At 54.2% G+C, this 57,671-nt stretch carries 47 protein-coding genes and 1 pseudogene (1 of these 48 running past the window's edge); 24 read left to right on the top strand and 24 right to left on the bottom strand.

Annotated elements, in window-relative coordinates:
- On the bottom strand, positions 1-530 hold the beginning of the coding sequence (kefB, locus tag ACMHLI_RS15260; protein ID WP_413530214.1) for a glutathione-regulated potassium-efflux system protein KefB. It extends 1,279 nt beyond the left edge of the window; the window shows 530 of its 1,809 coding nt (coding positions 1-530); it begins with the start codon at positions 528-530; its stop codon lies beyond the left edge, outside the window.
- Entirely contained in the window at positions 530-1,084 is a 555-nt protein-coding gene (kefG, locus tag ACMHLI_RS15255; protein ID WP_413530213.1) for a glutathione-regulated potassium-efflux system ancillary protein KefG, read from the bottom strand. The genes kefB and kefG overlap by 1 nt, the downstream gene beginning before the upstream one ends.
- 129 nt (positions 1,085-1,213) lie before the next feature.
- Here kefG and ACMHLI_RS15250 point away from each other — a divergent pair, with 129 nt between their 5' ends.
- Positions 1,214-3,130, top strand: a complete 1,917-nt coding sequence (locus ACMHLI_RS15250) for an ABC transporter ATP-binding protein (RefSeq protein WP_413530212.1) — start codon at positions 1,214-1,216, stop codon at positions 3,128-3,130.
- A gap of 61 nt (positions 3,131-3,191) precedes the next feature.
- Here ACMHLI_RS15250 and ACMHLI_RS15245 read toward each other — a convergent pair whose 3' ends face one another.
- Entirely contained in the window at positions 3,192-3,794 is a 603-nt protein-coding gene (locus tag ACMHLI_RS15245) for a LysE family translocator (protein WP_413530211.1), read from the bottom strand.
- Positions 3,795-3,906: 112 nt separating this feature from the next.
- Between ACMHLI_RS15245 and ACMHLI_RS15240 the strand changes: the two genes are divergently transcribed.
- Positions 3,907-4,908, top strand: a complete 1,002-nt coding sequence (locus ACMHLI_RS15240; protein ID WP_413530210.1) for a hydrolase — start codon at positions 3,907-3,909, stop codon at positions 4,906-4,908.
- Positions 4,905-5,150: a YheU family protein gene (locus ACMHLI_RS15235; RefSeq protein WP_413530209.1), complete on the top strand. Its 246-nt coding sequence runs from the start codon at positions 4,905-4,907 to the stop codon at positions 5,148-5,150. The genes ACMHLI_RS15240 and ACMHLI_RS15235 overlap by 4 nt, the downstream gene beginning before the upstream one ends.
- A gap of 99 nt (positions 5,151-5,249) precedes the next feature.
- Here the strand turns inward: ACMHLI_RS15235 and glgP are convergent, their stop codons facing one another.
- The 6 genes from glgP to asd form a co-directional block, all read right to left on the bottom strand.
- Positions 5,250-7,697, bottom strand: a complete 2,448-nt coding sequence (gene glgP, locus ACMHLI_RS15230) for a glycogen phosphorylase (RefSeq protein WP_413530208.1) — start codon at positions 7,695-7,697, stop codon at positions 5,250-5,252.
- A 39-nt stretch (positions 7,698-7,736) separates the two neighbouring features.
- Positions 7,737-9,173, bottom strand: a complete 1,437-nt coding sequence (glgA, locus tag ACMHLI_RS15225; protein ID WP_413530207.1) for a glycogen synthase GlgA — start codon at positions 9,171-9,173, stop codon at positions 7,737-7,739.
- Positions 9,174-9,277: 104 nt separating this feature from the next.
- Positions 9,278-10,555 (bottom strand): glucose-1-phosphate adenylyltransferase, encoded by a 1,278-nt coding sequence (gene glgC, locus ACMHLI_RS15220; RefSeq protein WP_413530206.1) that lies wholly within the window; start codon positions 10,553-10,555, stop codon positions 9,278-9,280.
- 23 nt (positions 10,556-10,578) lie between these two features.
- Entirely contained in the window at positions 10,579-12,597 is a 2,019-nt protein-coding gene (gene glgX / locus ACMHLI_RS15215) for a glycogen debranching protein GlgX (protein WP_413530205.1), read from the bottom strand.
- Positions 12,597-14,780, bottom strand: a complete 2,184-nt coding sequence (gene glgB, locus ACMHLI_RS15210; protein ID WP_413530204.1) for a 1,4-alpha-glucan branching enzyme — start codon at positions 14,778-14,780, stop codon at positions 12,597-12,599. The genes glgX and glgB overlap by 1 nt, the downstream gene beginning before the upstream one ends.
- A 401-nt stretch (positions 14,781-15,181) precedes the next feature.
- The gene (asd, locus tag ACMHLI_RS15205) at positions 15,182-16,285 is read right to left on the bottom strand and encodes an aspartate-semialdehyde dehydrogenase (protein WP_112167592.1); all 1,104 of its coding nucleotides are present in this window, start codon (positions 16,283-16,285) and stop codon (positions 15,182-15,184) included.
- 215 nt (positions 16,286-16,500) lie between these two features.
- On the opposite strand from asd, the gene ACMHLI_RS15200 reads away from it, so the two are divergent.
- A complete protein-coding gene (locus ACMHLI_RS15200) occupies positions 16,501-17,094 on the top strand; it encodes a YhgN family NAAT transporter (RefSeq protein WP_056775258.1) in 594 nt (197 codons plus the stop codon).
- A gap of 64 nt (positions 17,095-17,158) precedes the next feature.
- On the opposite strand, the gene gntT is transcribed toward ACMHLI_RS15200, so the two are convergent.
- Positions 17,159-18,475: a gluconate transporter gene (gene gntT, locus ACMHLI_RS15195; RefSeq protein WP_413530203.1), complete on the bottom strand. Its 1,317-nt coding sequence runs from the start codon at positions 18,473-18,475 to the stop codon at positions 17,159-17,161.
- A gap of 246 nt (positions 18,476-18,721) precedes the next feature.
- On the opposite strand from gntT, the gene ACMHLI_RS15190 reads away from it, so the two are divergent.
- From ACMHLI_RS15190 to ACMHLI_RS15170, 5 genes and pseudogenes are all read left to right on the top strand, one after another.
- Positions 18,722-19,237 (top strand): gluconokinase, encoded by a 516-nt coding sequence (locus ACMHLI_RS15190; protein WP_413530202.1) that lies wholly within the window; start codon positions 18,722-18,724, stop codon positions 19,235-19,237.
- 284 nt (positions 19,238-19,521) lie between these two features.
- Positions 19,522-21,672, top strand: coding sequence for a type VI secretion system tip protein TssI/VgrG (gene tssI, locus ACMHLI_RS15185; RefSeq protein WP_413530201.1), 2,151 nt, complete (start codon positions 19,522-19,524; stop codon positions 21,670-21,672).
- 28 nt (positions 21,673-21,700) lie between these two features.
- Positions 21,701-22,600: pseudogene (locus ACMHLI_RS15180) on the top strand (DUF6531 domain-containing protein); the annotation flags it as partial.
- Between the two features lie 78 nt (positions 22,601-22,678).
- Positions 22,679-25,756 (top strand): RHS repeat-associated core domain-containing protein, encoded by a 3,078-nt coding sequence (locus tag ACMHLI_RS15175; protein ID WP_413530219.1) that lies wholly within the window; start codon positions 22,679-22,681, stop codon positions 25,754-25,756.
- 83 nt (positions 25,757-25,839) lie between these two features.
- The gene (locus ACMHLI_RS15170; RefSeq protein ID WP_413530200.1) at positions 25,840-26,499 is read left to right on the top strand and encodes an ankyrin repeat domain-containing protein; all 660 of its coding nucleotides are present in this window, start codon (positions 25,840-25,842) and stop codon (positions 26,497-26,499) included.
- A 275-nt stretch (positions 26,500-26,774) separates the two neighbouring features.
- Here ACMHLI_RS15170 and ACMHLI_RS15165 read toward each other — a convergent pair whose 3' ends face one another.
- Both ACMHLI_RS15165 and ACMHLI_RS15160 read right to left on the bottom strand, forming a co-directional pair.
- Positions 26,775-27,074, bottom strand: coding sequence for a hypothetical protein (locus ACMHLI_RS15165; protein ID WP_413530199.1), 300 nt, complete (start codon positions 27,072-27,074; stop codon positions 26,775-26,777).
- A gap of 6 nt (positions 27,075-27,080) precedes the next feature.
- Positions 27,081-27,887 carry an IclR family transcriptional regulator gene (locus ACMHLI_RS15160; protein WP_413530198.1) on the bottom strand — a complete coding sequence of 269 codons (807 nt, stop codon included), beginning with the start codon at positions 27,885-27,887 and terminating at the stop codon, positions 27,081-27,083.
- 291 nt (positions 27,888-28,178) lie between these two features.
- Here ACMHLI_RS15160 and yiaK point away from each other — a divergent pair, with 291 nt between their 5' ends.
- The 9 genes from yiaK (at position 28,179) to ACMHLI_RS15115 (ending at position 36,871) form a co-directional block, all read left to right on the top strand.
- Positions 28,179-29,177 carry a 3-dehydro-L-gulonate 2-dehydrogenase gene (gene yiaK / locus ACMHLI_RS15155; RefSeq protein WP_413530197.1) on the top strand — a complete coding sequence of 333 codons (999 nt, stop codon included), beginning with the start codon at positions 28,179-28,181 and terminating at the stop codon, positions 29,175-29,177.
- A gap of 11 nt (positions 29,178-29,188) precedes the next feature.
- Positions 29,189-29,656: a YhcH/YjgK/YiaL family protein gene (locus tag ACMHLI_RS15150; RefSeq protein ID WP_413530196.1), complete on the top strand. Its 468-nt coding sequence runs from the start codon at positions 29,189-29,191 to the stop codon at positions 29,654-29,656.
- Between the two features lie 43 nt (positions 29,657-29,699).
- Positions 29,700-30,674 carry a DUF4862 family protein gene (locus ACMHLI_RS15145; RefSeq protein ID WP_413530195.1) on the top strand — a complete coding sequence of 325 codons (975 nt, stop codon included), beginning with the start codon at positions 29,700-29,702 and terminating at the stop codon, positions 30,672-30,674.
- 109 nt (positions 30,675-30,783) lie between these two features.
- Entirely contained in the window at positions 30,784-32,121 is a 1,338-nt protein-coding gene (locus ACMHLI_RS15140) for an MFS transporter (protein WP_413530194.1), read from the top strand.
- Between the two features lie 9 nt (positions 32,122-32,130).
- Positions 32,131-33,660 (top strand): FGGY-family carbohydrate kinase, encoded by a 1,530-nt coding sequence (locus ACMHLI_RS15135; protein WP_413530193.1) that lies wholly within the window; start codon positions 32,131-32,133, stop codon positions 33,658-33,660.
- The gene (gene ulaD / locus ACMHLI_RS15130; RefSeq protein WP_413530192.1) at positions 33,653-34,312 is read left to right on the top strand and encodes a 3-keto-L-gulonate-6-phosphate decarboxylase UlaD; all 660 of its coding nucleotides are present in this window, start codon (positions 33,653-33,655) and stop codon (positions 34,310-34,312) included. Before ACMHLI_RS15135 ends, ulaD begins: the two co-directional genes overlap by 8 nt.
- On the top strand, positions 34,309-35,169 hold the full coding sequence (locus ACMHLI_RS15125) for an L-ribulose-5-phosphate 3-epimerase (protein ID WP_413530191.1): 861 nt from the start codon (positions 34,309-34,311) through the stop codon (positions 35,167-35,169). Before ulaD ends, ACMHLI_RS15125 begins: the two co-directional genes overlap by 4 nt.
- Entirely contained in the window at positions 35,163-35,864 is a 702-nt protein-coding gene (gene araD / locus ACMHLI_RS15120) for an L-ribulose-5-phosphate 4-epimerase (protein WP_413530190.1), read from the top strand. Before ACMHLI_RS15125 ends, araD begins: the two co-directional genes overlap by 7 nt.
- A 137-nt stretch (positions 35,865-36,001) precedes the next feature.
- Positions 36,002-36,871 (top strand): phosphoribulokinase, encoded by an 870-nt coding sequence (locus ACMHLI_RS15115; RefSeq protein ID WP_413530189.1) that lies wholly within the window; start codon positions 36,002-36,004, stop codon positions 36,869-36,871.
- A 6-nt stretch (positions 36,872-36,877) separates the two neighbouring features.
- On the opposite strand, the gene ACMHLI_RS15110 is transcribed toward ACMHLI_RS15115, so the two are convergent.
- A complete protein-coding gene (locus ACMHLI_RS15110) occupies positions 36,878-38,062 on the bottom strand; it encodes an amidohydrolase (RefSeq protein WP_413530188.1) in 1,185 nt (394 codons plus the stop codon).
- A gap of 15 nt (positions 38,063-38,077) precedes the next feature.
- Positions 38,078-39,268, bottom strand: a complete 1,191-nt coding sequence (locus tag ACMHLI_RS15105; RefSeq protein WP_413530187.1) for an MFS transporter — start codon at positions 39,266-39,268, stop codon at positions 38,078-38,080.
- Between the two features lie 214 nt (positions 39,269-39,482).
- Between ACMHLI_RS15105 and ACMHLI_RS15100 the strand changes: the two genes are divergently transcribed.
- A complete protein-coding gene (locus tag ACMHLI_RS15100) occupies positions 39,483-40,391 on the top strand; it encodes a LysR substrate-binding domain-containing protein (RefSeq protein ID WP_413530186.1) in 909 nt (302 codons plus the stop codon).
- A 1-nt stretch (position 40,392) separates the two neighbouring features.
- Here ACMHLI_RS15100 and ACMHLI_RS15095 read toward each other — a convergent pair whose 3' ends face one another.
- Complete coding sequence (locus ACMHLI_RS15095) at positions 40,393-40,800, bottom strand: OsmC family protein (RefSeq protein WP_112167585.1); 408 nt, start codon at positions 40,798-40,800, stop codon at positions 40,393-40,395.
- Between the two features lie 362 nt (positions 40,801-41,162).
- Here ACMHLI_RS15095 and crp point away from each other — a divergent pair, with 362 nt between their 5' ends.
- Both crp and ACMHLI_RS15085 read left to right on the top strand, forming a co-directional pair.
- Positions 41,163-41,795 (top strand): cAMP-activated global transcriptional regulator CRP, encoded by a 633-nt coding sequence (gene crp / locus ACMHLI_RS15090; RefSeq protein ID WP_056775291.1) that lies wholly within the window; start codon positions 41,163-41,165, stop codon positions 41,793-41,795.
- 61 nt (positions 41,796-41,856) lie between these two features.
- A complete protein-coding gene (locus ACMHLI_RS15085) occupies positions 41,857-43,929 on the top strand; it encodes a YccS/YhfK family putative transporter (RefSeq protein WP_413530185.1) in 2,073 nt (690 codons plus the stop codon).
- Between the two features lie 668 nt (positions 43,930-44,597).
- Here the strand turns inward: ACMHLI_RS15085 and argD are convergent.
- From argD to ACMHLI_RS15055, 6 genes are all read right to left on the bottom strand, one after another.
- Positions 44,598-45,815 carry a bifunctional acetylornithine/succinyldiaminopimelate transaminase gene (gene argD / locus ACMHLI_RS15080; RefSeq protein ID WP_413530184.1) on the bottom strand — a complete coding sequence of 406 codons (1,218 nt, stop codon included), beginning with the start codon at positions 45,813-45,815 and terminating at the stop codon, positions 44,598-44,600.
- Positions 45,816-45,982: 167 nt separating this feature from the next.
- A complete protein-coding gene (locus ACMHLI_RS15075; protein ID WP_413530183.1) occupies positions 45,983-46,558 on the bottom strand; it encodes an aminodeoxychorismate synthase component II in 576 nt (191 codons plus the stop codon).
- Positions 46,559-46,611: 53 nt separating this feature from the next.
- On the bottom strand, positions 46,612-47,214 hold the full coding sequence (locus ACMHLI_RS15070) for a putative adenosine monophosphate-protein transferase Fic (RefSeq protein ID WP_413530182.1): 603 nt from the start codon (positions 47,212-47,214) through the stop codon (positions 46,612-46,614).
- Positions 47,204-47,377 (bottom strand): YhfG family protein, encoded by a 174-nt coding sequence (locus ACMHLI_RS15065; RefSeq protein WP_413530181.1) that lies wholly within the window; start codon positions 47,375-47,377, stop codon positions 47,204-47,206. The genes ACMHLI_RS15070 and ACMHLI_RS15065 overlap by 11 nt, the downstream gene beginning before the upstream one ends.
- A gap of 93 nt (positions 47,378-47,470) precedes the next feature.
- Positions 47,471-48,676 carry an aldose 1-epimerase family protein gene (locus ACMHLI_RS15060; protein WP_413530180.1) on the bottom strand — a complete coding sequence of 402 codons (1,206 nt, stop codon included), beginning with the start codon at positions 48,674-48,676 and terminating at the stop codon, positions 47,471-47,473.
- 242 nt (positions 48,677-48,918) lie between these two features.
- Positions 48,919-50,460, bottom strand: a complete 1,542-nt coding sequence (locus ACMHLI_RS15055; protein WP_413530179.1) for a helicase HerA-like domain-containing protein — start codon at positions 50,458-50,460, stop codon at positions 48,919-48,921.
- 362 nt (positions 50,461-50,822) lie between these two features.
- Here ACMHLI_RS15055 and ACMHLI_RS15050 point away from each other — a divergent pair, with 362 nt between their 5' ends.
- A complete protein-coding gene (locus ACMHLI_RS15050; RefSeq protein ID WP_413530178.1) occupies positions 50,823-52,244 on the top strand; it encodes a glycoside-pentoside-hexuronide (GPH):cation symporter in 1,422 nt (473 codons plus the stop codon).
- Positions 52,245-52,289: 45 nt separating this feature from the next.
- Positions 52,290-53,645 carry a NosD domain-containing protein gene (locus tag ACMHLI_RS15045; protein WP_413530177.1) on the top strand — a complete coding sequence of 452 codons (1,356 nt, stop codon included), beginning with the start codon at positions 52,290-52,292 and terminating at the stop codon, positions 53,643-53,645.
- A gap of 78 nt (positions 53,646-53,723) precedes the next feature.
- Here ACMHLI_RS15045 and ACMHLI_RS15040 read toward each other — a convergent pair whose 3' ends face one another.
- The gene (locus tag ACMHLI_RS15040) at positions 53,724-54,737 is read right to left on the bottom strand and encodes a LacI family DNA-binding transcriptional regulator (protein ID WP_413530176.1); all 1,014 of its coding nucleotides are present in this window, start codon (positions 54,735-54,737) and stop codon (positions 53,724-53,726) included.
- Positions 54,738-55,018: 281 nt separating this feature from the next.
- Here ACMHLI_RS15040 and ACMHLI_RS15035 point away from each other — a divergent pair, with 281 nt between their 5' ends.
- Complete coding sequence (locus ACMHLI_RS15035; RefSeq protein WP_413530175.1) at positions 55,019-56,269, top strand: right-handed parallel beta-helix repeat-containing protein; 1,251 nt, start codon at positions 55,019-55,021, stop codon at positions 56,267-56,269.
- Positions 56,270-56,364: 95 nt separating this feature from the next.
- On the opposite strand, the gene ppiA is transcribed toward ACMHLI_RS15035, so the two are convergent.
- Positions 56,365-56,931 (bottom strand): peptidylprolyl isomerase A, encoded by a 567-nt coding sequence (gene ppiA, locus ACMHLI_RS15030; RefSeq protein ID WP_413530174.1) that lies wholly within the window; start codon positions 56,929-56,931, stop codon positions 56,365-56,367.
- 145 nt (positions 56,932-57,076) lie between these two features.
- The coding region (locus ACMHLI_RS15025) for an amidohydrolase family protein (RefSeq protein WP_413530173.1) at positions 57,077-57,671 on the bottom strand (595 nt) is incomplete at its 5' end.

Here is a 57,671-nt window from a genome sequence, read left to right as displayed (position 1 = left end):
CCGCCCTCGCTGCCCCCCGCCAGAATCGGGATCAGCGCCAGCGCCGGGATCACAGCAATATCCTGGAACAACAGTACGGCAAACCCCAATTGGCCGCCTTCGTTACGGGTCATGCCTTTGTCGCGCATCAGCTGCAACGCCATCGCCGTCGAGGACATTGCCAGCCCGATACCGCCGATAACCGCCGCCTGCCATGAAAATTTCGTCAGATACAACAATCCGCCAAGTACCAGCGCCGTGAGGATCACTTGCCCCGCGCCGACACCAAAGATTTGCCGCCGCAGCGCCCACAGTTTTCCGGGGTTCAGTTCCAGCCCGATGATAAACATCAGGAAGACCACGCCCAGCTCGGAGAAATGCAGAATTTCATCAACGTCGCGGATAAAGCCCAAACCCCAGGGGCCGATGGCGATCCCGGCCAGCAAATAGCCGAGTACGGCACCGATGCCTAAACGTTGCGCGAGAGGGACTGCAACCACCGCAGCGAATAAAAACAGTAAGATCGCTGCGGGCAGATTCGAACCATCCATTATGCGATCCCTCCGTTTGGCAGGGGCGATTTAAGCCATTCGCCGTAGGCTTCAGCATGGCTTTGCAACACATCAGGTTTCTGACGTCGCGCCCAGTAAATGATGATCGGCGTCATCCAGTGCATGTGGCACATCGCCGACGTCAGCTCGAAAGGCCGCATAATGTCGGACATCGGATAGCGGTTATACCCGCCCGCCTTGTACGCGCCTTCTGGCTCGCCGGTGGTTATCACCGAACGCCAGTATTTGCCACGCAGCTCGTTGCCCCCTGCCCCGCTGGCGAATCCACGCGCCAGCACGCGATCCATCCATTCTTTGAGCAAAGCCGGGCAGCTGTAGGTATAAAGCGGATGCTGGAAGACGATCACCTTATGTTCGCGCAGCAACTGTTGCTCGCGATGAATATCAATAAAGAAATCGGGATAGTGGGCGTACAAATCGTGCACGGTGACATGGCCGAGTTGCTGTGCCTGCTGCAGTAAAACGCGGTTGGCGACCGAATCGGGTGATTCCGGATGGGCGTACAGCAGCAAAACCTTTGGTGGCTGCGACATCAATACCTCCAAAGCGTCGTCAGGGTGCGGTTTTTCCGTTACCATGCTTCGCAAAGACAAAATAGGACGCGATACGTCTTGTTTAACCTAATATCGTGACAATTTAACATACTCTCAACACGGCGCTTTATGATTGTTTTCTCCTCCTTACAAATCCGACGCGGCACAAACGTGCTGCTGGACAACGCGTCTGCGACCATCAATCCCGGCCAAAAAGTCGGACTGGTGGGCAAAAATGGCTGCGGTAAATCCACCCTTATTTCTCTGTTAAAAGGTGAAATGAGCGCCGATGCAGGCAACCTGACATTTCCGACCAACTGGGCACTTGCCTGGGTCAATCAGGAAACACCGGCCCTGGACGTGCCAGCGATAGAGTATGTTATCGACGGTGACCGCGAATTTCGTCAGTTAGAAGCCGAATTACAGCTGGCGAACGATCGTGATGATGGCCACGCCATCGCCACGCTGCACGGCAAACTTGATGCCATTAACGCCTGGACCATTCCGGCGCGTGCATCCAGCCTGCTCAGCGGTTTAGGTTTTAGTCAGAGTCAGCTCCAGCAGCCGGTAAAATCCTTCTCCGGTGGCTGGCGTATGCGCCTCAATCTGGCGCAGGCGCTGATCTGCCGCTCTGATTTGCTGCTGCTTGACGAACCGACCAACCACCTTGATTTGGACGCAGTCATCTGGCTGGAAAAGTGGCTGAAGAGCTACACCGGTACGCTGGTGCTGATTTCCCATGACCGCGATTTCCTCGATCCTATTGTCGATAAAATTTTGCACATCGAGCAGCAGACGCTGAACGAATATACCGGTAACTACTCGTCTTTCGAACGTCAGCGTGCGACCAAACTGTCGCAGCAGCAGGCATTGTTTGAAAGTCAGCAGGAAAAAGTGGCGCATCTGCAAAGCTATATCGATCGGTTCCGCGCGCAGGCGACCAAAGCCAAACAGGCGCAGAGCCGTATCAAAATGCTCGAACGTATGGAGCTGATTGCCCCGGCACACGTCGACAATCCTTTTCATTTTAGCTTCCGCTCGCCGGAAAGTTTACCCGATCCGCTGCTGCGCATGGAAAAAGTCAGCGCCGGTTACGGTGACACCACCATTCTGGATTCGATCAAACTGAATCTGGTGCCGGGGTCGCGTATCGGCCTGCTCGGTCGCAACGGTGCCGGTAAATCGACGCTGATTAAACTGCTTGCCGGAACCATGGCGCCGCTGCAGGGCGATATCGGCCTGTCGAAAGGGGTCAAACTCGGTTACTTCGCGCAGCATCAGCTTGAATTTCTGCGTGCGGAAGATTCTCCGCTGCAACATCTGGTACGGCTGGCGGCGAAAGAAACCGAACAGCAACTGCGTGACTACCTCGGCGGATTTGGCTTCCACGGCGATAAAGTCACGGATCCGACCGGCCGTTTCTCCGGTGGTGAAAAAGCGCGTCTGGTACTGGCGCTGATCGTCTGGCAACGTCCGAACCTGTTGCTGCTCGATGAGCCGACCAACCATCTGGATTTGGACATGCGTCAGGCGCTGACCGAAGCGCTGATGGACTTCGAAGGCGCGATGGTCGTGGTCTCGCATGACCGCCACTTACTGCGTTCTACCACCGACGATCTGTATCTGGTTCACGGCGGCAAAGTCGAACAGTTCGATGGCGATCTGGAAGATTATCAGCAATGGCTGGTGGATATTTCGCGTCAGGAAAATCAGCAGGATACGCCTTCGAAAGACGGCAGCATCAACAGCGCGCAGTCGCGCAAAGACCAGAAACGTCGCGAAGCCGATTTCCGTAATCAGACTCAGCCGTTGCGTAAACAGATTACTAAGCTCGAAACGCAGATGGAAAAACTGACCGCTGAACTGGCCACGCTCGAAGAACGTCTGGCCGACTCGGCGATTTACGACATCAGCCGTAAAGCCGAACTGACGGAATGCCTGCAACAGCAGACCAAAGTCAAAGGCGCGCTCGATGACACCGAAATGACCTGGCTCGACGCACAGGAACAGCTGGAAGAAATGTCGAAAGCGTTTGATATCGAATAGTTGATTGTTGAATCATTCAGTATGCAAAAAGGAGCCGCGATGCTCCTTTTTGCATTTCATCTTAATGCCAAATCAGCAACACGCAGGCCGCGGTCAGAATACCCATCGCGATATTAAACGTGTACCACGCGCGTCGACTGCGTAACAGGCGGCCAATCACCGTGCCAAACCCAAGCCAGATAATCCCGGAAACCAGATTCACCATGAACATGCCGAGGCTGATAGCCGCAATCGAATGATTGTAGTACGCGCCTGCCAGACTGAAGCTCGCCACTGCGCCCAGGCCCATCAGCCATGCTTTTGGATTCAGGAATTGCAGCAACCAACCCTGATACAACCGAATCGGCTTCGGCGGCGGCGCGCCGGTTTCCAGTTTTTCATACGCGGAGGTGGCAATCTTCCACGCCAGCCACAGCAGATACAAACTACCGGCGATTTTCAGGAACAGGTGTAACGCCGGATAAACCGTGATCAACCCGCCGACGCCAAACGCCACCAGCAGCAAAATACTTTGCATGCCGAGCATAATGCCGACCATCAGCCAGACTGAGCGGAAGAAACCGAAGTTAGCGCCGGAGGTAGTTAACAACATATTATTCGGGCCCGGAGTGATGGCTGCGACCCATAAAAAACCGAGCATTGATAAAAATAAACTAAGTTCCATTTAATTGGGTGCTCCTCACCCGGTGACGTGCGATTCAGTTGTGCGATAGCATTGAAGCTAACAGCGTGATATTGATCGCACAAGAGACTCTAAAGAGAAATTTATTCATCTTATGTATGAATCCTTTCGCCCCCTGCGCGGGGCCAGTAATCCGCACATCCAGACGCTGTTACCCCGGCTGGTTCGGCGACATGCCAAACTCAAACCGCACTGGCAAAGGCTGGACACGCCCGACGGCGATTTTCTGGATTTAGCCTGGAGTGAAGATCCGCAACTGGCGCGCCATAAACCGCGCATGGTGCTGTTCCACGGGCTGGAAGGCAGCTTCTACAGCCCGTATGCGCATGGCTTATTGCAGGCGTGGAAGGACCGCGGCTGGCTGGGCGTGGTCATGCATTTTCGCGGATGCAGCGGCGAACCCAACAAACTCCAGCGGATTTATCATTCCGGCGAAACCGAAGACGCCCGCTTTTTCATTCGCTGGCTCAATGAGACTCTTGGCGACGTACCCACCGGCGCGGTCGGCGTTTCTCTCGGCGGCAATATGCTGGCCTGTTATCTCGGTCAGGAAGGCGAAAATTGTACGCTCAGCGCCGCCGTCGTGGTATCGGCGCCGCTGATGCTTGAACCCTGTGCGTACCGGCTTGAGCAGGGTTCATCGCGGATTTATCAGCGCTATCTGCTCGATCAGCTCAAACTGAATGCCTCACGCAAACTGGCGAAATATCCGGGTACACTGCCGGTCACGTTGGCGCAGTTAAAATCCATGCGCCGCCTGCGTGAGTTCGATGACGCGATCACCTCCAAAGCCCACGGTTTTGCCGATGCGCTGGATTATTACCGCCGGTGCAGCGGCCTGCCATTGCTGTCGCAGGTCCGAACGCCGCTGCTGATTATCCATGCGAAAGACGATCCGTTTATGACGCCGGACGTCATCCCGAAAGCTGAGGATTTACCCGACTGCGTTGAGTATCAGCTGACTGAACACGGCGGACATGTCGGATTTGTTTCCGGTAGTTTGCGTAATCCGCAGATGTGGCTGGAGCAGCGCATCCCGTCGTGGATCGCCCCGTATTTAGAGCAAGAAGCCCCAAAAAAGGAAGCAAAGTTGTGATTATTCCCTGGCAAGAACTGGACGCCGAAATCCTCACCAGCGTGGTGGAATCTTTCGTCTTGCGCGAAGGCACCGATTACGGCGAACAGGAACGCTCTCTGGAGCAGAAAGTGGACGACGTGAGACGTCAGCTGAAAAGCGGCGAAATCGTACTGGTGTGGTCTGAACTGCATGAAACCCTGAACATCATGCCGCGCGGCCAGTTCCGTGCGGGGCAGGAAGAAGTGCCGCAGGACTGGTAATACAACTTTCGGATCCTGGCTCAGCTACCCCCGTTTTACTCCAAAAAAATCCCCGACCACTGGCCGGGGATGACTTTCAACATCTCAATTAAAACGCCTCTACAATTTCACCGGCTTGATGTTCCAGATCTCATCGGCGTACTCCTGAATGGTACGGTCGGACGAGAAATAGCCCATGTTGGCGATGTTATGCAGCGTGCTGCGCGTCCACTCTTCCGGCATCGTATACAGTTCGTCGACTTTATCCTGCATATCGACATAGCTACGGTAATCCGCCAGTACCTGATAATGGTCGCCAAGGTTTACCAGCGTATCGAACACATTGCTGTAACGCTTGGGTTCGCCGGGGCTGAACACGCCGGTGGCGATTTGTGTCAGCACCTGATGCAGCTCGGCGTCCTGCTCATAATAGCTGTGGGCGTTGTAGCCTTTACGGCGCAATTCCTCGACCTGTTCGGTGGTGTTGCCGAAGATAAAGATATTATCCTCGCCAACGTGTTCGAGCATTTCGACGTTCGCACCGTCCAGCGTACCGATGGTCAGCGCACCGTTGAGGGCAAACTTCATATTACTGGTACCCGACGCTTCCGTGCCCGCCAGCGAGATTTGCTCGGAGAGATCGGCCGCCGGAATGATCATCTGCGCCAGACTGACGCTGTAGTTCGGGATGAAGACGATCTTCAGCTTGTTGCCGATACGAGGATCGTTGTTGACCACCGTCGCGACGTCGTTAATCAGGCGGATAATCTGTTTAGCCGCATAATACGCCGAGGCCGCTTTACCGGCGAAAATCACCGTGCGCGGCACCCAGTCGGCATCCGGCTCTTCCAGAATGCGGTTGTATCTTGTGATGACATGCAGCACGTTCATCAGTTGGCGTTTGTATTCGTGGATGCGCTTGATCTGCACGTCGAACAGACTTTTCGGATCTACCACGATATTCAGTTTCTGCGCGATATACAGCGCCAGCCGTTTTTTGTTATCCAGCTTGGCCTTGCGCAGAGCCTGGAGGAAGCTCGGATAATCCAGATTCTGTTTCAGCTCAGAAAGCTGGCTGAGATCGGAACGCCAGGTCTGACCGATGGCATCATCAATGACCGCAGACAGCGGTTTATTAGCCAGCGCCAGCCAGCGGCGCGGCGTCACGCCGTTGGTTTTATTGCAGAAGCGATCCGGGTAAATATGCGCGAAATCAGCAAACAGTGACTGCACCATCAAATCGGAGTGCAGCGCCGAGACGCCGTTGACTTTATGACTGGCGATCACCGCCAGCCACGCCATGCGCACCTTACGGCCATTGCCTTCATCGATGATCGACACCCGCGACAGCAAACCGTCGTCGCCCGGGATCTGCACTGCGACTTCTTTCAGGAAATGATCGTTGATCTGGAAAATAATCTCCAAATGACGGGGCAGGATCTTGCCGATCATGTCCACAGGCCAGGTTTCCAGCGCTTCGGTCATCAGCGTGTGGTTGGTGTAGGAGAACACTCGTGAAACAGTTTCCCACGCGGGCAGCCATTCGAATTTATGTTCGTCGATCAGTAAACGCATCAGCTCAGGAATTGACAGCACCGGGTGCGTGTCGTTGAGGTGGATGGCGATTTTGTCGGCCAGATTGTCGTAAGTATGGTGCGTGGTATAATGGCGGTTGAGAATGTCCTGCACCGTCGCCGAGACCAGGAAATATTCCTGACGCAGGCGCAGCTCGCGGCCTGAGTAGGTGGAATCGTCCGGGTACAGCACGCGCGACACGTTCTCGGAATGGTTTTTATCTTCCACCGCCGCGAAGTAATCGCCCTGATTGAATTTACCCAGATTGATCTCGTTACTGGCCTGCGCGCCCCATAGCCTTAGCGTGTTGGTTGCATCAGTGTCGTAACCGGGAATGACCTGATCGTAAGCGCAGGCGATGACTTCTTCGGTTTCCAGCCAGCGGGTTTTCACGCCCTCATGCTGCACGCGGCCACCGAAGCGGACTTTATAGCGGGTGTTATAACGCTGAAACTCCCACGGATTACCGTATTCCAGCCAGTAATCCGGTGATTCTTTCTGCTCTCCGTTGACGATGTTCTGCGCGAACATACCGTATTCGTAACGGATGCCATAACCGCGCCCCGGCAAAGCCAGCGTCGCCAGAGAATCGAGGAAACACGCCGCCAGACGCCCGAGACCACCGTTACCTAAACCGGGGTCGTTCTCTTCGCCGATCAGTTCTTCAAGATCGAAGCCCATTTCATCGAGCGCGCTTTTGAGATCGTCGTAAATGCCCATCGCCAGCAGCGCGTTGGACAGTGTGCGTCCAATCAGAAACTCCATCGACAGGTAATACACCTGCCGCACGTCCTGAGAGGTTTGCGCGCGGTTGGAGCGCAGCCAGCGTTCGACCATGCGGTCGCGCACTGCAAATAACGTGGCGTTCAGCCAGTCATGTTGTGTCGCGATGGACGGATCTTTGCCGATAATAAACATCAGCTTATAGGCTATAGAATGCTTTAGCGCTTCGACACTGACTGTCGGTGAGTTGTAATTAAACGGTGAAGTCATAACGTTACATTCCCGATCAAGTTAGCTACGTTCAGGGGTTCAGGACATAAGACGGTTATACAGCGTGAGATATTCCTGCGCCGCAACCTTCCAACCAAAATCAATACCCATGGCGTGTTGTTGTACGTGTCGCCAGTGTTTAGGACGGCTCCACAGCACAAATGCCCGGCGGATCGCACTTGCCAGCGATTTCCCCGTGGCCTCTTCAAAGACAAAACCGCTGGCCGTTCCGTCGGCCAGATTTTCCAGCGCACAGTCAACAACCGTATCCGCCAGCCCGCCGGTCCGGCGCACCAGCGGCAGGGTGCCGTATTTCAAACCGTACAACTGCGTCAGGCCGCAAGGCTCAAAGCGGCTTGGCACCATAATGACGTCCGCCCCGCCGATAATGCGGTGGGAGAACGCCTCGTGATAACCCAGCTGCACGCCGACCTGTCCCGGATTGTCCGCCGCCGCCGCCAGAAATGCCTGCTGCAGCACCGCGTCGCCCGCGCCTAACAGCGCCAGCTGACCGCCGCGTTCAAGTAAATCTGGCAACGCTTCAAGCACCAGATCCAACCCTTTCTGGCTGGTCAGGCGGCTGACGACCGCAAACACCAGCCGCGAATCGTCCACGTCCAGCCCCATCGCCCGTTGCAGATAGGCTTTGTTGATTGCTTTGGATCGTAAATCATCGGCGTCGTAACGCGCGGAAAGCAGCACGTCGTCACGCGGCTGCCAGATTGCTTCATCCACACCGTTGAGGATCCCGGTCAGCCGTCCTTCCCTCTCCCGCAGTTGCAGCAGAGACTCCATACCGTAACCGTATTCAGGACGGGTGATCTCTTTCGCGTAGGTCGGGCTGACTGTTGTGACGTGATCGGAGTAATACAATCCAGCTTTCAGATAGGAAATCTGGCCGTAGAACTCCAGCCCGTGCATCTGGAAGAACTCGCGCGGGATGTACAACTCGTCGAGATGATGCCCGCCAAACAGCCCCTGAAATGCCAGATTGTGCACGGTAAACACCGTTTTCACCGGCGCATGGCGCGCGCGGATATAGGCAGACGCCAGCCCGGCGTGCCAGTCGTGGGAATGCACAATGTTCGGCTGCCAGTGGTGATCAAATCCCAGCGCCAGTTCGCACGCCATCCAGCTCAAAAGCGCAAAGCGCAGATGGTTATCGGCGTAGGCAAAAGAAGACTGATCGTGATACGGGCTGCCGGGACGATCGTACAAACCGGGCACATCAATCAGATAAATACCGACGCCGTCAAAGTAGCCCAGCGACAGCGTGACATAACCGGCGAACGTATCCAGCGTACCGATCACCCGCGTTTCTCCGAGGCCTTTTTTGACGTCAGGGAAAGCCGGAATGAGGACGCGAACATCCGCGCCCTCGGCGATCTGTGCGGCGGGCAACGCCCCGGCGACGTCGGCCAGGCCACCTGTTTTCAACAGGGGGAACAGCTCGGAACAAACATGTAAAACCTGCATTCGCGCTCCTGATTATCCCGGTCATCCCGGCGTTCACCGGGATGACGAAAAATACTGCAAAACTCGATCTGTTCTAAAAAAGTCCGTTTAGCTTGTGGCCAACATTACAGCTTCGCCAGCATCGCGCGCGTCACCAGCACCACACCGCCCTCTGAGCGATAAAAGCGGCGGCTGTCTTCGTCGGCGTTCTCACCAATCACCATGCCTTCAGGGATCTGGCAGGCGCGGTCAATCACACATTTACGCAAGCGGCAGGAACGTCCGACATTGACATCCGGCAAAATAATCGTTGAATCAATATTGCAGAAAGAATTGATTCTCACACGCGGGAACAGCACTGAATGCACCACCACCGAGCCCGACACGATGCAACCTCCGGCCACCAGCGAGTTCATGGTCATACCGTGGCTGCCTGAACGATCCTGCACAAATTTGGCCGGCGGCAGCGGTTCCATGTGCGTGCGGATCGGCCAGTTGCGGTCATACATGTCCAGTTCAGGCGTGACCGACGCCAGATCCAGATTGGCACGCCAGTAAGCGTCGAGGGTCCCCACATCGCGCCAGTACGGCGGTAATTCTTCATTCTGCGTCACGCAGGAGAGACTGAACGGATGCGCCCGCGCCACGCCCTGCGATGTCAGTTTCGGGATCAGGTCTTTTCCGAAATCGTGGCTGGAACCTTCGTCCGCCATATCTTCTTCGAGGATCTTAAAAAGATAGTCCGCATTAAAAATGTAGATGCCCATACTCGCCAGCGCCATGTCGGGATGACCAGGCATCGGCGGCGGGTTTTGCGGTTTCTCGACAAAACTTTTGATGTGGTAATCGTCGCTGACGTCCATTACGCCAAACTCGCTGCCCTCGGCAATCGGCACTGCGAGGCAGGCGACAGTACATTCGCCGCCCTTCTGCACGTGATCGATCAGCATCCGCGAATAATCCATTTTGTAGATATGATCGCCCGCCAGGATCACCACGAATTCGGCGTCATAGCGACGGATAATATCCAGATTCTGATACACCGCATCAGCGGTGCCTTTGTACCAGTGCTCGGTGCTGTGGCGTTGCTGTGCCGGAAGCAGATCCACAAACTCGTTCATTTCTTCGTTGAGAAAAGACCAGCCGCGCTGAATATGCTGAACCAGCGTGTGAGACTGATATTGCGTGATCACCCCGATACGCCGGATGCCCGAGTTCAGGCAATTCGACAGGGCGAAATCGATAATGCGAAATTTCCCGCCGAAGTGAACGGCAGGCTTAGCCCGGGTTGCAGTTAAATCTTTCAGTCGTGAACCACGTCCCCCGGCAAGAATCAATGCCACGGATTTCAGCGGCAGTTGTCGCGCCAGCATGACCGGGTCCCGGTTATCTAATGTCGCCATATCTGACTCCTTCGTTTTTATAGTTACCGGCTCTGTGGAGTGAAATCTTGTAGGACACAGAGGGTTTTCGCTGCTGCCCGCCATTGCGAGCCTTCCATGACGCGTCGGGGTTCCTCGTCAAAAAGCACACTGTTGAACGGCGCAACCGGCTGCCAGTTTCCCGCCGGCAGTTGCAAGTCAACGTCGTGCAAAGAAGCATTCACAATGAGAAGCCAGCGCTGGGACAGGCGGATTTGCAGCCACTGCTGCGGCCCCTGCTCCCAGTCACCGACGCTCATCGGTTGCCCCTGTTGATTCAGCCATTGCACATCGCCACTGTCGTCCTGCCACCCGCGGTTTTGCGTCAGTGCCGGAATTTTCCGGCGCAACGCAATCAGCGCACAAACGTAGGCCGTCAGGCTTTCATCCGCATTTTCCCAGTCGAGCCAGGTCAGCGGGTTGTCCTGACAGTAGGCATTGTTGTTGCCTGACTGGCTGTTGCCGTGCTCGTCACCGGCCAGCAACATCGGCGTGCCCTGTGACAAAAACAGCGTCGCCAGCAGCGCGCGCTGGCTGAGACGACGCTGCTGCAAGACATCTGCAGAAGCGTCCAGCCCTTCCTCGCCGTGGTTTTGGCTGAAGTTCTCGTTATGGCCGTCACGGTTTTCTTCGCCGTTGGCCTGGTTATGCTTCTGATTAAAACTCACGACATCACGCAGCGTGAAGCCGTCGTGCGCGGTGAGCATATTGATACTGGCGTAAGGCGCGCGCTGCGCCGGATCGAACTTATCCGCTGACGCCGCAATCCGGCCGGCAAATTGCCCGATCGAAATATCGCCGTGCAGCCAGAACTGACGCATTTCGTCGCGCCACACGTCGTTCCATTCAGCGAACGGAGCCGGGAAATTCCCCAGCTGATAACCCCCAGTGCCGATATCCCAGGGTTCAGCGATTAGCTTGACCTGCGACAGCACGGCGTCCTGTTTAATGGCTTCGAACAGCGGCGATTGCGCGGTGAACTCCGGCGTTCTGCCAAGAAGCGTCGCTAAATCAAACCGAAATCCATCGACGTGACATTCGCGCACCCAATAGCGCAGGCAGTCGAGCGTCCAGGCGACCACCTCGTCGTCCACCAGCCGCAGCGAATTGCCGCAGCCGGTCATGTTATTGTCGGAACCATCCTCGTTCAGCCAGTACCAGCTGGCATTATCAATTCCGCGAAACGAGATAAACGGCCCGTCGATAGCCAGTTCAGCGCTGTGGTTAAACACCACGTCGAGGATCACTTCGATCCCCGCCTGATGCAGCGCTTTCACCGCCGATTTGAATTCGCTCAGCGCCGACACACCGCCCAGGCCGCTGGCATAACGCGGGTCGATGGCGCACGGCGCGAGCACGTTGTAGCCCCAGTAATTGGTCAGGCCAAGACGTTGCAGGCGCGGTTCGTCGGCATGATGTTGCACCGGTAAGAGTTCAATGGCGGTGACGCCCAGATGCTGCAAATATTCGAGCATGACCGGATGTGCCAGCCCGGCGTAAGTGCCGCGCAGCGCCGCCGGAATACGCGGATGCTGACGGGTCAGACCGCGCACGTGCGCTTCGTAAATTACGGTATCGCCCCACGCCGTGGCGGGCGGTTTGTCATCTTCCCAGTCAAATTTCCCGGCTACGACCACAGACTTCGGTGCGACGACCGCGCTGTCGCGGTCATCCGGCGCATCGACGCCGCCGGTAAAACGCGCGTTATCGAGCAGTACGCCGTCAATCGCCCGCGCACTGGGGTCGATCAGCACTTTTTTCGGATTAAAACGGTGGCCGTTTTTCGGATCGAACGGCCCGTAAACCCGATAACCATAACGCTGTCCGGCTTTGGCTCCCGGCAAAAATCCGTGCCACAGATTGCCGGTGCGTGCAGTCAGCGGCAGATGCTGCTCGCTCCCGTTCTCATCAAACAGACATAACTCCACTTTTTCCGCATGTGCGGAGTACAGGCAAAAATTTACGCCGTTATCTCTGAGATGCGCACCAAAGGGTGCGGACTGACCGGGCTCAAGCTGCTTCATTACGGCTCCCTGCGCAAATAGACCGTCGCCAGGGGCGGGATGGTTACGCTTATCGAATGTTCACGCTGATGCTGACTGATATTTTCACTGTGAACCGCACCGGCGTTGCCAACGTTGCTGCCGTGGTAGAAGTGCGAATCGGTATTAAGAATTTCGCGGTACACGCCCGGACGGCTGATGCCGATGCGATAGTCGTTGCGCGGCACCGGTGTGAAGTTGCTGATGACAATCACCTCACCGGCGTTTTCGTCGCGGCGTGCGAAGGCGAAAATCGAGTTGGCGTGATCGTCGACCACCAGCCATTCAAAACCGCGCGGATTGAAATCCAGCTCGTACAGCGGCGCGTTGTCGCGATACGTATGGTTGAGATCGCGCACCAGATGCTGCACGCCGGCGTGCCAGCTGTTCGGATCATCAAGCAGATGCCAGTCGAGGCTGGCGTTGAAATTCCACTCGCGCCCCTGTGCAAATTCGCAGCCCATGAACAGCAGTTTTTTCCCCGGATGCGCCCACATAAAGCCGTAATAAGCGCGCAGGTTGGCAAACTTCTGCCAGGCGTCGCCGGGCATTTTGTCGATCAGGGATTTTTTACCGTGGACAACTTCATCGTGCGACAGCGGCAGAATGAAGTTCTCGCTGTAGGCGTAAAGCACGCCGAACGTCATAAGATTGTGGTGGTATTTGCGATGAACCGGATCGAGCTGCATATATTTGAGCGAGTCATTCATCCAGCCCATATTCCACTTGTAGTGGAAGCCCAGCCCGTTGGCATCAGGCGGCATAGTAACGCCCGGATAGTCGGTGGACTCTTCTGCCAGCGTCACCGCGCCACCAAGCTCGCGACCAATGGTCTGGTTGGTGTATTTCAGGAAAGCGATGGCTTCGAGATTTTCGCGGCCGCCGTAATAGTTGGGGATCCACTCTCCGGCTTTACGGCTGTAATCACGGTAAATCATTGAGGCGACGGCATCGACGCGCAGGCCATCAATCCCGAACCGCTCGATCCAGTAAAAACCATTTCCCGCCAGATAGTTGCGCACTTCGTGGCGACCATAGTTATAAATCAGGGTGTTCCAGTCCTGATGATAACCTTCGCGCGGATCGGCATATTCGTACAGCGCGGTGCCGTCGAATTCCGCCAGACCGTGGGAATCGCTGGGGAAATGCCCAGGCACCCAATCGAGGATCACATTCAGCCCGGCGTTGTGTGCGGCTTCCACCAGCGCTTTAAAATCTTGCGGCGTGCCGAAGCGGCGGGTCGGCGCATACATGCCGAGGGGCTGATAGCCCCAGCTGCCATCGAACGGGTGCTCGTTCACCGGCATCAGTTCGATATGGGTGAAGCCCATCCATTTGGCGTAGGACACCAGCTGTTCCGCAAGTTCGCCGTAGCTCAGCCAGAAGTTATCGTCAGTATGGCGACGCCAGGATCCCAGATGTACTTCGTATACCGATACCGGCTGATTCATCGCATTGGCTTTCTTGCGCGTTTCTGAAAACGGCACAATATCCGGCAGCTTGCGGACGCAGGACGCCGTTTCCGGGCGCATCTGCGCTTCAAACGCATACGGATCAGCGCGCAGGCTCACATTACCGTGACAGTCGATAATTTCGAATTTATACAGCTGACCTTCGCTCACCGCCGGGATGAACAATTCCCAGATCCCGTTTTCGCGGCGCTGACGCATCGGGTGGCGGCGGCCATCCCAGAAGTTGAACTCGCCGACAACCGAAATGCGCTGGGCGTTGGGTGCCCAGACCGCAAAACTGACGCCCGCGACGTTATCGAGCGTTTGCAGATGCGCGCCCAGTTTTTCGTAAGGCCGCAGGTGCGTGCCTTCGGACAGAAGCCAGATGTCCAGCTCCTGTAACAGCGTGCCGAAACGGTAAGCATCGTCAATCACATGGAGGTTTTCGCCCCAGCGCACTTCCAGCTGATAGCGAAAGAAATTCTTACGACGCGGCATCAGGCCGACAAAAAAACCGCGATCGTCAGTGCGTCGCAGTTCGATAACTCTTTTACCTTTCTCCGCATCAATCACCCAGACCTGATCGGCATCCGGCAGCAGTGCGCGCACTTCCAGTCCGGCGGCGACGGCGTGCATCCCCAGCAGAGAAAAAGGATCAGCGTAGTGACCCGATATAATTTGATTAATGACGTGCTGATCGGGAAGTACAGACATGAATTTCGTCCTATGATTAATTAAATCAATAAATCCAATAAAATCATTCAGGTACTCAATACGAAACGTGATCCCAGTGTGCTCCCCTTTTTATCGTTGCTTTGTGATCTCGTCCGGTTTCAGTTTTGCTAAAAAGTGCGCGATTGCGCCCGTGCTCACATTTTCTAAATAAGTCTCAGTTTCAGCTTCTCAAAGAGGCTTGGCTCTTCTACTAAGCATAGACAAAGGTTGAAGAAATCAGCGGGAAGAAACCGAGGAATTTATCTCAAAATGAAATACAGAGAGATGCGCTGGCAAAATGCAGATAAACGGTAAAGTGATTGATGACAGAAACAAAAACGGGACACCGTGCTGGTGTCCCGTTGAGCTGAAAACGGCGCCGTTGTCCGTAAACAGGCGGGTTAGAGAAGAATACGCAACATACGGCGTAAAGGCTCTGCTGCGCCCCACAGCAGCTGGTCACCGACGGTGAACGCAGACAGATATTGCGGGCCCATATTTAGCTTACGCAGACGCCCAACCGGCGTGTTCATAGTGCCGGTCACTGCGGCCGGCGTCAGTTCGCGCATCGACAGTTCACGGTCGTTCGGGATCACGCGAACCCAGTCGTTGTGCGTCGCCAGCATTTGTTCAATTTCAGGGATCGACACGTCTTTTTTCAGTTTCAGGGTGAACGCCTGGCTATGACAGCGCAACGCGCCGATACGCACACACAGACCGTCTACCGGAATGATGCTTGAGGTACCGAGAATTTTGTTGGTTTCCGCCTGACCTTTCCACTCTTCTTTGGTCTGGCCGTTATCGAGCTGCTTGTCGATCCACGGGATCAGACCACCTGCCAGCGGCACGCCGAAGTTATCGGTTGGCAACGTACCACTGCGGGTCAGCGCGGTGACTTTACGTTCGATATCCAGGATGGCCGACGCCGGATTTTCCAGCTCCTTCGCCACGCTGTTGTGCAGCATGCCCATTTGAGTCAGCAGCTCGCGCATGTGACGCGCGCCGCCGCCGGAAGCCGCCTGATAAGTCGCAACCGACGCCCACTCGATCAGGTCGTTAGCGAACAGGCCACCGAGAGACATCAGCATCAGGCTGACGGTACAGTTACCGCCAACAAAGGTTTTGATACCTTTATCGATGCCCTGATGGATCACTGCGCTGTTAACCGGGTCGAGGATGATTATCGCGTCATCCTTCATTCTCAGAGAAGATGCTGCGTCGATCCAGTAGCCTGACCAACCGATTTCACGCAGCTTCGGATAGATTTCATTGGTATAATCGCCGCCCTGGCAGGTGATGATAATGTCCAGCGCACTCAATGCGTCCAGATCATAAGCATCCTGTAAGGTGCCAGTCTGCCCCGTAAAGTCCGGAGCGGCCTGACCATGCTGAGAGGTGGAGAAGAATACCGGACGGATAGCGTCGAAATCGCGTTCTTCAATCATGCGTTGCATGAGTACAGAACCGACCATCCCGCGCCAACCAACGAAACCTACATTTTTCATAATGACTGTCCTGCCCTGAGGGTGATAGCTGTGTAAAACTGCTTGAACACGCGTTTGCACTAAGTTGGCGCCTTTTTATGATGCGCCATGCTCTGTTTCCGCGCTGGTCTACCACCTTACAAAATGTTCCAGAAGTGGCAAGTGAATTTAATCAATAGTGCAGCGTTTAATAGCAGCACAACTTATAACAGGCGTTTTATCATTCTGAGGTAGTCATGACCGAAATGATTTCAGCAACCATCTTGCTGTTTTTAATTATGGATCCGCTGGGCAATTTACCGATTTTCATGTCGGTATTAAAACATCTCGACCCGAAACGCCGTCGCGTGGTGCTGATCCGCGAAATGCTGATTGCCCTGCTGCTGATGCTGATCTTCCTGTTCGCTGGGGAAAAAATCCTGTCGTTCCTGAATCTGCGCACTGAGACCGTCTCGATTTCCGGCGGCATCATTCTGTTTCTGATTGCCATCAAAATGATTTTCCCGTCCGAAGAAAAAAGCAGCACGGGTTTGTCCGCCGGTGAAGAACCTTTTCTCGTGCCGATGGCCATCCCGCTGGTTGCCGGTCCGTCGATTCTCGCCACGCTGATGCTGCTGTCACACCAGTATCCGAATCAGATGAGCCACCTGACGCTGGCATTGTTTATCGCCTGGGGCCTGTCGATGGCGATCCTGCTGCTGTCGAACCTGTTTCTGCGTCTGCTCGGCGACAAAGGCGTCAGCGCCCTCGAACGCCTGATGGGCCTGATTCTGGTCATGCTGTCGACCCAAATGTTCCTCGACGGGATCAGGGCGTATTTGAAAATTTAGCAGATGTCAGAAACGAAAAAGGCGAACCGGTTGGCTCGCCTTTTTTATTACTGTCGTTTTCCCGTCACACTACCATCGACAGCAACAAACATCCGCCGAGGCCGCAGAGGGAAATAATGGTTTCCAGCACGGACCAGGATTTGAAGGTTTCGACGATGCTCAGGTTGAAATATTCCTTGAACAACCAGAAGCCCGGATCGTTGACGTGCGAGAAAATCACGCTGCCAGAACCGACGGCGATCACCATCAGCTCAGGGCTGACACCAGTAGTCGCGATCAAAGGCGCGGCGATACCGCCTGCCGTAATCGCTGCCACCGTGGCAGAACCCAGCGCAATACGCAGAACCGCAGCGATGGACCACGCCAGCAGGATTGGCGACAAGGTACTGCCGTCCATCATTGCGGCGATATATTTCTCGATTCCACTGTCGACCAGCACCTGTTTGAACGCACCGCCACCGCCGATAATCAGCAGCATCATTGCAATGATTTTGATGGAATCGCTGACCGTCGCCATCACGTCTTCCATCTTACGTCCACGGTTGAGGCCGAAGGTGAAGATAGCGATGAGCACTGCAATCAGCGTTGCCATCACCGGGTCGCCGAAGAATTCAGCGTATGCCAGCACGGGATGGCCCTTCGGCAGGATCATTTCGCAGACGGCGCGGAACGCCATCAGAATGACCGGCACCAGAGACGTCGCGACGCTGACGCCAAAGCTTGGCATTTCGGCTTCAGTAAAGGTTTTCGGATTGAACAGGCCTTCCGGCACCGGTTTGTCGATCCCTTTCAGGAAACGCGCATACACCGGCCCGGCCAGAATCACCGTCGGCACCGCCAGCAGCGAACCGTACAACAGCGTTTTGCCCATATCCGCGTGGAAGATCGTTGCAATCGCCGTCGGCCCCGGATGCGGGGGCAGGAAACCGTGGGTGACGGATAACGCGGCCGCCATCGGTACGCCGACATACAGCAGCGGCAGTCGTGCAGCTGCTGCTACGGTAAACACCAGCGGCAGCATGAGAACGAAGCCCACTTCGTAGAACAGCGCAAAACCGACGATAAAACCGGTCAGCACGATCGCCCACTGAATGTGTTCACGACCAAACTTCTCGATAAGTGTGGTGGCAATCCGTTGTGCACCCCCGCAGTCGGCCAGCATTTTACCGAGCATGGCCCCAAAGCCCATGATCAGCGCCAGACTACCTAACGTACCGCCGACCCCATTTTTAATGGAGGTAATGACTTTATCGACCGGCATGCCTTGCATGATACCCACCGCCAGCGCGACCAGAATCAGTGCGATAAAGCCGTTGAGCTTGAACCGAATCATCAGTAATAAGAGCAGTGCGACGCCCACCGCTACAATAATTAGTGGCATATTCTTCCCCTCATGCTGTCGCTCTGGTGCAGTAATCCAATGAGCGACGCATTGTTTTTAATTTTCAACATGTTGTAGGAATTAACAGTGCAACGGGTACAGACCGCGACCGCTAAAACAGCAGTGCATTCCTTTGTGATATTAGTCACATCTCCATTTGTTACCGGTATCATGATACCGGTAACATGCTAATATTAGGACTCACTACACAGTCAAAATTTTCATTTTGGGATAGAGATCATACTTATGGCAGGACAAAGCATCATTCTGATGGGCGTGTCAGGCAGCGGTAAATCCACCGTCGGCGCGGCACTGGCCCGTGAAATCAACGCGAAATTCATCGACGGTGATGATCTTCATCCCCGCGCCAATATTCAAAAGATGGCCAGCGGCACGCCACTGAACGACGACGATCGTGCACCCTGGTTGTTACGTTTAAACGATGCGGCCTACAGCCTGCGCCATAAAAACGAAACTGGCGTCATTGTCTGTTCTGCCCTGAAACGCCGCTACCGTGACGCGCTGCGTAAAGACAACGAAGGCATGGTGTTCATCTACATGAAAGGCAGTTTTGACGTGATCGCCGATCGCCTGAAAGCACGCGCCGGGCACTTCATGCCGACCGATTTACTGAGAAGCCAGTTCGAGGCACTCGAAGAACCGGGTGAAGACGAACCTGATGTCTTACGCGTCAATATCGATCATAAGTTCGACGGCGTGGTCGATCGCTGCGTAGCAGCTCTGAAGACGGTTAAGGGGTAGTTTTCGCTTTCTGCGACGGTTTTTATGAAAATCCGTAATTCTTTAATTAGATTACGGATTTTTTATGCTTTAAAAATCACCTTCCCCCTCCTCATCTCCCGATATTTAATTCCTGCTTAACACTTAATTCTTTGTGATCTCCTTCTCAGTTAATCCCTTTCATCAGGTTTACCTTTCCATGACTCTATTTATCGCATTGATTTTACAGTATTTACTTTAGTTATGGATCGACAGTAAAACCACTTTCTGATTAATCATTTCCTGACAGTTAAAGGAATAACGCGATGGCGGTTAATGGAACGCGCTTTACATTTAAAGCAGGCAGCACGCCTGATGACACCTTTGCGGTGGTCAGTTTTCATCTTTCTCAGTCCTACTCCGAACTCTTTACCCTGAATGTATTACTCGCCAGCAGTGATCCGGCCATTGGCTTTGAAAAAGTGCTGGATGAAGTAGCGACGCTCGTCATCTGGCAGGGGGAAGAAATCAAGCGACAGGTGCGCGGCATCGTGACGTTCTGTGAACAGGGCGATACCGGTAAGCATCAGACGCTCTACCACATGACCCTCCGCCCATACTTCTGGCGCAGCACCCACCGCCGCAACTGCCGCAGTTTCCAGAATCAGGATATCGTTGGCATTCTTTCCCCGCTGATGAAAGAAATGGGGATCGTCAAATACGACACCTTGTTTCGCGCTGGCCACACGCGTCGTGAATTTTGCGTTCAGTTTATGGAAAGTGATTACGATTTCATTTCGCGGCTCCTCGCTGAAGAAGGGATTTTCTTTTACGAAGAAGAGTTCCTGAAGGCAAATAACCAGAAGCTTATCTTTGCCGACAACTGTTCCGCCTTAACCGGGATTGGCCGGCTGCCGTATAACCCGAACGCCGCCTCCGAAGCGGAGACCTACTGCATCAACAATTTCCGCCGCAGCGCACAAATTCGCCCGTCAAAAGTGATTACGCAGGACTACACCTTCACCGCGCCCAACTGGGCGGCGCAGTATCAGGAAACGCCGTCGAAGATCCAGTATCAGCATACGGTATACGACATGTTTGATTATCCGGGCCGGTTTAAGGACGAAAAGCACGGCGCAGACTTTGCTAAATATCAGATGGAGGGCTGGCGTAACAACGTTGACGTCGTGGTGGGCACCAGCAATACGCCACAGCTCTACCCGGGCATCTGTTTTGCCCTCACCGACCATCCCCGCGAAGTCCTGAATGCCAACTGGCAGGTAGTTTCAACCGAGATGCACGGCGAGCAGCCGCAGGCGCAGAGGGATAACGAAGGCCAGGGAACGACGCTGATGACGACGTTCGAAGTGATCCCCTCCACGCAAACGTGGCGGCCGGTGCCGCATCCCAAACCCCGTATTGACGGACCGCAAATTGCCATCGTCACCGGTCCGCCAGGAGAAGAGATTTTCTGTGACCAGCACGGCCGGGTACGAGTGAAGTTTGCGTGGGACCGCTACAACAAAGCCGACCACGGCAGCTCCTGTTGGATCCGTGTCTCGCAGGCGTGGGCTGGGACCGGTTTTGGCAACATTGCCGTGCCGCGCGTCGGACAGGAAGTGATCGTTGATTTCCTCAACGGCGACCCCGACCAGCCAATCATCACCGGCCGTACCTATCACGCCAGTAACCGTTCGCCGGGCAGCCTGCCGAAAACGAAGACGCAGATGGCTATCCGCTCCCAAACCTACAAAGGCAGCGGCTACAACGAGCTGATGTTTGAAGACGCGACCGGCCAGGAACTCTTGTCCATGCACGCGCAAAAAGACATGAAGACCAAAGTGCTAAACAACCTGATGACTGACGTGGTGGCAAATCATGCGGAAACCGTGGGCGGCAATCAGGCCATCACCATTGCGAAGAATCAGGTACAGAACGTCGGTGCCAGTCAGATTGAAACCATCAACGCCAGTCAGGTGGTGAGCATTGGTCAGAACCAGTCCGAAACCATCGGCATCTATAAGAAAGAATCCGTGGGCGTCATGAGCGCCTTGTCCGTTGGGATGGCCTATCAGATAAGCGTTGGGGGGATCATGAACACCACGGTGGCGATCACCCAGGACTCGCAAATCGGCATCGCCAAAACCCTGCTGGTTGGAAAAAAATACGGGATTACGGTCGGGCAAAACATGTCGGTGAACGTCGGTGAGCGTAAAACCGAAAGTGCAGGCAACGTCGCGCTCTATACCGCCGGCGATCATCTGGAACTGGGCTGTGGCAGCGCCAAAATCGTGCTCACCAAAGATGGCAGCATCTTCCTCTCCGGCACTCAGCTGCATATGCAGGGCGTCCTGAGGGTCAACAGCGATTCCGCACTCATCAACATCAACTGCGGTCTGTCAAAAGCGCCACCAGAAGCCCCTTCAGACAGCAGCGGTAGCATGCCGACAGGCAGCTCAACGCCTCCATTCGTCTAGGATTTTACTGCTTAAAAGGATTTGACACATGACCGGATTTCCTGCCGCCAGGCAGTTTGATAACACAATGAAAGGCGGCCCGATTGTTCAGGGCTCCGCTGGCGTGATGATTGGCGCGCCCACCGGCGTGGCCTGCTAGGTCTGCCCCGGCGGCATTGTGGAAGGCAGCCCCGTTAATCCTTTACTCGGCGCGAAAGTCCTGCCCGGCGAAACCGACATCGCGCTGCCCGCGCCGCTGCCCTTTCTCCTCATCCGCAGCTACAGCAGCTACAAAACCGACACCCCCGCGCCGGTCGGATTATTCGGCCCCGGCTGGTCGGCGGCGACGGACATTCGCCTGCAAATTCGCGCTGACGCACTTATCCTCAACGACAATGGCGGGCGCAGCATCCACTTTCATTTGCTGCCCCCCGGCAGCGTTGCATTCAGCCACAGCGAAAAACTCTGGCTGGCGCGCGGCGGTCAGGATAAGCAGCACGATGGCCATCCGCTCAGCAACCTCTGGCAGGCGCTGCCTGAAGAACTGCGGAACAGCCCGCATTATTACTTTGTCGCCAACGACGCCACCGGCCCGTGGTGGATTTTAGGCTGCGTTCAGCTGCCGGAGACCGCCGCAGACGTGCTGCCACGCCCGCTGCCTTCTTCGCGCGCGCTGTTTGGCATCACCGACCGCTTTGGCAATGCGCTCCGCTATCATCGCGACGCTGAAGGCGAGTTTGCAGGATGCATCACCGCTATTACCGACAGCGTCGGGCGGCACTTTCGCCTTGAGCTGATAGCGCTGCCGGACTTCAAGCCCGCGCTGAACGCCGGCTGGGGCGCTGACAGCGGCGTCCGGCTTTCAGCCACCTGGCTGGCGAAAGACGCGCTCTTTCCGGACCTGCCTACCAAACCCTTAGCCCGGTATGACTACACCCCGCGCGGCGAGCTTAAAACCGTGTATGACCGCGCGGGCGTTGCCGTCCGCCACTTCGATTGGCATTCAGAGCTGAGCGGCACCGGCCTGATGATTTCACACCAGTACGCAGGGCGTCCGGCAACCCGCTACGTTTACGACGCGTCCGGCAAAGTTGTTTCGCAGATCAATCCTGGCGGGCTGAGCTATCAGTTTGAGTACAGTAATCATCAGACGCGCGTCACCGACAATCTCGGCCGAAGCCGCGTGTATTCCTTCGAGGGCGAAAAGAGCCTGCGGCGGGTGGTCAGGCTCGAAGAGGCCGACGGCAGCTCAACGCGCAGCACCTTTAACAACCGCGGCTGGCTGACGTCGCAAACCGACGCGCTGGGCCGCACCACGGAATATCACCTCAACCCGGCCAGCGGCGCGCTGACTGCCATCCTCCACCCCGGCGGCGAAAAGCGCAGCCGGTACAGCGATAACGCGCAGGGCCAGCGGGTTTGCAGCACGCTGCCGGACGGGCGTCGTTCTGACAAAGAGTACGACGCCCTTGGCCGCCTGACGGCGGAAACCGACGCCATGCGCCAGACCCGCCGCTATCACTACGCCGACGGTAAAAGTGCACAGCCCTCTGCTACCGAAGACCCAGCTGGCGGGCGTCAGCTGCTTGAGTGGAACGAGGCCGGGCTGCTGACGTCATTCACCGACTGCTCCGGCTATAAAACCGCGTATCACTACAACCGCGACGGCCAGCCGCTGAACATCCTGTTTGAGGAAGGCATGAGCACCCGATTTGAGTACGACGCGCGCGGGCGGCGTATTTCACAGGAGGACAGCGCCGGTCGCAAAACCCGCTGGCAGTACAGCGAGGCCGGAGACGTCCTCACAATCACCCGCCCAGACGGCAGCCAGAGTATCCAGACGTATGACGAACGCGGCAATCCGACCTCGCAGACCGAGGGCGGCCTGACCCGCAAGACGGAGTTCGACAGCGCCGGGCGACTCATTCGCCTCGTCAATGAAAACGGCGTCGACACCCACTTCAGCTACGACGTCATGGACCGCCTGACGCAGGAAATCGGCTTCGACGGCCGCACGCAGAGCTATCAGTACAACGTCATGGGGCAACTGGTGTACAGCGACGATGCCGGGCTGGTGACCCACTGGCACTACGATGACGAGGGCAGGCTTATTCGCCAGCAGCGGCCGGAGCTGGCCGACGGCCACGACGATACGCTGTGGCGCTACGACGAATCCGGCCGCGTACGGGAAATCGGCCACCGCAGCGAGGGCCATCTGGTGAGCGTCCGCTATCAGTACGATGCTAACGACCGGGTGAACGGCGAGCGACAAATGGTTCACGGCGCCTGCGGCGACCTGCTGTGGCAGCACACGACGGTGCGCGGGTTCGACGCGCGCGGCTTTGAGTCAGTGGTGCGCTACGACGGCCTGCCGGAAATACGCTGGGAGACCTACGGCCCCGGCCACCTGCTCGGCGTGAAGCTCGGCGACGACGTGGTGCTGGACATCGGCCGCGACAGGCTGCACCGCGAAACCCTGCGCCAGTTCACCGATAAGTGGCAGACCGAAAGCGTCTATTCGAACACAGGCCAGCTCACCACGCAGCGCACGCCTGACGTCCGCCACCCGAACCTGATCCGCGAGTATCACTACAACGACGCCGGGCGGATGACCGACATGACCACCGGCAACGGTGGCCACTTTTACGCCTACAACGAAGCAGGACGTCTGAAGAACGTCAGCACGCCCAGCGGATTTCTCGTGACACTTACCGACCCCGCAGGCAACCGCCACTTCACCTATCACGACCACTACCATCCGACCAAAGAGCAGTTGCAAACCTGGTACAGCAACCGCGTCCAGCGCGACGAGCGGTACCTTTATGAATATGACAGGTTCGGCAACCTCACTGAAAAACGGGGCTACCACTCGGGCTGGGTGCCGGTGGCGAAAGACCGCGAGGCGGTTTACACCTACGCCTACGATCAGGCGCACCGGCTGACGCGTTTTGCCATCGAGGAAGGCGGCCAAACGCAGACGCTGGCGCGCTACATTTATGACCCGCTAGGGCGAAGGGTCGGTAAGAACGTCACTACACTCAGCCCGCAGACCGGGCAGCCCGAGACGCAAAACACCTGGTATGGCTGGCACGGCGACCGGCTGGTGCTGACCGAAAACCGCGACACCCAGCTACATACGGTTTATCACCCGAACAGCTTCGTCCCGCTGCTGCGCGCCGAGCACGCGCGAGTAGAGGACAGTCACCGTTCGCTGGCGGAAAAGCTCGAGGAAGAAAACGGCAGTTCGTTCCCGACCGAACTGCATCTACGCCTCAATGAAATCGAGAAAGACATCCGCAATAACCACATCAGGGAGGAAAACCGGCAGTGGCTGGACGCCGTCGGCCTGAAGGCCGAAAACCTGGCGGTGTGGCTCGCCCCGCTGCCGGAGGGCGACGCGCTGAAACTGCATCTCTACCACTGCGACCATCTGGGCACGCCAATCGGGCTGATAAACCAGAAAGACGGCAAGGTGGAATGGGACGCCGTGATTGACCCGTGGGGTAACGCGCCAGACATCTACAACCCATACAAACTGCGCCAGCCAATCAGAATGCAGGGTCAGCACTGGGACGAAGAGTCAGGTCTGCACTATAACCGCCATCGTTATTATGACCCGACGCAGGGGCGGTATATTACTCAGGACCCGATCGGGTTGATGGGTGGGTGGAATGTTTATACTTATCCATTGAATCCATTGTTACTTTTAGACCCACTGGGTCTTTTAGGAAAAGATGGGGAAGGAAAAGGGGAAGAGAAAACAAAAATCTCATTGAGACCAGATGGTAGGCCCTGGGGTGCAGGCTGCGGAGATGCGAGTACTGATAGATTAGTGCCGGATGGTATGTATGGGGCTGATTTTACGGAAGCTTGCGCTATCCATGATGCCTGTTATGGTGCTTTGAATAAGAATAAAAACGCATGCGACATTGAATTAGGAAATAATATCGTATTAGCATGCGACAAAGCGCTAAAGAATATATCTAATACAGAAGATCTTCTCAATAGCTGCCATGTTATGGCAGGTATATATCAATTTGCGGTAGAAAAAAAAGGAGGACCAGCATATGCAGCAGCACAAAAATATTCGGCATCCAATAAATAGATTGGGAATAGCTATAATTTTCAGTCAAAAAATTCATCATATAGTATTGACACACACTTATTTTAATAATTAGTGGTGCTATTATGCTTCCAATAATAAATTTTAGATTACTACTCTTTCTGGCACTAGCAGTTGTTGCTTGTGACGATGGTGAAAGAAATTTTTATATAAGCCCCTTAGCATCATCACCCGCAACAATTGGTGGGCTAAAGTCAAGATGGTATTATTGTGAAGGGTGTTTAAAAAACAATCAATGCAAGTCGGACTATGTTAAACAATGCAAAGAAGTGATGATGCTTGACAAAAATAATGCCTTAGATGTCGCTGTAGCGAGTGCGAATGTCGACGGAGTGTATTTCCTTATGGATGTCGCGAAGGCGGATGTCAATAAAATTTCAAATGATTATAAAGGTACACCACTTATGATAGCCGCCTATTATGGAACTAAAGAGCATCAGGAAATAGCAAAACTCTTAATTTCACGCGGCGCAAATGTTAATGCAGTTAGGAATATACAACCAAACAGTACTGCTTTGTTGATTGCGATTTGGAAGAACAACACTAATTTTGTAAATTTCTTGCTAAAAAAAGGAGCAGACCCTTCATTAACAGCATCCGGAAAAAAGAAAGACGCGGCCTGCAAGATCGCTATAGCACATCAACGAACTGAAATAATTCCATTAATCGAAGGTTGTTGTGATTATGCTTTAAATCACTCTGAATTGAGTTTTTCTTGTAAATGATAATATCAAATGATGTCAGAGGGTGATGCAGTTTCGATTATATCCCCCCTGTAACTATTTGGAAAAACTCCAAACTGGCAAGGTGGAATGGGACGCCGTGATTGACCCGTGGGGTAACGTGCCAGACATCTACAACCCATACAAACTGCACCAACCAATAAGAATGCAAGGGCGGTATATTACTCAGGATTCGATTGGTTTGAGAGGTGGATGGGATGTTTATCGTTATCCGTTAAACCCGATGCAGGGAATAGATCCATTGGGGTTAAGTGTATTTAATGGCATAGATATCGGTGCGGGAACCAATTAAAAAGCTTCACCTGACCAATGGATGGCTGAAAATGGAGCTTATCCGTAAGAACTGAGCAAGGCAATAGCACCGTTCCCCCGCCCAAACCTATGTTAAGAGAATACCGAGCCTCTGTAATAACAGCATTAGACACTGATGTATCAGGAACACCAAGAGAAATACTTAATTTTATATTCATTCTAAAGACCATAATTATTTTTTTTGCCTTAGAAATATAGGTGGCAATGAATATCAAAATTAAAGAATCACTCACTTCGATTGCCATCCCCCCTCACCCCACCTTCAACCCCAATTCTCCCGAGATCGCCACGGCGGTGTCTTTCAGAGGTTTCAGTAACGCGTCTTCGCCAATCACGCCGAGTTTGGCGGTTGAGAGGGAAATCGAGACGGCGTAGGTGACGCGGTTGTGGATATCAAACACCGGCACCGCCAGGCAGGAGACCCCGAGTTCGTTCTCTTCGCGGTCCATCGCCAGACCCTGTTCGCGGATCCGCGCCAGCTCCTGATTCATGTGTTTGAGGTCAACAATCGTGTTGCGGGTCAGCGGCTGGATTTGCTCGCGGTGGCTTTCCCAATATGCGGGCACGTAATCCGGGTGTCCGTAGGCCATGTAGATTTTGCCCATTGCCGAACAATGCAGCGGCATATGCTGGCCGATGTAGGCGCGGGTGCGCAACATGCCGGTGGTCGGTTCCAGTTTATAAATCAGGATAGCGTGATCGTCTTCCCGGCTGGAAAAATTCACCGTCTCGCCGGTCGCGAGGTTCAGCGCTTCCAGATGCGGCGCGGCGACGTGGATGATATTGAGCGAAGACAGGGATTTCTGTCCGACGGAAATAAACTTGGTGGTTAAACGATAGCTGCCCGCCGCAGGTGCGGCAGTGACATATCCGCAGGATTGCAACCCCTGAAGTAGCCGGTGAACTGTACTTTTGTTCAGCTCTGCCAGTTCGGAAAGGTGCGCCAGCGGGCACCCGTTCGGGTAATTGCTGAGGATCTCGATCAGTTGCAGCCCGCGAAACAAACTCTGACTTCCCGCCGGTTTATCCTTTGCTTGCTCATTCTCTATGTCTTTCATTACCCGATGACTTCCTGTTATGCCGATGCTTCAACGATGGTAGCGCAAAGTCCTTCCACGCGCGAAGTAACTCCTGTTCCCTCCCTGGCTTTTTGCCCACCTGAAAACGTGCCTTCCGTCACGATCCTGAGATCTGCTTTTTATATTGATGATTTAAAAGCGTTTTTAAAATCACCGTATGGATTGTTTTATAAACAACACAAGAGTAGATTTTTGAAATCAGATTCCACATAGTGAAATATAGAGATCTAAAAACACTCAAAAAATTTAACAACTGTTGCGGAGAAAGGCATGAAACTGAGTTTTGATGAGCTGAAAACGGAGTTCGAACGGGTGCTGTTAGCCCGACGCGTGAAACCCGAAATGGCCGCTGAATGCGCCACAATGTTCGCGCAAACTACCGAATCCGGCGTTTATTCCCACGGCGTAAACCGCTTCCCGCGTTTTATTCAGCAGCTGGATCAAGGCGATATTCACCCGGATGCGGTCGCGAAAAAGATCCTGTCACTGGGGGCTATCGAACAGTGGGATGCCCAAAGGTCGATAGGCAATCTGACCGCCAAAAAAATGATGGATCGCGCCATTTCGCTGGCGTCCGATCACGGCATCGGGCTGATTGCGGTGCGCAATGCCAACCACTGGATGCGCGGCGGCAGCTACGGCTGGCAGGCGGCGGAGAAAGGCTATATCGGGATTTGCTGGACCAACTCCATCGCAGTCATGCCGCCGTGGGGTGCAAAAGAGTGTCGTATAGGCACCAACCCGCTGATCGTCGCCATCCCTGGTTCGCCGATCACCATGGTTGATATGTCGATGTCGATGTTCTCCTACGGCATGCTGGAGGTTAACCGTCTGGCCGGGCGCGAACTGCCGGTGGACGGCGGCTTTGACGACAATGGCGAACTGACCCGCGAACCCGGCGTGATCGAAAAAAATCGTCGCATTCTGCCAATGGGCTACTGGAAAGGATCAGGCTTATCCATCGTACTGGACATGATCGCCACCCTGCTCTCCGACGGCGCGTCTGTTGCAGAAGTCACCGAGGACAACTCGGACGAATACGGCATCTCGCAGATTTTCATCGCGATCGAAGTCGACCGCCTGATTGACGGCGCAACCCGCGATGCAAAACTACAACGCATCATGGATTACGTCACCAGCGCTGAGCGCAACAATCCGGACGTCGCGGTTCGCCTGCCCGGCCATGAATTTACACGCCTGCTGGACGAAAACCGTCGCAACGGCATCACCGTAGACGACAGTATCTGGGCGAAAATCCAGGCATTATAAGGAGATAGCACATGATATTTGGACATATCAGCAATCCGAATCCCTGCACATTTCCGGCGGCTATTGAGAAGGCGCTTAATTTTTTGCGCACGACCAATTTTCAGCAGCTTGAAACCGGCGTTGTGGAGATTGAAGGCAGAGATATTTACGCGCAGATTTTGGATTTAACCACTAAACCGAAAGCGGAAAACCCACCGGAAGTTCACCGCCGTTATATTGATATTCAATTTTTAGCGTCGGGTGAAGAAATTATTGGCGTGGCGGCCGATTGCGGATCCAATGAAATATCACAGTCATTGCTGGAAGAGCGTGACATTATTTTTTATCACCAGATGGAAAATGAATCCGAAATCATTATGAAGCCCGGTTCTTACGCCATATTTTTCCCGCAGGATGTTCATCGTCCTGCCTGTATTTATAATGACGTCAGCCAAATCCGAAAAGTGGTGGTGAAAGTTAAGGTGGATTCGCTCGGTTAATTAACACACGTAAGAGAATTACTCTTCATTAGGGAAATTAATTATGACAAAGCACGCGGGCTTTATTGTCGGCGCTTATCCTTGCGCGCCCTCATTTCATCAGCACCCTGAAAATAAAGAAACGGAATTCTGGAGGAAACTCACCGATCTTCCTGATATTCGCGGAATAGAACAACCTTGCCTGGAGGATTTACATCCGTCAGGTGACGCGTATTTATTTAAACATTTGCCGCAGGCCTGGGACATCGTGATCACCGGCGTGATGGAAACCATGCGCCGTCGCGGTTCACAGCCGGGCTTCGGGTTGGCCTCGGAGGATCCGCAGCTGCGTCGCGCCTGCATCAGCTTCTATCGCCACATTTTTGAGAAAGTCAGCAGCGCCAATGATGCCGCAGGCAGAAAGAGAATTCTGGCCGTGGAATTGCAGTCTGCGCCGCTGGCAGGGACGCAAAATATTGAGCTCGCCACGCACTGTTTCACCGAGTCGCTTCAGGACATTCTCAGCTGGGACTGGCCGTGCGAGCTGATCCTCGAGCATTGCGATGCGCTGGATAAGCCCGACGCGCGCAAAGGTTTTCTGCCGCTTGAGAGCGAACTGGCCGCCATCAGCGAGGCAAAAGCGCTGAGCGGTAAAAGCGTCGGAATGTGCATCAACTGGGCGCGGTCTGCGATTGAAGGTCGCAATACCGCGTTACCGCTTGAACATCTGCAAGCCTGCCAACAGGCCGGGGCACTCGGCGCGCTGATGTTCTCCGGCACCGCGACCGGCGGTGCTTACGGCGAATGGCAGGATGTGCACGCGCCTTTCGCACCTTTCACCGGTAGTGAAGTGGCGTGCCCGGAAAGCCTGATGACCGTAGATCTTGCCGCTGAGATGTTCCGCCACGCTCCGTTGGAAACGTTAAGCTTTGCCGGCATTAAATTACTGGAAATGAATAAGGACGCCAGCGTCGATCATCGCATTGCTATTTTACAGGATGGGATCCAGGCCATGAATATGGCGATCAATAAAAAATAACAATCATAAAACAGTCATTCTTTTATTTTTCTACACCACCCTTTTTATCTGAGGGGAAACCCGCTCGTCTGTAAGACGACTGCGCAACTCATGATTAAGGTAATCAGTGATGAACAAATACTCTGACACACTACAAAACAATGCCTCAGTAAAAGAAATACCCAAACAACGCTGGCTGAGAATAATTCCGCCCATTCTTATCGCCTGTATTATTTCTTATATGGACAGGGTAAATATCGCCTTTGCCATGCCGGGCGGTATGGATGCGGATTTAGGTATCACTGCGTCGATGGCTGGTCTGGCAGGCGGGATATTTTTCATCGGTTATTTATTCCTGCAAGTGCCCGGTGGGAAAATCGCGGTGCACGGCAGCGGTAAGAAATTTATCGGCTGGTCGCTGGTGGCGTGGGTGATTATCTCGATTCTCACCGGTCTGGTGGTAAATCAGTACCAGCTGCTGTTCCTGCGCTTCGCGCTGGGCGTGGCGGAAGGCGGCATGTTGCCGGTGGTGCTGACCATGATCAGCAACTGGTTCCCGGACGCCGAACGCGGCAGAGCCAACGCCATTGTGATCATGTTCGTGCCGATCGCCGGGATCATCACCGCCCCGCTGTCCGGCCTGATCATCAGTGCGCTGGACTGGCGCTGGCTGTTCATTATTGAAGGGCTGCTCTCCGCCGTGGTGCTGGTGATGTGGATGCTAACCGTCTGCGACCGCCCACAGGAAGCGCGATGGATCTCGCCGGAAGAGAAAAACTGGCTGATATCTACGCTGGCCGCCGAACAGAAAGCCATCGCCGGGAAAGAAGTCAGAAATGCCTCACTTAGCGCGGTGCTGGCCAACAAAACCATGTGGCAACTGATCGCCCTCAACTTCTTCTATCAGACCGGTATTTACGGCTACACCCTGTGGCTGCCAACCATCCTGAAAGAGCTGACGCACTCAACGATGGGACAGGTCGGCGTGCTCGCCATTCTGCCCTACATCGGCGCGGTCGCCGGAATGTTGCTGTTCTCAACGCTGTCGGATCGCACAGGCAAACGCAAACTGTTCGTCTTTCTGCCGCTGCTCGGTTTCGCCGCCTGCATGTTCCTCTCGGTGATGCTGAAAAATTACATCTGGGTGTCCTACGCGGCGCTGGTCGGCTGCGGGTTCTTCCTGCAATCCGCCGCCGGTGTGTTCTGGACGATTCCCGCCAAGCTGTTCAGCGCGGAAATGGCCGGTGGCGCGCGCGGTGTGATCAACGCTCTCGGTAATCTCGGCGGCTTTTGCGGCCCCTACGCCGTCGGCCTGTTGATCACCTTCTACAGCAAGGACGCGGGCGTTTACTGTCTGGCGATCTCCCTGACGCTGGCCGCGCTGATGGCACTGCTGCTGCCTGCACGCTGCGACGTCCCGGCGCAATCTACTACCAAACTGCCCGGCGGCCGCACGTCGGCAGCCTGAGGGATCACCATGAAAACGTCCTCAGAGGAATACTGGTTAGGCATTGACTGCGGCGGCACCTATCTCAAAGCGGGATTATACGACCGGACGGGTCAGGAGGCAGGCGTCAGCCGCCAGCCTCTGCCGGTGCTGAGTGATCATCCCGGTTGGGCGGAGCGTGATATGCCTGCGCTGTGGAAATCGTGCAGCAGCTGCATCGCGACGCTGCTGTACCAGCAAAACGTCAGCGGCCAGCAGGTGAAAGGTATCGGCATATCAGCACAAGGCAAGGGATTGTTTTTACTGGATAAATCCGGCCACCCGCTCGGACGCGGCATGTTGTCTTCCGACCGCCGCGCCGGAGATGTGATCGACGCCTGGCAGCGCGACGGGTTGCACGAGCACATTTACCCGCTGACCCGACAGGCGCTGTGGGCCGGGCACCCGGTGACGTTACTGCGCTGGATAAAGCTCCATCAGCCTGAGCGCTATCAGCAAATCGGCACGGTGATGATGGCCCACGACTATCTGCGTTATTGCCTGACCGGCGAGCGCGGCTGCGAAGAAACCAACATTTCCGAATCCAATCTGTATCACATGGCGCGCGGTGGCTATGCGCCGGAGCTGGCGGAGATGCTGGGCATCGGCGAAATCAGCGCGGTGCTGCCACCGGTGGTCGGTTCAGCACAAATCTGCGGCACAGTGACGCAAAGCGTCGCGGCGTTGACCGGGCTCGCCGCCGGAACGCCGGTGGTTGGCGGCCTGTTCGACGTGGTCTCTACCGCGCTGTGTGCCGGTCTTCAGGATGAATTCACCCTCAACGCGGTGATGGGTACCTGGGCGGTGACCAGCGGGATTTCGCCGCAAATCGCCACGCACGAGAATCATCCTTACGTGTATGGCCGTTACGCAGGCGGCGAAGGTTATCTGATCCACGAAGCCAGCCCGACCTCTTCCGCCAATCTCGAATGGCTGAACCGGCAAGCGGGCGATGTACCGTTTGAAGAGATCAACCGCGCCGTGGGCGCCCTGCCGAAAGCGGGCACCGATATCTTATTCCTGCCCTTCCTTTACGGCAGCAATCAGGGCGCGGAAATGACCGCCGGATTCTATGGCCTGCAATCGCTGCACCAGCGTGAGCATCTGTGGCAGGCGGTGTACGAAGGCGTGGTGTTCAGCCACATGACCCATCTCAATCGCATGCGCCAGCGCTTTCCGCGGGCACATACCCTGCGCGTCACCGGCGGCCCGACGCGTTCAGCCGTGTGGATGCAAATGCTCGCCGACGTCAGCGGCATGCCGGTGGAACTGCCGCAGATCGAAGAAACCGGCTGTCTGGGCGCTGCGCTGGCGGCGATGGTCGGCGCGGGGATTTACCCGAAGTTTTCACAGGCTCAGCAACATCTGCGTTATGAGGTGAAACGGCTGGAGCCAGACGCCACCGCGCACGCGGTTTATCAGAAAAAATTACAACGTTACCAGTTCCTGATTGACGCACTGGGGGCTTACCACGCCCGCTGCGCGACGGCGGAACCACAAGGAAGCCCTGCTCATGACTAAACCTCTTCTCCAGCTGGCGCTGGATCACACTGATCTGACGGCGGCGCTGCACACAGCTAAAGCGTTGAAAAATCATGTGGATATCATCGAAGCAGGCACCATTTTGTGCCTGTGCGAAGGATTACAGGCGGTGCAAACACTGCGGGCACTTTGCCCGGCGAAAATTCTGGTGGCGGATCTGAAAGTCGCCGATGCCGGGGAAACGCTGGCACAGGAGGCATTCAAAGCGGGTGCCAACTGGATGACGGTCATCTGCGCCGCGCCGCTGGCCACCGTCATCAAAGCCCACGACGTCGCCACCACGTATCAGGGCGAAATCCAGATCGAGCTGTTTGGTAACTGGACGATGCGGGATGCCCGCGACTGGTACGCCGCCGGGATCCGTCAGGCGATTTATCACCGTGGCCGCGATGCACAGGCCAGCGGACAAACCTGGGGGCAAGCAGATCTGGATCGTATGAAACAGCTGTCCGATATCGGTCTGCGGTTGTCGGTGACCGGCGGCATCACCCCCGCCGATCTGCCACTGTTTCGCGACATCGACGTGCAGGCGTTTATCGCCGGACGTGCGCTGTCCGATGCGGCACAGCCCGCGCAGGTCGCGCAGGCATTTCATCAGCAAATCAACGCCATCTGGGGGGCGACCGCATGAGAAAGCATCCGCTGGGCATCTACGAAAAAGCGCTGCCAAAACACCTGAGCTGGCCGGAAAGGCTGGCGCTGGCGAAAAGCTGCGGCTTTGATTTTGTCGAAATGTCGGTTGATGAAACCGACGAACGCCTGTCACGCCTCGACTGGAGCATCACGCAGCGCGTGGCGCTGGTCGAAGCGATGATGGAAATTGGCGTAGCGATCCCCTCGATGTGTCTCTCTGCCCACCGGCGTTTTCCGTTCGGCAGCCACGAGGAAAGCGTTCGCCTACGCGCGCGGGAAATCATGCTTAAGGCGATCAAACTGGCGCGGGATTTAGGCATTCGCACCGTGCAGTTAGCCGGTTACGACGTTTATTACGAAGCGTCCGATCCGGGCACCCGTGAACGGTTCGCCGAAGGGCTGGCGTGGGCGGTGGAACAGGCCGCCGCCGCGCAGGTGACGCTGGCGGTGGAGATCATGGATACCGAATTTATGAACTCGATAACCAAATGGAAAGCGTGGGACACCCGCCTGAATTCACCGTGGTTCAGCGTTTATCCGGATATCGGCAACCTCAGCGCGTGGGGCAACGATGTGGCGACGGAGCTGGCGCTCGGCATTGATCGCATTGCGGCTATTCATCTCAAAGATACCTATCCGGTCACCGCCACTTCGCAAGGGCAGTTCCGCGATGTGCCGTTCGGCGAAGGCTGCGTTGATTTCACCGGATTCTTCCGCACGCTGGCGACGCTGAATTATCGCGGCGCCTTCCTGATCGAAATGTGGACGGAAAACGCCGCCGAGCCGGTGCTGGAAATCATCAAAGCGCGTCAGTGGATCGAAGCCAAAATGCAGGAAGGAGCATTCACATGTTAGAAGAGCTGAAACAACAGGTGCTGGCCGCCAATCTTGCGCTGCCCGCCCATCATCTGGTGACGTTTACCTGGGGCAATGTCAGCGCCATCGACCGTGAAAAAGATCTGGTGGTGATCAAACCCTCGGGCGTCGATTACACCGCAATGACCGCTGACGATATGGTGGTGGTGGATCTGCACACCGGCAATCGCGTTGAAGGCAGCAAAAATCCCTCGTCGGATACCGCCACACATCTGGCACTGTACCGCCAATTCCCCGGCATCGGCGGCATTGTGCATACGCATTCCCGCCACGCGACCATCTGGTCACAGGCAGGTTTAGATTTACCGGCATGGGGCACCACGCACGCGGATTATTTCTACGGCGACATTCCCTGCACCCGCCCGATGACCGAGGCGGAAATCAACGGCGCGTACGAACTGGAAACCGGCAACGTCATCATCGAAACCTTTGCGCGTCGGGAATTGGATGCCATGCAGATCCCGGCGGTGCTGGTGCATTCACACGGGCCTTTCGCGTGGGGGAAAAGCGCAGCCGACGCCGTACACAACGCCGTGGTACTGGAGGAATGCGCCTATATGGGAATTTTCTCGCGCCAGCTGACACCCGCTCTCAGCCCGATGCAGTCCGTGCTGATGGACAAACATTACCTGCGAAAACACGGCAAAAATGCCTATTACGGGCAGTTGAAATAACCGGTCGTCGCCTGTCACTTCTCGAATAAATATGGTAACAATAGGCTTAATTATGCGCAGCGTGGACGCCAGGTCTTCGACCACAGAAAAGACCGCGGCACGCCTGCCAGCATCACCTTTATGGAGAACAGCGCATTATGTCAGCCAAACATCCTGTTATTGCAGTCACCGGTTCGAGCGGTGCAGGCACCACCACCACCAGCCTGGCTTTTCGTAAGATATTCCAACAACTTGGACTGCGCGCGGCCGAGCTGGAAGGCGACAGTTTCCATCATTTCACCCGCCCGGAAATGGATGCGGCGATCCGCAAGGCGCGCGATCTCGGGCGTCATATCAGCTATTTCGGGCCGGAAGCCAATGACTTCGGCCTGCTGGAAAAAAGCTTCATCGAATACGGCCAGACCGGCACCGGGCGCTCACGCAAGTATCTGCATACTTATGACGAAGCTGTTCCCTATAATCAGGTGCCGGGCACCTTTACCCCCTGGCAGGCGCTGCCTGAACCGACCGACATTTTATTCTACGAAGGGCTGCACGGCGGTGTGGTCGCGGACAAAATTGACGTCGCCGCGCAGGTTGATTTGCTGGTGGGCGTGGTGCCTATCGTCAACCTCGAATGGATCCAGAAACTGGTGCGTGATACCGGCGAGCGCGGTCATTCCCGTGAGGCGGTGATGGATTCGGTCGTGCGCTCGATGGACGATTATATCAGCTACATCACGCCGCAGTTTTCCCGCACGCACATCAACTTCCAGCGCGTGCCGACCATCGATACCTCCAACCCGTTTGCGGCTAAAGCTATTCCGTCACTGGATGAAAGCTTCGTGGTGATCCACTTTCAGGGTCTCGAGGACATTGATTTCCCGTATCTGCTGGCGATGTTGCAGGGCTCGTTTATTTCGCACATCAAAACGCTGGTAGTACCGGGCGGTAAAATGGGGCTGGCAATGGAGCTGATTATGGCGCCGCTGGTGCAGCGCCTGATGGAGGGGAAAAAAATCGAGTAAGTGGGATCAGGCGTCGTTCATCAGCAACTGCTGGATGAAACCGACGTGCAGTTTCACGCCAATCTGTAACGCCTCTTCGTCGAGGCGGAAGCGCGGGTTATGCACACCATAAGTCGCGCCGATTTTCTCGTTACCGCTGCCAATAAACAGGAAGCATCCCGGCACTTTTTGCTGATAAGACGAGAAATCCTCCCCTCCAAACAGCGGTTCGGTCACTTCATGCAGCGCCTGTGTGCCGAGCGTGTTGGCAATCACCTGCCGCGCAATCGCACAGGCGTCGGGATGGTTATCGCCATTGACGTAGCCGCGCGTCCAGCGGATTTCATACTGCGCACCCTGTGCCGCCGTAATTCCCGCAATAATCTGCTCCATCAGCTGCGGTACCCGTTCGCGCACGCCGCTGTGATGGGTGCGCAGCGTTCCGGCCAGCTTCACGCGCTCAGGAATGACGTTATAGCTTTCGCCGGTCTGGAACGTTGCGATAGTCAGCACCGGCACCTGAAGCGGATCGATGCGGCGCGCCACCACGTTTTGCAGCGCCGTCACCACTTCCGCCCCGATCACCACCGGATCGATGCACAGATGCGGCATTGAACCGTGGCCACCTTTGCCGGTAATGGTGATGTCGAAATTATCGGTGGAGGCGCAGAATACGCCCTCTTTAAGGCCGACTTCGCCGGTCGGAGAATTCGGCATCACGTGCAGGCCGAAGATTTTCTCCACGCCGTCGAGCACACCTAACTCCACCAGCTCCTGCGCGCCGCCCGGTGGCAGCTCTTCAGCATGCTGGAAAATAAATCGCACCGAACCGTGCAGCGCGGACTGACACTGGGTCAGCACTTTCGCCGCGCCCAGCAGCATGGCAGTGTGCGCATCGTGGCCGCAGGCGTGCATGACGCCCGGCACTGTCGAACAGAACGGCTCGTCATTTTCTTCCTGAATCGGTAAGGCGTCGATATCCGCGCGCAGGGCATATTTCGGCCCCGGATGTGCGCCCTGTAAATCCGCCACCACGCTGTTGGGCGTCAGGCGGGTCAGGGTCAGGCCACCGAAGCTTTCCAGCTGTTCAGCGATGTAATCGGCCGTTTTATGCTCCTGAAATGACAGCTCAGGATGAGCATGAATATGTCTGCGCCAGCGCAGTACGTCCGTTTTGACCTCAGCCAGCATCGCATCGAAATGAATAGTCATCACACTTCTCCTCAGTTAAGCCGCATCATGCAGCGTTGCGCGCGGTTTCATCGCCAGCGGCAGGATCGCCAGACCGGCCACTACCATCGCCAGCGCCAGAAAAACAAATGTTGAGAGATATCCGTGACTAACGGTGATCAGATATCCCATCGCAATCGGAGCCACAAATCCACCGAGCGTACCGCCGGTGTTAATTATCCCCATCGCCGCGCCCATGACTTCTGAAGGCAGCCGTTTCATCGGCAAGGTGAAGACAGTGACGAACGCCGCCATCAGGAAAATGTAACCGAGGAACAGGAACAGACCGGCGGTCACCGCTGACGTTGAGGTATACACCAGCCAGATGCACACCGCACTGAGCATGGCGCAGCAGAAAATCACCTTCGGCTCTTTAACCTGCATGTATCGCCCTACCAGCCAGCCGGTCGCCAGCGACGAAATCCAAATGCCGAGCCCGCCGGTCGCGACCACCATGCCGGAAACGTCGAGTGACATGCCGCGTTGCTGCACCAGATATTTTGGCAGCCAGGCCATCAGCCCGTAGGAAGGAATGTTGATGCAAAAAATGGAGACGAACAGCAGCAGGACAATCGGGTTTTTCAGCAGCTCGCGATAGCCCGTCACCGCGCCGGTGCGGGGTTGCGCCGCCGGCGGATTCGGCACAAAAACAATGATCGCTGCGGCAATGGCGAACGCCAGCAGACCGAGGATCGAAAACGAGCCGCGCCAGCCGACGCTGTCCAGCGCATAGACCGCAATCAGCGGTCCGGCGGTCATCGCCAGCCCGGCGGAAGAGAGCAGGATAGATTGCGCAAATGTTCGTTTTTCCACGGCAAAATTCGACACCACCGCTTTGGCACACGACGAGGGATAACCTGAATGGCCAATACCCGACAGAAAGCGGAACGTCACCAGCAGGCCGAGACTGAAGCCTAACACACCGAAACATAACGCAAATCCGCCCAGCAGGCACAGCGACAGTGCCAGCACTTTTTTATAGCCGAAGCGGTCGTTCAGCCAGCCTGCGGGAATTTGAAACAGCGAATACGCCAGGAAGAAAATCCCGGTGATATAACCCAGTTGCTCCGGTTGAAGATTAAATTCTCGCTCGATTGGCAGCAGCGCAAAGCCCATCACCGTTTTGTCGATATACACCACCACATAACCGACAAACAGCAGGAAAATCATCAGGGAACGACTTTTCATAGCGGATATCCCTTTTTGTTATCACCACGTCAGAGGTTCTCACTGTCGGGCGAAAGATAAAATGCGACATGCGTCACGTAATCAACTGAATAACAACATATTATCCTTAACACTACTGACGCTATCAGCTTTACATCCATGCCATAAGATGCAATTTTTAGGCAGGTGATGCTTTTTGCTGATAGGTCATTTGAATGATTAATGAGAGGGCGTCATGCGCTATTTGCCGAAACTCCAGCAACTGAAGGTTTTCCAGCAGGTTATCCGCAGCGGCAGTATTCGCGGCGCGGCGCGGGCGATGAATCAGTCGCAACCGGCGGTGAGCAGAACGCTGCGCGAACTGGAGCAAACGCTCGATACAAAGCTTATCGTACGTGGTCATCAGGGCATGACGCTGACCGAAACCGGCCGCGCGTTCGCCCAGCGGATGCAGTTCATCCTTGAAGAGCTGGAGCGCGCCGCCGAAGAAATCCAGCAGATTAATCAGTATTCACAGGGCTCGGTGGCGATCGGGTTTTCATCGCTGCTGGCACTAACGGTGTTCCCGGCGCTGAATGAGGAATTCAAAACGCAGTTTCCGCAGTCAAAATTGCTGATCAAAGAAGGGCAGCTGTCGGTGCTGCTTCCGGCGCTGCGCGAAGGGAAGCTGGACTTCGCCGTCGGTACCGCCGGGCCGGGATTTCCGCTGGAAGATCTGGTGCGCGAACCGCTGTTCACCGCGCCGTTCGGGATTATCGCCCGTCGCGGTCATCCGCTGGCCAACGCCACACGGCTGGAAGAATTGCAGGATGCGCGCTGGGTATTGCCGGAAACGGATATGGGTTACTACCAGCAGCTACAGCTGGCGGGCGGTTTTTATCTGGCAGGAAGTGAAACGCCGGTGCGTACCGATTCGGTAGTGTGCGGGCTGAATATGGTATTGCAGTCGGATTATCTGACCGTCCTGGCGCGGGCGATGCGGGCGCCGTTCGGTTTGCATGAGCCGTTGTGCTTGCTGAATATCGACACTCTGCCGCAGGCGGAATACTGTGTGCTCTATTCGCAAAAATCGCCGCTGACGTTTGCCGCGCGGCGGTTTTTGGATTTACTGCGCCATCAGTGCCAGTCGTATGACTGGTCGTGACCTATTCGGCTTCAATCACTTCAAAACTGTGGGTGATCGTCGCGGCTTTGCCCAGCATCAGAGAAACAGAACAATATTTCTCGGCAGAAAGGCTGACGGCGCGTTCGACAATCTTATCGGTCAGAGCTTTGCCGGTGACGATAAAGTGCAGATTGATGTGCGTGAACAGACGCGGCGCTTCTTCGCGACGCTCTGAGGTCAATTTTACTTCACAATCCCGGACGTCATTGCGGCCTTTTTGCAAAATCGACACCACGTCGATCGCGCTGCAACCGCCCGCAGACATCAGTAACATTTCCATCGGGCTGGGGGCTTTATCGCCCGCATTGCCGTCCATTAAAACCTGATGACCTGACGCGGATTCACCTAAAAACGTCAGACCTTCCACCCATTTTACGCGTGCGTGCATTTGCTTATCTCCCGGCGCTCTTAAGAATCAAATTTTCCCCCCAGACTACCCTTTCACCTAAAAACTGGCAACGTAACCCGATCGCCATCATGCTGAAGCGAGACAACACAAGACAGCATTGCAAACCTGTGTTACAAACAAAGCCGAAACATACTTTCCAGCAAATTGCGGTGACGGTTTTCGTGGTTTAAGAACAGAACCCAAGGTGATAACGGCAATATATAGCCGGTTTCACTCCGACATCCGCTTGCAGCATTTCTGGGGAGCTATATGCTGAAAGGGCGCATTAATATTCAGACGCCGTACAGGGAACTCTGAGCCCTGTGATTTTGGGCAGCGATAATAACAGAGGATAATAGCAAATGGTTCTCGGCAAGCCACAAACAGACCCGACTCTTGAATGGTTCCTGTCTCACTGTCATATACATAAGTATCCTTCTAAAAGTACGCTGATTCACCAAGGTGAAAAAGCCGAAACGCTTTACTACATCGTGAAAGGGTCGGTTGCCGTCCTGATTAAAGATGAAGAAGGCAAAGAGATGATACTTTCCTACCTTAACCAAGGTGACTTCATCGGCGAGCTGGGACTCTTCGAAGAAGGTCAGGAACGCAGTGCCTGGGTACGTGCTAAAACTGCCTGTGAAGTGGCTGAAATTTCTTATAAAAAATTCCGCCAGCTGATTCAGGTTAACCCGGACATTCTGATGCGCCTCTCCGCGCAGATGGCAAACCGTCTGCAAATGACGTCTGAGAAAGTCGGTAACCTCGCTTTCCTCGACGTAACGGGCCGTATCGCTCAAACCTTGCTGAATCTGGCCAAACAGCCAGATGCAATGACCCACCCGGACGGGATGCAGATTAAAATCACCCGCCAGGAAATCGGTCAGATCGTCGGTTGCTCCCGTGAAACCGTCGGCCGCATTCTCAAAATGCTGGAAGATCAGAGCCTGATCTCCGCACACGGTAAAACGATTGTCGTCTACGGCACACGTTAATCCCTCAAAAATAGGCGCGGCAGCTTACTGTCGCGCCTTTTTTATGGGCTAAGCTTCAGTTATGACGCTATGGCGAAGGCTGTTTTATCACCCCGAAGTGAATTACGCACTGCGCCAGACGCTGGTGTTATGTTTGCCGGTCGGCCTGTGCTGGCTGTTCGGTAATCTGCAAATGGGGTTGCTGTTCTCCCTCTGCCCCGCCTGCTGTAACGTCGCCGGTCTCGATACGCCGCACAAACGCTTCTTCAAACGTCTGATCATCGGTGGCTCGCTGTTTGCGGTGAGCAGTATTTTGCTGCAACTGATGCTGGAAAACTGGCACATCCCGCTACCGCTCATCATGCTCTCTCTCGCCTTACTGCTCGGCGTCACCGGTGAAATCAGCCCGCTGCACGCGCGTCTGTTGCCCGGCGCGCTGGTAGCGACCATCTTTACCCTGAGCATGGTCGGCATCAGGCCGATGTGGCAGGCACCCGCGCTGTTCGCCGCAGGCACGGCCTGGTACGGGCTGTTCAACTGGGCGTGGTTTCGTATCTCTAAAGAACAGCCAATGCGTGAAACCCTCAGCCAGCTGTATCTGCAACTGGCTGATTATTTCGAAGCCAAATACAGCCTGCTGACGCAGCATACTGATCCCGAAACCGCCTTACCGCCGCTGCTTGAGCGTCAGCAGCAGGTCATCGATCTTATCGCCCTGCTCTATCAGCAGTTGCACATGCTGCCGCAGCACGGACATCATCACCACAAACGGCTGTTCCAGCGTTTTCAGGTGGCGCTCGATTTACAAGAGCACATCACGGTCAGCCTGCATCAGCCGGAAGAAGTGCAAAAGCTGGTGGAAGAAAGCCATGCCGAGGCGGTGATCCGCCGCAATGCGCAGGTGATTTCCGCCAGGCTACGCGTGATTGCCGACGATATTCTTTATCACCGGCTTTCCGAACGTTTCACGATGGCGAACGAGCTGGCGGCGCTGGAAAAAATCGCCGCGCGCAACCCGGATAATCCGGTCGGCCAGTTTTGCTATTACCACTTCAGCCGCATTGCGCGCCTGTTGCGTACTCAGCGCCCGCTGTACCGCCGTGATCTGATGAACTCTCAGCCACGTCTGCCTTTCTGGCCAGCACTGAAAAGCTATCTGTCTTTCAAGTCCATCGCCCTGCGCAATGCCGCGCGACTAGGCATCATTCTGGCCATCGGCAGCAGCCTCGGTCTGTTCTTCAATCTGCCAAAACCTTACTGGATTTTACTGACCATCATGCTGGTCAGCCAGAACGGCTATAACGCCACCCGCGTGAGGATCCAGCACCGTGCGCTCGGCACACTGGCCGGATTGCTGATCGCCGCCGGATTGCTGAAACTGGAGCTGCCGGAGGGCATCACGCTGTTCTGCATGCTGGTGATCACCCTGGTTTCATACACGGTACTGCGTAAAAACTACGGGCTGGCGATGGTCGGGATGACGGTCACGGCGGTCTACACCCTGCAACTGCTGGCGATGAATGGCGTACATTTCCTGGTGCCACGGCTGATCGATACGCTCATCGGCTGTGCACTGGCTTTCGGCGGCACCATCTGGCTGTGGCCGCAGTGGCAAAGCGGATTGTTGCGGCAAAATGCCCATCAGGCGCTGGAAACCGATCAGGAAGCGATTCGGTTACTCCTGCAAGATAATCCAGACGCCGTAAAACTGGCCTACGCCCGTATGCAGGTCAATCAGGCGCACAACAAGCTGTTCACCTCGCTGAATCAGGCGATGCAGGAACCGGGGTTTAACTCGCATTATCTGGCAGATATGCGTTTGTGGGTGACGCACAGTCAGTTCGTGGTAGAGCACATCAACGCGATGACCATTTTGGCGCGCGAGCATTACATGCTGCCGGAGGCTCTGGCGACGGAGTATTTGCAGACTTGTGAAATCGCGCTGCAAAGCTGCCAGCAGCGACTGATCTACGACGGTCCGAGCAGCGAGGCTCAGCTAATCAACGCGCCGGAATTGCACCCAGATATGCCGCTGACCGAGATGGAGCGCCACCTCCGGCGTGTGATTTCACATCTGAGCGTCATGCATACGATTTCTTCACTGGCGTGGAAACAGAGACCGCATCATGGGATCTGGTTGACGCGGAAGGCGTGAAGGGGCAGTCCCCTTTCAAGTTCCTTTAAAGCAGACCGAGAATATTTCGGTTTCTCACCAGCAGTGATCGCTTAACTCCTTGCGCCGAAACCGCCCAAAGAGGGCCAGGACGGGCCCTCTTTGGAATCTCCACGTCTTTTCAAAACACGCGCTTATCGCCAGACAGATGGACATGTTCTGGTACTTCCGTGGGTGGCGCAAATCCAGGCACTTCGTGCTGCCTTCACTCGGTCTTCGAGCCATTGGTCTCGAAGCCGCTCCGTTCAGCTGGATTTTTGATCGCGCCATCTCACCATCTTTTAAAGACAAAACAAATATAGGCTGAGCAAAGTATTTGGGTTTTGAAATGATCTGAGCAAGTGAAGTTGTGACCTAAAAAGCTTTGGCCGCGTTCAAAAATCACGCCGTAGGAAGAGGTGGAAAACCGCGCATCTTTTTGCGCGGGTTGTAACCCGACCGGAGGGCACCGCACAGCGGCGGGATTTTGCGGCAATAGCGGGGGCCGCTGAAACATCGCCGGGATGCATGGCACTGGTTTGAAAACGCGAGGGGGGTGCAGAGGGGAGAAGCTTTTCCCCTCTGCTCGGTTTCGGCGCCGAAAATCAGGTGATCACTGCTATTGAGAAACCGAAACATTCACAGTATTAACCCGGCAGGGATTGTAGGAATTATCCCCCGACAACTTTCCCCACCGCTTTCTCAAACCGCCCCATCCCCTCTTCAATATCCGCGAAGTCGATCACCAGCGAAGGCGCAAACCGCATCACATTTGGCCCCGCGACCAGCATCATCAATCCGAATTCGGCTGCCGCTGCATGAAACTCCCCGGCGCGGTTTTTGAAGGCATCCGACAACTCAGCCCCAATCAATAACCCCTGACCACGGAATTCTTTGAAGATGTGATATTTCTGGTTGATGGCGTCCAGCGCGCTGATGAATTCCTCGCGGCGCTCGTCGATGCCCGCCAGCACTTCCGGCGTGTTGATAATGTCCAGTGCCGCTTCGGCGACGGCGCAGGCCAGCGGGTTACCGCCATAGGTGGTGCCGTGCTTGCCGGGTTCCATAACGGATGCCACTTCTTCGGTTGCCAACATGGCGCTCACCGGGAAGCCGCCCCCCAGCGCTTTCGCGGTGGTCAGGATGTCCGGCGTCACGCCGTAATGCATGTAGCTGAACAGTTTGCCGCTGCGGCCCATGCCGCTCTGAACTTCGTCCAGCACCAGCAGCGCCTGATGTTTGTCACACAGTTCGCGCAGGCCTTGCAGAAACTCCTGAGTGGCAGGCGTCACGCCGCCCTCGCCCTGCACCGGCTCGACCACAATCGCACAAGTATGATCGTCGATAACCGCTTTGACCGCATCCAGATCGTTAAACGGAACGTGGACGATATCGGCCGGTTTCGGGCCGAAGCCGTCGGAGTATTTCGGCTGACCGCCGACCGACACGGTGAACAGCGTGCGGCCGTGGAAAGCATTGTGGAAGGCGATGATTTTGCTTTTATACGGGCTGTGACGATGCGACGCGTAATAACGCGCCAGCTTGAATGCGGCTTCATTGGCTTCAGCGCCGGAGTTGGCGAAAAATACGCGGTCAGCAAAAGTGGCGTCGATCAGCTTCTGTGCCAGTCGCAGAGCGGGTTCGTTGGTGAACACATTGCTTACATGCCACAGGGTTTCGCCCTGTTCGTGCAAAGCCTTTACCAGAGCAGGATGACAATGCCCCAGTGCGGTCACCGCGATACCACCGGCAAAATCAACGTACTCTTTACCCTGCTGATCCCACACGCGGCTGCCCTTGCCCTTCACCGGAATAAACTTTGCTGGTGAATAAATCGGCAAAATGACTTTGTCGAACGTGCTCCGGTCTACCGCTGATTTTTCTGCCATAACCCTGCTCCCCATCTTGTTTTCGCCAGTGAGTGGTGACGATGCGCTGGAATTCATAACCATGATGGATATGAAAATATAATCATAAAATATGCATAATAAATCACTCGCAGGCAAACAGAAATCGCACCTGTCAGGTAAGTAATTTTTTCGATGAGCGTAAGCGTTTAGATCTTAAGGAAATTATCCAGAAGCTGATGCCCCTGTTCGCTGAGAATACTTTCAGGATGGAACTGAACGCCATGCAGCGGCAAGGTCTTGTGCATGATGCCCATAATTTCGTCGCGCATTCCTTCACGTTCGGTCCAGGCGGTGACCTCAAAGCAGTCCGGCAGCGTATCGGGCGCAATCACCAGAGAATGGTAGCGCGTCACGGTCAGCGGGTTGTTCAGCCCGGTAAAAACGCTGCTGCCGGTGTGGCGGATCGGTGACGTTTTGCCGTGAATAGCCTGACGGGCGCGCACGATTTTCGCGCCAAATGCCTGCGCCATCGCCTGATGCCCAAGGCATACACCGAGGACCGGCAAACGGTCAGAAAAATGGGTGATGGCCTGCAAGGAAATCCCGGCCTGATCGGGGGTACAGGGGCCGGGAGAAATCACCAGATGCGACGGTGAAAGGTTTTCGATATCCGCCAGCGTCAGCCGATCGTTACGTATCACTTTGACCTCTGCGCCCAGCTCGCAAAAATACTGATAGAGGTTGTAGGTGAAGGAGTCGTAGTTGTCGATCAGCAGCAGCATAATGTTCCCGGTAAAGACGAAAATTTACCGGGCAATTCTACGCATATTGTTGATCAATGTTCATCAGCAATTTCGCTAATGACGTCTTGGAAGATCGCCACCAACTGAGACTCATCGCCAAACACCGCCGTTTTATTGGCATCCAGCCACCGTTCGCGACCAACGCTTGCCCACTGAATGTCATAACCGGCATGAATAACCAGCTGCTCGGTGAAAATCCTCAGGGCGCGGCCGTTACCTTCGCGGAACGGATGCAGCAGATTCAGGCCGGTGTAGTAATGCGCAAGCCGTTCTGCGAACTGATCCAGCGGCTGCCCGACCAGAAACTCTTCATCCTCCAGCTCCTGCATCAACGCATTGCCTTCCTTTTCGATGTAACCGAAATGGCAAAACTGTGTATCGTCTTTATAGATGTCGATTTCGCGGAACTCGCCCGCCCACGGGTAGATATCCTGGAACAGCGCCAGATGGATAGCACACAGATGCGGTAACCCCATCACCGACGGGCCGAGGGGCATGACCGCCGCACGTAGCGCCGTGAAGGCCAGCTCAGCTTCGCGCAGACGATGCGCCTCACGGATTTCCAGCCGGTTTTTCAGTACGTTGATGCCGCGATAATAGTAAGGATCGGCACCGGCCACGAGTTTATCGTTCATAGTGCCCCCTGAGTTCAGCCAGCCGCTGTGCGATTTGCTCGTTGTCCAGCGTCACTACCTCAACCTGCAAACCATCCAGTGCGCTGCTGGCCTGAAAGTTTTGCCGTTGCCGTTCACGAAAGAGTTTTTCCTGCTGCCTGAGCGTCGTTTTCTTCGCCATCATTTCCTCCCTGGCACAGCCATTAGGGCGCATACCTTGTGGAGTTAAGTATAGACAGAGAAAAAAGGGCGCCACGTCCGGCGCCCTAAACTCAGATTATTCAACAGCGATCGGTTGATCGCTGACCTCTGTTTTGTTGTCGCCCTGCAAGGTTTTGACACGTTGCTCAAGCTGTTGAACCGCTTTGGCGTCCGGCAGCAGCGAGTATTTCAGTTCAAATACCGTGCTCTGACCAGGCTGCAACTGTTTCACGCGGCCCTGCTTACGTTCGATGGTCACCGGATATGCATAGTTGGTGCCCGGTTCGATACCGGTCACGTAACCCTGTTTCAGTGTGTCGGTATTTTTCCACAGCGTCAGCAACGGCAACTGATGAGTATCAAACTCAATCGACGCGCCCTTATCTCCGGCCTTGTTGACTACACCCGCCACGGTTTTGCCCTGCGCATCGGCCAGTGGCACCATGTTGAAGACCATTTCATCGAAGCCTTTGGTCGGCCCGGCGTAGGTCTGCCAGTCGGTCAGACCTTTTTTGGCGTAATCGTTAAACGGAGAGATGGATTTAAGCGGGGCGATAAATCGCGCGCCCTGTTCAAGGATCGGCTGACCAAAGTTGCTGTGATAGATAATCTGGTAATCGTGCGGATAGTCAGAGGCGTTGGTCAGCGTATCGTGAATAGTCCACGACTGGCTTCCCGGCACGTAGCGCAGTTCCGTCCAAGTCTGGAGTTTGGCTTTTTTGAAGGTGTCTTCTTTCAGCAGGCCGCGCACGGTGATTTCAAACGGTGCTTTGTCGGCAATTTCCACTTCCACTTTGGAGGCTGGCGTATTGCCTGCACGGCCGTGCAGTGTGTAAATCATGCCGTCAGCGGTGACCGGATGGCCGGTCCATTCGAAGCCGCAGCGCACCATCATTTCATTGAAACCTTCCAGCCAGCCCACGCCATTGCGGCTTTCCAGATTAATGTACGCCGGATTCACCACTTCCTGAACAGGTGAATCCCAGCCCAGTCGGATGTTATTACCCGTGACGTGCAGTAAATCCATCCCGCGCGTCGGGCTGAGAGCAATAGTCAGCCCTTTACTGGTAATTGTAATGACTTTGGAGCCTTCCTGTTTGCCCCCGTGCAGAACTTTTTGTTCAATGCTGAAATCAGCGCCGGCGAGGTTCAGCTTTTTGCTGTCAGTCTTCCAGTTTCCCAGTTCAGTACCGGCTTCAGCATCCGTCAGCACGATAGTTTGTGCGGCAGCCTGCCACGAAAAAAGCCCCATCACGATCCCGGTTACGAGTAATTTTTTCACATCCACTCCTTTTTGCTGAATTGATTTAGCCCAAAAGCAATTCAGCCTACAAACCCTGCTAAGTGAAAAACGTGACAGCCTTCACTTAGCGGAGTTTTCCATCAAAAATAGCCACAGGAACGTGCTTTGTATGGCGTTTATGGATGTAGATCAGGTTATTTTGCAGAGAAGAGTGCGAAGTCAGACAAGAATTTACCGGGAGAAGCTGACGCGGTTCAGCTCCTCCCTTTTAACACAAAGGATTACTTTTTACGGCCTCCCATGATTGAGCCCAATACGCCGCGCAGGATCTGACGCCCCAGGTCGCGCGCGATACTTTTGGTGACAGACTGCACCACGCCATCGCGTTTGCCGCCGCGCGGACCGGTGCTGCCGAACAGGATATCATTCAGGCCGCCCATCAGGCCGCCGCCGGAAGAGGCCTGGGCCGCAGGCTTGTTTTTGTCCCCGGTTTTTGCAGCGCCCGCAGACTGCGGCGTTTCCACCGTACCGAATCCCTGATCGACGATTTTCTCGTAGGCCGACTCACGGTCTACGCTGTCCTCGTAGCGGCCATACAGCGGGGACTGGTTAATCGCCTGATTACGTTCATCATCGTCCAGCATGCCCATTTTGGATTCCGACGCGATGACCATTGCCCGCTGAACCACTTCGGGACGCCCCTTTTCATCGAGAAAAGAGACCAGCGCTTCACCGACGCCAAGCTCGGTGATCGCCGTTTCTGCGTCGAACGCCGGGTTGGCGCGCAGCGTTTGCGCCGCCGCCTTCACCGCTTTCTGGTCACGAGGCGTAAAAGCACGCAGCGCATGCTGGACGCGGTTACCGAGCTGCCCCAACACGCTGTCGGGAATATCCAGCGGGTTCTGAGTGACGAAGTAAATTCCGACACCTTTCGAGCGGATAAGGCGCACCACCTGCTCGATTTTAGTCAGCAGCGCCTGCGGGGCGTCAGTAAACAGCAGATGCGCTTCGTCGAAGAAGAACACCAGCTTAGGCTGTTGCGGATCGCCGATTTCAGGTAAATGCTCAAACAGCTCCGCCAGCAGCCACAGCAGGAATACAGAGTAGAGCTTTGGTTGATTGATAAGTTTATCCGCCGCCAGCAGATTGATGATGCCGTGACCGTTTTTATCGGTCTTCATCAGGTCATTAATGTCCAGCATCGGTTCGCCGAAGAACTGATTTGCACCCTGGCCTTCCAGCGTTAACAGACCGCGCTGGATAGCGCCGATCGAGGCCGCAGAAATATTGCCGTACTGCGTCTGAAACTGTCTGGCGTTGTCGCCGGTGAATTGCACCATCGCACGCAAATCTTTCATGTCGAGCAACAACAGGCCGTTGTCGTCGGCAATCTTAAACACCAGTTGTAACACGCCGCTTTGTACGTCGTTAAGACTGAGTAATCGCCCCAGCAGCAGCGGGCCAAGGTCAGAAATCGTCGCACGGATCGGATGGCCTTTCTCGCCGAAAATATCCCACGGAATAATGCTGCACGCCTGCGGCTGCCAGTCGGTCACGCCGATGTTGTTCAGTCGCGTGCTGAGTTTCTCCGAAGGCACACCTGCTGCGCCAATCCCTGATAAATCCCCTTTCACGTCCGCCAGAAATACCGAGATCCCGATGCGGGAAAACTGTTCGGCCATGCGTTGCAGCGTGACGGTTTTACCGGTACCTGTCGCGCCGGTTATCAGACCATGCCGGTTCGCCAGCGCGGGCAGGATCACCAGATCCTGTACCGGTTTACCTTCACTCATGGCTTTCGCAATCAGACGGGCTTCACTCATTTCATTTTCCTTGGAAGTGGAACGCAGAGGCGTTTATTAATTTCATCCGCAAAACAGGCATTGCCAAATAAAGGTGAGAGCATTACCCATCGTTTTATGTAACAAAACGACATGTGGCCTGGCTTACACTTTTTGCATCTCTCCTAAATTATAGTGAATACCTCTGTCAGCATGACGTATTTATTCATTATGGTATTCATAAAAAACGCAGCAAATAAAATCGGGTCTCTGGCGGCACAGTAGTGCGAGAACTTAATAATCCCGGTTTGCAGGGAATCAATAATTTTAGCTTATTTCACACCGTTAGCTCGGGTTGTTATGCCCTTGCTTTGTATTCATGGCTGCGCATTAAAGAGGTGTATATGTCTGTAACCACAACAGGAAATAAAAGCGCTTACGAAAAACTGAGTCGTAAAGAAAAGATTGGCTACGGCATGGGTGACGCAGGCTCATGCATGATCTGGAGTGTGCTGGCGCTGTACCTGACATGGTTTTATACCGATGTGTATGGCTTAGACCCTGCAATCGTGGGCACGTTATTTCTGGTGATCCGTATTTTTGACGCCTTTAGCGATCCCGTTATGGGCGCTATTTGCGACCGCACCAAAACCCGATGGGGTAAATTCCGGCCCTGGCTTTTGTGGATGGCCCTGCCGTTTGGTCTGTGCGCCGTCGTGATGTTCACAACGCCAGATCTCAGCGTGAGCGGAAAAATCATTTATGCCTGGGTCACTTATCTGATCATGTCATTGATCTACACCGCGATAAATATTCCGTATTGCTCGGTCGCAGGTGTGATTACGCTCAATCAGAAAGAGCGCATGGGCTGCCTGTCATGGCGTTTCTTTCTCAACGGTCTGGCGACGCTTATCGTCTCCTGTTCTATCCTGCCGCTGACTGACTGGCTGGGCAATGGCGACCGGGCTTCCGGTTTCCAGATGACAATGATGATCATGGGGGGCGCGGCGACCCTGATGTTCCTGTTCTGCTTCTCCAGCATTAAGGAGCGCGTCGTTTCAATTAAAGCCAATGATTCGTTAATGCGGGATCTGAAAGATATCGCCAAAAACGATCAATGGCTGCTGATGATTTCGATGACTTTTCTGAACGTATTTCCGGCCTTTATTCGCGGTGCGGTGACCATTTATTACGCCACCTATGTGATGCATGCGTCAGTTGGATTTATCACGTTTTTCATGGCGCTTGGTGTTGCCTGCAATATGGTGGGAAGCGTGGTCGCTAAACCGCTCACCGATCGCTTCGATAAAATTAAGCTATTTCGCATAATCAATATTATTCTCGGCATCTTGTCCTTCGCCTTGTGGTTTATCGACCCGGCATCGCTGACACCGCTGTTAGCGTTGTTTATCGTCATCAATATTCTGCATTTAATTCAGTCCGGCCCTATTCTCTGGGCGATGATGTCAGACGTTGATGATTACGGCGACTGGAAATTCGGCAAACGCCTTACCGGCATCTCTTTCGCCGGTAATCTGTTTATGCTGAAAATGGGACTGGCGGTGGCCGGTGCGATTGTCGCCTGGATACTGTCTTTTACCGGTTATATCGCCAATAAACCCGAACAAAATACGCAGACGATTCAGGGCATTATCATGATGTTCTCACTATTACCCATGGTGAGCTATTTCATCAGCGCGTATGTAGTCCGCTACTTCAAACTGAACAATACGTTCCTCGAAAAGATTAAAGTCGATCTCGCAAAACGCGAACTGGAAAAGGATAAACACTCATCACAGGAATATCACGAAGCCCCTGTCCTTTGATGCCTGCGCATTGATTCCTTATTTATTTTACAGAAGGTTTGATTCATGTTGAGTAATCACTATTACGATGTCACAAAGTGGAATACAGGTAATCCCTGTGAGGATATTGGCGAGGTCATCAACAGCATTATCGCTGATATAAAAAGCAGACAAACGGAAGCTGATAATAATGAAGGCGGAAAACCAGGAGCTGCGATTTATATTCCGCCTGGCGATTATCCTCTGATGACTCAGGTTGTGATTGATATCAGTTATTTGAAAATCATGGGTTCCGGCCACGGTTTTACGTCTTCAAGCATTCGCTTTAACACCCCGAAAAGCGAAGTGGCAAACTGGCACGACGTATGGCCGGGAGGAAGTCGCATATTGGTGGATATATCCCCAAAAGTTGGAGAGGAAGAGTCCGCAGGGGCTGCGTTTTATGTTAAGCGGGAGGGAGAGCCCCGAATAAGCTCGGTGGAGTTTGCTGACTTCTGTATTGATGGCCTACATTTCGTTGACGATGGTTCTGGCAAGAACGATCCGGAAAACACCTATACCAATGGGAAAACCGGTATTTACATTGCAAGTGCTCAGGACTCATTTCGCATTACGGGCATGGGATTACTCTATTTAGAACATGGAATTACCAGCTATTACGCCGATGCACTCTCCATACATGATAATTTCATCGCAGAATGTGGTAATTGTATAGAACTGCGGGGTGCCGGACAGGCGTCAAAAATAACCGATAACCTGATCGGCGCGGGTTACAAAGGCTATTCCATTTATGCGCAGAACTTTGGCGGTCTTTTGGTCACGGCAAATAATGTCTTTCCCCGCGGAAGCAGCAGCGTCCATTTTTCCGGCGTGGTGCGGTCTTCTGTGACCAGTAACCGATTTCATTCTTTTTATCCGGGCATGTTGATACTTAGTGATAACTGCTCGGAAGTCCTGGTTTCTTCCAATCATTTTTTACGTGACCATGAACCCTGGGCGCCGATGCAGGGATACGATAACGGCCTGGATGATTTATATGGTCTTTTGTCTGTCAGCGGTAATAATAACTCTGTTATTGCCAATCATATTTCCGAAACCATTGAAACTCAGTACATCAGGCCATCAGGTATAAAACCTGTCATTATTCGGATTGTTTCAGGTAAGGGGAATTATATTTCTGACAACCATATTGTTGCCACCACCGAAACGTCGGAGGCACGAGATAAAACCACGGCCTCTTGTTTCGATGCGCAAGTGGGTGCATTACTGACGGTCGATGCCCTCAGGCCGCTCGACGTCATTGCTGTGCAGGTAGAAAAAGCATCGCGAGAAAATACTGTGCTCGATTCCGCCACAGAGGCGCAGGTGATTCTGGACAGGACGCTCAATGCATTCAGAGCAACGCCGGTTCCGGGAGCATAACCACTGGGTAATTCCGAGTGAGGGTTAAAGATAAACGGGAGCCGCAAGGCCCCCGTTCTTATACAATTCCAACTTAATTTAGGAAACCTTTGTTACTGTCATTCCCAGGCTGCTCTCACGCACAACAAGCCTGGTGGTTAACGCAATGGAATCAATATGATCTTTCTTCTCAGTACGATTGATTAACTCAAATGCCAGCTTTCCCATTTCATTAACTGGCTGTGCAATACTGGTGATATTCATCATCTGCGCAATAATCGTATTATCGAAACTGGCGACGGCAAAATCCAGCGGGATATTCCCGCCTTTGCGTTTAAGCCTTTCGATAACATAGCTCGCGGCAACGTCGTTATAAATAAACAGGCAGTTAATTTTATCTTCCTGAGCCATTATCTCATCAACGATATTATCCAGAGAATTAATATGTCCTCGGTTATTTTCACCCTCACCTTTGGGTATCCAATAGCGATGATGTTTTTCCACGCAGTAGCCGTAGCTGACCGTTTTTTTGCAGAAAGCCGACATTTTGCGATTATCGACGCCCTCCTGACCGATAAAACCAAAGCGGGTGCGACCAATATCGATAAAGTGCTCGGCAATGGTCTCCGCCCCACGCTCCTGATTGATGGAAACGGAATTAAAAAAACGGGAATTTTGTGTCACGATGGCAATATTCATACCGGTGTTGAGCAACCATTCCGATAAAGACGATTCTGCCTCGGTGGGCACCCAAATCAGCGCCTCAATACCCATCCCTGCCAGCGCTCTTACCAGCTGCTTATCCTGAAAGGGCTGGTTCTGATGCGTTTTAACCAAAAGTGACTTTCCGACATAGCGGGCCTCCTCTTCCAGCGACGCCACCAGTTCACAAAAGTGCGGGTTAATCAGGTTTGGCACCACCACGCCGATTAATCCCGAACATTTCCCGTTGAGCTGAATCGCACTCCGGTTAGGCGCATAGCAAAGAAAATCCATTGCGCTGTGAACTTCGCGGCGAGTTTCCGGCGAAACGCTGGGATGATTATTGATCACCCTGGATACCGTTGCGGTAGAAACACCCGCTTTTGTCGCAACATCTTTGATAGAAGCCATGTATTTAATGTCACCGGTTACATTATTACCGGTACTATAAAATTTGCGGATGACCAGAGATGCAACCCCGATCACATGTCGCATGATTACATGAAAATGGCTTCAAGATCACATTGTTAATTTAACTCTCGTCTGAATTTATTATATCTTTTTCAGCGTTGTATCAGCGACAACACAGTTATAAAAAGTATTCGAAAATTAAATTAAAGAGAATAATCCTTTTAGCCACTAACAATGGTGGCGATACAAACTTTCATTAACAAGATAAATAAGGCTTAATCATGAGCGATGAAAACTATTATGACGTGACGGTATGGAATAACTCCGGTGCAAAAGATGATATTGGTAGCGTAATTAACAGCATCATTGCAGATATAAAATCCAGACAAACAGATAAAGATATTGATCAGGGCGGAAAACCCGGCGCGGTCATTTATATTCCACCGGGTGATTATCATTTAAAAACGCAGGCAATCATTGATATCAGCTATCTTAAAATAATGGGCAGTGGCCACGGATTTACCTCATCCAGCATTCGTTATAATACCCCTGACGCAGACGTTCAAAATTGGCATGAGATCTGGCCTGGTGGAAGTCGCGTTATGGTTGAAATCGAAGATGCTGCATTTTATGTCAGCCGAGACGGAGACCCCAGGCTGAGCTCGATTGAATTTGAAAATTTTTGCATCGATGGGCTGGAATTTAGCGGTGAAGCGGGAGAGAACTCCTATCTCAACGGAAAAACGGGGATTTATATTGCCACCGGGCATGACTCTTTCCGGATTAATCATATGGGTATGGTCTATCTTGAACATGGGCTGGTGGCCTATGGTTCCGATGCGCTGAGCGTGCATGATAACTTTATTGCCGAATGTGGTAGCTGCATCGAACTGCGCAATACCAGCTCTCAGGGGCAGGCAAGTAAGGTGACCGATAACTTACTGGGCGCGGGATACAACGGCTACTCACTCTATGCCAGCAACTTCTGGGGGCTCATTGTTTCGACGAATAATATTTTTCCGCGCGGCGGTAGCAGCGTGCATTTCGTCAACGTTGCCAATTCTCAAATTTCCAGCAACCGTTTACACGCTTTTTATCCGGGCATGGTCATTTTGGAAGAACAGAGCCAGACGGATCCTAATCAGCTCGCCTGCGAAAACAATCTTATTTCCGCTAACCACTTCTATCGTGTAAACGAATCATGGCCACCGATGCAACCCTACAATAATGGGTTGGACGATCAGTTTGGAATTGTGAGTATTCAGGGAAGTCATAATTCTATTCTTTCTAATCATTTCTCGGTTAACCCTGACACTGTAGTTCCCGCTGATAAAAATCTGGTGGTCATACATATTACGTCGGGCAGCGACAATCTCATCGCCACGAATCACATCGCCACGCCCCTGGACGTATATAGTGTGATGGTCGATGACGGCATTGAGGGCAATACGGTTCTGGACTCCGGTACATCGACGCAGGTCTCTATGGACACAACGCAAAACGCATTCAGGCCAACCCCTTCCATTGAGTAATCCGATCAGTTGACGCCAACGAGCGGACAAAAAAACGGCCTCCATTACTGGAAGCCGTTTTCTTAGGAACCGAAAAAACAAAATTTAGATAATAATTAAGGCAGCACTTTCGCAGATAAGATCACAATCGGCGTAGTGGGAACGTTCTGGTATGGCCCGACGTTGTCGGTTTTAACCGCAGACATTTTGTCTACCACGTCCATCCCTTTAATCACTTTACCGAAGACGGCATAGCCGAAATCACGCTGGCCGTGATCAAGGAAGGCGTTGTCTGCCACGTTGATGAAGAACTGGCTGGTCGCGCTGTCTTTATCGGCAGTACGTGCCATGGCCACGGTGCCGCGCAGGTTACGCAGGCCGTTGTCAGCTTCGTTCTTAATTGGCGCTTTGGTCGCTTTCTGTTGCATGTCAGCTGAGAAACCGCCGCCCTGCACCATAAAGCCTGGGATCACGCGATGGAATACGGTGTTGTTGTAGTAACCGCTCTGGGCGTAATCGATGAAATTTTTCACAGAAACCGGTGCTTTCGCACTGTCGAGTTCCAATTCGATATTCCCTGCTGAAGTGGTCAGCATTACGTGAGTTTCACCGGCAGCAAAAACCGGCGACATTGCAGTCAGGGATAGCAGCGCAGTGAAGGCCACTAAAGTACGTTTAAACATGACGGTTCCTTTCTCGTGAATACAAACAACAGATCTCACTGATTCTAAAGAGCCTTTACGCTCAGCGCCAGACCTTTACCTATATTTACGCTTTCGAAAAATTTATCCAGATATTTCAAAATATTACATCAGATTTCTCAGGCATTTAGCTGTTGAAATCCACCGGATAATCTTTATCCAAATGAATGACAGTTTGTGCTGGCTGGGTTTGTGCAATCACCACGCCCTCACGAACAGAATACCGCACCGGCGCCTGACGGCGAACTGCATCAAAACCGCTTTCTGCCGCCAGAATCACCAGACTGGCGGCGTTGCCCACGTCCACACCGTACCCCTGCAAGTTCATGGTACGGGCGCTGTACGTCGTGATGAGTTTCAGGCCGTCGTCAATTTGCTGATAGCCCATCAGCTGGCAGACGTGCAGGCCCATGTGCAGCACCTGTAGCATGTTGGCGGTGCCAAGCGGATACCATGGATCGAAAACATCATCGTGGCCGAAGCAAACGTTGATCCCGGCGTCGAGCATCTCTTTCACCCGGGTGATGCCGCGACGTTTCGGATAAGTATCGAAGCGCCCCTGCAAATGAATATTCACCAGTGGATTAGCAACGAAGTTAATGCCCGACATTTTCAGCAGACGGAACAGCCGCGAGGTGTACGCGCCATTGTAGGAATGCATCGCGGTGGTGTGGCTGGCGGTCACGCGCTCGCCCATGCTTTCGCGCAGAGCCAGTGCGGCG

The sequence above is a fragment of the Rahnella inusitata genome, from assembly GCF_965118895.1.
Lineage (GTDB): Bacteria > Pseudomonadota > Gammaproteobacteria > Enterobacterales > Enterobacteriaceae > Rahnella > Rahnella inusitata_A.
Note: the sequence above shows the minus strand (reverse complement) of the source record. Positions and strands in the feature narration are given on the sequence as shown.

Bases quoted from the DNA above. Each gene is read 5' to 3' on its own strand.
- kefG (WP_413530213.1), bottom strand. From the start codon at position 1,084: ATGTCGCAGCCACCAAAGGTTTTGCTGCTGTACGCCCATCCGGAATCA.
- ACMHLI_RS15250 (WP_413530212.1), top strand. From the start codon at position 1,214: ATGATTGTTTTCTCCTCCTTACAAATCCGACGCGGCACAAACGTGCTG.
- ACMHLI_RS15245 (WP_413530211.1), bottom strand. From the start codon at position 3,794: ATGGAACTTAGTTTATTTTTATCAATGCTCGGTTTTTTATGGGTCGCA.
- ACMHLI_RS15240 (WP_413530210.1), top strand. From the start codon at position 3,907: ATGTATGAATCCTTTCGCCCCCTGCGCGGGGCCAGTAATCCGCACATC.
- glgP (WP_413530208.1), bottom strand. From the start codon at position 7,697: ATGACTTCACCGTTTAATTACAACTCACCGACAGTCAGTGTCGAAGCG.
- glgA (WP_413530207.1), bottom strand. From the start codon at position 9,173: ATGCAGGTTTTACATGTTTGTTCCGAGCTGTTCCCCCTGTTGAAAACA.
- glgC (WP_413530206.1), bottom strand. From the start codon at position 10,555: ATGGCGACATTAGATAACCGGGACCCGGTCATGCTGGCGCGACAACTG.
- glgX (WP_413530205.1), bottom strand. From the start codon at position 12,597: ATGAAGCAGCTTGAGCCCGGTCAGTCCGCACCCTTTGGTGCGCATCTC.
- glgB (WP_413530204.1), bottom strand. From the start codon at position 14,780: ATGTCTGTACTTCCCGATCAGCACGTCATTAATCAAATTATATCGGGT.
- asd (WP_112167592.1), bottom strand. From the start codon at position 16,285: ATGAAAAATGTAGGTTTCGTTGGTTGGCGCGGGATGGTCGGTTCTGTA.
- ACMHLI_RS15200 (WP_056775258.1), top strand. From the start codon at position 16,501: ATGACCGAAATGATTTCAGCAACCATCTTGCTGTTTTTAATTATGGAT.
- gntT (WP_413530203.1), bottom strand. From the start codon at position 18,475: ATGCCACTAATTATTGTAGCGGTGGGCGTCGCACTGCTCTTATTACTG.
- ACMHLI_RS15190 (WP_413530202.1), top strand. From the start codon at position 18,722: ATGGCAGGACAAAGCATCATTCTGATGGGCGTGTCAGGCAGCGGTAAA.
- tssI (WP_413530201.1), top strand. From the start codon at position 19,522: ATGGCGGTTAATGGAACGCGCTTTACATTTAAAGCAGGCAGCACGCCT.
- ACMHLI_RS15175 (WP_413530219.1), top strand. From the start codon at position 22,679: ATGATTTCACACCAGTACGCAGGGCGTCCGGCAACCCGCTACGTTTAC.
- ACMHLI_RS15170 (WP_413530200.1), top strand. From the start codon at position 25,840: ATGCTTCCAATAATAAATTTTAGATTACTACTCTTTCTGGCACTAGCA.
- ACMHLI_RS15165 (WP_413530199.1), bottom strand. From the start codon at position 27,074: ATGGCAATCGAAGTGAGTGATTCTTTAATTTTGATATTCATTGCCACC.
- ACMHLI_RS15160 (WP_413530198.1), bottom strand. From the start codon at position 27,887: ATGAAAGACATAGAGAATGAGCAAGCAAAGGATAAACCGGCGGGAAGT.
- yiaK (WP_413530197.1), top strand. From the start codon at position 28,179: ATGAAACTGAGTTTTGATGAGCTGAAAACGGAGTTCGAACGGGTGCTG.
- ACMHLI_RS15150 (WP_413530196.1), top strand. From the start codon at position 29,189: ATGATATTTGGACATATCAGCAATCCGAATCCCTGCACATTTCCGGCG.
- ACMHLI_RS15145 (WP_413530195.1), top strand. From the start codon at position 29,700: ATGACAAAGCACGCGGGCTTTATTGTCGGCGCTTATCCTTGCGCGCCC.
- ACMHLI_RS15140 (WP_413530194.1), top strand. From the start codon at position 30,784: ATGAACAAATACTCTGACACACTACAAAACAATGCCTCAGTAAAAGAA.
- ACMHLI_RS15135 (WP_413530193.1), top strand. From the start codon at position 32,131: ATGAAAACGTCCTCAGAGGAATACTGGTTAGGCATTGACTGCGGCGGC.
- ulaD (WP_413530192.1), top strand. From the start codon at position 33,653: ATGACTAAACCTCTTCTCCAGCTGGCGCTGGATCACACTGATCTGACG.
- ACMHLI_RS15125 (WP_413530191.1), top strand. From the start codon at position 34,309: ATGAGAAAGCATCCGCTGGGCATCTACGAAAAAGCGCTGCCAAAACAC.
- araD (WP_413530190.1), top strand. From the start codon at position 35,163: ATGTTAGAAGAGCTGAAACAACAGGTGCTGGCCGCCAATCTTGCGCTG.
- ACMHLI_RS15115 (WP_413530189.1), top strand. From the start codon at position 36,002: ATGTCAGCCAAACATCCTGTTATTGCAGTCACCGGTTCGAGCGGTGCA.
- ACMHLI_RS15110 (WP_413530188.1), bottom strand. From the start codon at position 38,062: ATGACTATTCATTTCGATGCGATGCTGGCTGAGGTCAAAACGGACGTA.
- ACMHLI_RS15105 (WP_413530187.1), bottom strand. From the start codon at position 39,268: ATGAAAAGTCGTTCCCTGATGATTTTCCTGCTGTTTGTCGGTTATGTG.
- ACMHLI_RS15100 (WP_413530186.1), top strand. From the start codon at position 39,483: ATGCGCTATTTGCCGAAACTCCAGCAACTGAAGGTTTTCCAGCAGGTT.
- ACMHLI_RS15095 (WP_112167585.1), bottom strand. From the start codon at position 40,800: ATGCACGCACGCGTAAAATGGGTGGAAGGTCTGACGTTTTTAGGTGAA.
- crp (WP_056775291.1), top strand. From the start codon at position 41,163: ATGGTTCTCGGCAAGCCACAAACAGACCCGACTCTTGAATGGTTCCTG.
- ACMHLI_RS15085 (WP_413530185.1), top strand. From the start codon at position 41,857: ATGACGCTATGGCGAAGGCTGTTTTATCACCCCGAAGTGAATTACGCA.
- argD (WP_413530184.1), bottom strand. From the start codon at position 45,815: ATGGCAGAAAAATCAGCGGTAGACCGGAGCACGTTCGACAAAGTCATT.
- ACMHLI_RS15075 (WP_413530183.1), bottom strand. From the start codon at position 46,558: ATGCTGCTGCTGATCGACAACTACGACTCCTTCACCTACAACCTCTAT.
- ACMHLI_RS15070 (WP_413530182.1), bottom strand. From the start codon at position 47,214: ATGAACGATAAACTCGTGGCCGGTGCCGATCCTTACTATTATCGCGGC.
- ACMHLI_RS15065 (WP_413530181.1), bottom strand. From the start codon at position 47,377: ATGATGGCGAAGAAAACGACGCTCAGGCAGCAGGAAAAACTCTTTCGT.
- ACMHLI_RS15055 (WP_413530179.1), bottom strand. From the start codon at position 50,460: ATGAGTGAAGCCCGTCTGATTGCGAAAGCCATGAGTGAAGGTAAACCG.
- ACMHLI_RS15050 (WP_413530178.1), top strand. From the start codon at position 50,823: ATGTCTGTAACCACAACAGGAAATAAAAGCGCTTACGAAAAACTGAGT.
- ACMHLI_RS15045 (WP_413530177.1), top strand. From the start codon at position 52,290: ATGTTGAGTAATCACTATTACGATGTCACAAAGTGGAATACAGGTAAT.
- ACMHLI_RS15040 (WP_413530176.1), bottom strand. From the start codon at position 54,737: ATGGCTTCTATCAAAGATGTTGCGACAAAAGCGGGTGTTTCTACCGCA.
- ACMHLI_RS15035 (WP_413530175.1), top strand. From the start codon at position 55,019: ATGAGCGATGAAAACTATTATGACGTGACGGTATGGAATAACTCCGGT.
- ppiA (WP_413530174.1), bottom strand. From the start codon at position 56,931: ATGTTTAAACGTACTTTAGTGGCCTTCACTGCGCTGCTATCCCTGACT.